Source organism: Novosphingobium sp. FG90, from assembly GCF_057808725.1.
The window spans coordinates 54379-105408 of record NZ_JBMDIO010000016.1 but is presented as its reverse complement, the minus strand read 5'-3'; the positions used below and the strand labels follow the sequence as shown (position 1 = coordinate 105408).

Below are 51030 nucleotides of genomic sequence, written 5' to 3'. Positions count from 1 at the left end.
AAACACCGATCAAACTCGGGACACACCAGAGCGGCGGGCTCGTGAATAACCCGGGCTAGAGCCGGTGAATATGCATCGCCCCCAACCTCGAGGACGCCCCGCAAGGGCTGATATTGCGATTTATTAGCATATTCAAGCAATTGAGCATTGCGTTATGGGGAGACGCTCTTGCCTGAAGCGCAAGAATGGCGTCGCCGAAGACGAGAGCGGCAGGGCGGTCGCGGCGTGATCGACAGGATGAATGAGCGGCTGCGCGGGCACGCAATGCGCAGGTCTGTCCGCGCGCAGTCGAGGACGGTCAGCAGCTTCGCGGACAGGTCCGGCTCAGACACAGCCCGCTTTTGAGCGGCCTGTGTCTGAAAATTGCTCCCCAGTTCCAGAACCGGGCACGATCCGCCAGAGGCGGCGGATCAGACGTCGAGGTTGGCGACGTTGAGCGCGTTTTCCTGGATGAAGTCGCGGCGCGGTTCGACGATGTCGCCCATCAGGCGGGTGAAAATCTCGTCGGTGACGTCGGCGTCCTCGACCTTGACCTGCAGCAGCACGCGGTTTTCCGGGTCCAGCGTGGTTTCCCAGAGCTGTTCCGCGTTCATCTCGCCCAGACCCTTGTAGCGGGCGATCGACAGGCCCTTGCGGCCGGCGGCGAGCACCAGCGCGAGGAGTTGGCTGGGACGGGTGATGACGTCCGCGCCCTGTGCCGGGCGGGCGATGGCCACGGTTTCTTCCTCGCCGTCCGCATCGGCGGTCGGCTCGGGCTCCGCCTCGGCTGCGCTGGCGCGCACGAACCGGGCGGTGCCGGCGTAGACTTCGGCGTTCTCGGCGGCGAGGCGGGCGAGCTTGCGGGCCTCGGCGCTGGAGAGGAAGCTGCCCTCGATCTTGTGGTGATCGGTGACGCCGCGCCACAGGCGCTCGACCTCGACGGTGCCGTCTTCGGAGAGGCGGGCCGACCAGCGGGCCTCGGTGTCGCCACGGTCGAGCCATGCGGCCGTGCGGGCGAGGGCTGCGCCTCGCGCATCGGCCGACAGGTCGGGCTCGAACGTACCGGCCAGCGCCAGGGCCTCGATGATGACGGGATCGTAGCGACGCGGTACGAAGGCCATCAGGTTGCGCATGCGGATGGCGTGCTCCACCAGACCTTCAAGGTCGGAACCGAGGCGGGCACCGCCCGAGGTTTCCAGCACGCGGCCGTTGAGGCCCGCTTCCACCAGATAGCGATCCAGCGCGGCACCGTCCTTGAGGTAGACCTCCGACCGACCCTTCGCCACCTTGTAGAGCGGCGGCTGGGCGATGAAGAGGTGCCCGGCGCGGATGATCTCGGGCATCTGGCGGTGGAAGAACGTCAGCAGCAGGGTGCGGATATGCGCACCGTCGACGTCTGCGTCGGTCATGATGACGATCTTGTGGTAGCGCAGCTTGTCGAGCGTGAAGTCGTCTCGGATGCCGGTGCCCATCGCCTGAATCAGCGTGCCGACTTCCTTGGACGAGATGATGCGGTCGAACCGCGCGCGCTCGACGTTGAGGATCTTGCCCTTGAGCGGCAGGATCGCCTGCGTCTTGCGGTCACGCCCCTGCTTGGCGGAGCCGCCTGCGGAGTCACCCTCGACCAGGAACAGTTCACACAGCGACGGGTCGCGCTCCTGGCAGTCGGCCAGCTTGCCGGGGAGCGAGGCGATGTCCATGGCGCCCTTGCGGCGGGTCAGTTCGCGGGCGCGCTTGGCGGCTTCGCGGGCGGCGGCGGCGTCGATGATCTTCTGGACGATCGCCTTGGCGTGGGCGGGGTTCTCCTCCAGCCAGTCGTTCATGCGGTCGGCCATCAGGCTTTCCAGCGGCTGACGCACTTCGGAGGAGACCAGCTTGTCCTTGGTCTGCGACGAGAACTTGGGATCGGGCAACTTGACCGAGACGATCGCGGTCAGGCCTTCGCGCATGTCGTCGCCGGTGAGCGAGACCTTCTCCTTCTTCAGCAGCCCGGACTTCTCCGAATAGCTGTTGAGGGTGCGGGTCAGCGCCGCGCGGAACGCGGCAAGGTGGGTGCCGCCATCACGCTGCGGGATGTTGTTGGTGAAGCACAGGACGTTCTCGTAATACGAATCGTTCCATTCCAGCGCGACGTCGATGCCGATGCCGTCGCGCTCGGACGAGATCGCGATGGGCTCGGCCAGCAGCGCGGTCTTGTTGCGGTCGAGGTACTTCACGAAGGCTGCGATGCCGCCTTCGTAGAACAGGTCGTGCTCCTTGACCTCCTCGTGGCGCTTGTCGCGCAGCTTGATGCGCACGCCCGAGTTCAGGAACGCCAGTTCGCGGTAGCGGTGCTCCAGCTTGTCGAAATCGAACTCGGTGACGTTCTTGAACGTGTCGGTCGAGGCGAGGAAGGTGACGCGGGTGCCCTTCTTGAAGCCGTTGTCGTCCGGGTTCTGGTCGGCCTTGGGGGCAGGGCCTTTGACCACCAGCGGCGCCACGGCATCGCCGTGCGCGAACTTCATCCAGTGCTCCTGCCCTTCGCGCCAGATCGTCAGTTCCAGCCATTCTGACAGCGCGTTCACCACCGAGACGCCGACGCCGTGGAGACCGCCCGACACCTTGTAGGCATTGTCGTCCGAGGTGTTCTCGAACTTTCCGCCCGCGTGGAGCTGGGTCATGATCACTTCTGCGGCGGAGACGCCTTCCTCGGCGTGGATGCCGGTGGGGATGCCGCGGCCGTTGTCTTCCACCGAAACCGAGCCATCGGGGTTCAGCTCGATCAGCACGAGGTCGCAGTGACCGGCGAGTGCTTCGTCGATGGCATTGTCCGAAACCTCGAACACCATGTGGTGCAGGCCTGAGCCGTCATCGGTATCGCCGATGTACATGCCGGGGCGCTTGCGGACCGCGTCGAGGCCCTTGAGGACCTTGATCGAATCGGCGCCGTAGGAGTTCTGGTTCTTGTTTTCGGGATTGCTGGCCATGGCGAGCATATAGGGTCTGAGGGGGGTAAACCCAAGCGAAACCGGCAGACGGGCAGGGGTTTTCCACAAGGGTGCGACAACCATCCGACCATGCTGCGGCGAGTTGACGTGGGCGGGTGGTCGCGGCAGCGCCCATCAGGGGGATCTGGCGGTCGATCAGAATTAAATGGCTGTAATTCTCAAATCAAAGACAATGCAATTGATTGTTGTATGCTTGAGGCTTGCGAAGGTTAATACTCGTATAAGTAAATCGACGTAGCGTCACTCTCGAAGCAGGGGGTGAGAGTACGTGACGACAGCAATTTCCCGCCCGGAACTCGTCTGGCCCAATCTGGCCAAGGCGGGATGCATCCTCCTCGTGGTGATGATGCATCTGGGGGAGCAGATCGCGCACATGCCCTGGGCGGATCAGGCTGAACTGGCGGCGGCATGGCACGTCGTGAACGGGCTCATCCGCCCGGTGCGCATGCCGTTGTTCTTCCTGGTTTCGGGAATACTTGCGTCGGATTCGATCATGCGGCCTCGGCCGGACACGCAGCGCAGCCGGCTGGTGAAGCCGCTCTATCTCTATTTCGTCTGGGCAATGATCTATCAGGTGCTGGCGCCGATCGATCCCTCGGGTTCGTGGTTCGAGGTCGCCATGGCCAATCGCTTCCTGCCGGCGCTGCTGTTGACTCAGGCGTCGTGGTATCTGGTGGCACTCGGCATGTATTACCTGCTGACGCGGATCACCTTGCCGCTTCCGGTCTGGACGACGTTGCTGCTCTGCGCGTTTCTCTCCGTGCTGGGCACCCTGTTCGAGGGGCAGCTTGCCGCGCACGAGCCCAAGATGCTGCGGTGTGCGATATTCTTCGTTGCCGGCGTGCGGATGAAAGGCGAGGTTCTGGCTTTCGTGGAACGTGCGACGGCGGCGCGGGCGATGGCGCTGGGGGTGGCTTACCTTGCCGGCGCCGCGCTGGCGCTGAAGTCGGATACGTTCCTGCTGCCGGTGGACGTTCTGGCGGTTGCGGCCGGGGCGATGCTCTGCACGCTGGTCGCGCGGCGGGGTTCGGCGCTGATCGGCCCGGCATCATGGCTGGCGAAGCGGACCTTGCCGATCTATCTCATGCACTTCCTGATGATGCCGGCGCTTGCCTTCGCGATCGAACGGTGGGCGGCGCCGCTTCTCGGCAGCATCTGGGTCGGCGCGGCCTATCCGCTGCTTGCGGTGCCGCTGCTCGTGGCCGCGTGTCTCGCGGGGCATGTCGTGCTGGTGCGCACGCGCGCCGCAGCATGGCTGCTGGATCTTCCGGCGTGGCGCATGATGGAGCGGGATCGTCACGGCGCCGCAGCGGATTTCGCCGTCCCGTCTCCGTTGAAACTGGCTGCCTGACAGCCGCCCATACGAAAAAAGGCGACCATAAGGCCGCCCTTCTCGTGGGTAATTCAGGGTAACGCCCCCTGGGCCTGAAATCAGGCGAGGGTGAGCGCGAACGCCAGCGCGCTGGTGCCCAGCGCGGCAGCGAACCCGAACGTCCGGTGGACGAGGGTCATAATAAAAGCTCCTGCAAACATTTCTTTTCGTATTATCGCATGTACGGAGCGTTCCGGCGCTCAGTGCTGCGTGCCGTATGAAGCGTTCCGGCGCCTCATGCTGCGATGCGGCAAATAGCGATGCACAAAATTTGCGCAAATTCAAAAGCGGCAAGCTGAGTTGCGTATCGCGCAACTCAGCTGCGTTGTGTCGTGCAAGATGCTCAAGTCGTCGCTAAAAATCGGCGGTTTTACGTTGAACAGTCTATCGCCACCTGTCGAACCATTGTGCCGTAGCCAGCAATCATCACTCCATGCGCGAGGCAATTGCCTAAAAAATAGGCACAACCGGCCTGAGCGATCGATGCTGCAGTGCAAGCTGCTTGCGCAGGCATCGCCAGGCCGGAGCAGGCATTCGTATCCCGACCGCAGCGATCACGCCAAAAAGGGCGGTTCACGCCGCTCTCGGGGACTGGACAGCAAACGCGCGCGCGCCTAGGGGCTCGCCATGAATATCCAGCCCACCGAATCCGTTCTGATCGTCGACTTCGGCAGCCAGGTTACGCAGCTCATCGCGCGCCGCGTGCGCGAGGCCGGCGTCTATTCAGAGATCGCGCCTTTCAACGCCGCCGAGGAAGCATTCCACCGCATGAACCCGGTGGGCGTCATCCTGTCGGGATCGCCGGCCTCGGTGCTGGACGAGAACGGTCCGCGCATCCCTGACGTCATCCTGGAGAGCGGCCGTCCGATATTGGGCATCTGCTATGGCCAGCAGTCGCTGATGCACCAGATGGGCGGCGAAGTGACCGGTGGGGACGCGGGCGAGTTCGGCCGCGCCTTCATCGAGATCGGCGATGAGTGCGCGCTTTTCAACGGACTCTGGAAGGTCGGCGAGAAGCACCAGGTCTGGATGAGCCACGGCGACAAGGTAACCAGCCTTGCTCCCGGCTTCCGTCCGGTCGCGTCCAGCGCCGGCGCGCCTTTCGCGGTGATCGCCAACGACGAGAAGCGCATCTACGCGATGCAGTTCCACCCCGAGGTCGTGCACACGCCCGACGGCGGCAAGCTGCTCAAGAACTTCGTGCGCCACGTCTGCGGCCTCGCCGGCGACTGGACGATGGCCGAATTCCGCAAGACCAAGATCGAGGAAATCCGCGCTCAGGTCGGTGAAGGTCGGGTGATCTGCGGCCTGTCCGGCGGCGTCGATTCGGCGGTCGCGGCAGTGCTGATCCATGAGGCGATCGGCGATCAGCTCACTTGCGTCTTCGTCGACCACGGGTTGATGCGCATGGGCGAGGCCGATCAGGTCGTCAGCCTGTTCCGCGGGCACTACAATATCCCGCTGGTCCACGTCGATGCCTCGACGCTGTTCCTCAATGGCCTTGAGGGCGTCACTGACCCCGAAGCCAAGCGCAAGTTCATCGGCAAGACCTTCATCGACGTGTTCGAGGACGAGGCGAAGAAGATCGGCGGCGCCGAATTCCTCGCGCAGGGCACGCTCTACCCCGACGTGATCGAGAGCGTCTCGTTCACCGGTGGTCCGTCGGTGACGATCAAGAGCCACCACAACGTCGGCGGCCTGCCCGAGCGCATGAACATGAAGCTCGTCGAGCCGCTGCGCGAACTGTTCAAGGACGAAGTTCGCGAACTCGGCCGCGAACTGGGCCTGCCTGACGTGTTCGTCGGCCGCCACCCGTTCCCGGGACCGGGCCTTGCCATCCGCATCCCCGGCGAAGTGAGCCGCGAGCGCTGCGACATCCTGCGCAAGGCGGACGCGGTCTACCTCGAGGAAATCCGCAACGCGGGTCTCTACGACGCGATCTGGCAGGCCTTCGCGGTATTGCTGCCGGTCAAGACCGTGGGCGTCATGGGCGACGGCCGTACTTACGACAGCGTCTGCGGCCTGCGCGCGGTCACCTCGACCGATGGCATGACGGCGGACATCTACCCCTTCGATGCCGCATTCCTCAGCCGCGTCGCGACGCGCATCATCAACGAGGTCAAGGGCATCAACCGCGTGGTCTACGACTACACGTCGAAGCCGCCCGGCACGATCGAGTGGGAGTGATTTTGGGCGCTCACGAGGAGGTACAGCTTGCGTTGTTCCTCCTTGTAAGTGTTTGAAAGAACAATTTATAACCACCGGTTTCGATAATATTCGGTGGGGGCCTTCTTATCCATCGGTCCGGCCTGTACGGCAAGGACGGACAAGTCGTTCCGGTACATACGCTTGTCAGGCCCGCCGAGCGTAGGTCACGGTGTTCGCGGGCGGCAACGGCATCGTCACCCTCTACGGCTGCGGCCGTCTAGCGTAGCTGGCCCTACTTCAGATCGATTTGCTCGCGCCTTCGCCGATGCACATCTGCGCAATATGGACTTCCATATCCCCGTCCAGAAGCCTGGCCAGCCTGTCCATCACCGCGCGGCAGTAAGGCGCCGCCATGTGCGCTTCCCAGTCGGTGCGGGCGCGCCAGGCCTCGACTACGATCAATGCGTCAGGAGTGCCAACCTCGGGGTGCAGCGAAAAGCGGTGAACTCCCGTCTCGGCATGAGTCTCGCGCAGCTCGGATGCGATCGTATCGAGCGCGCGGTCCCGCTGTCCCGCCAGTATCGGCAGGCGGGCCACGTGAAGGCGTGTCGATGGCGGCAGGTTCGGGAACGCGGGGTCCGCAAGATTGCCCTTCAGCGGATCTTCCAGAGGAGACATCGTGAAATGACGTGTCGCCCGGGCGGTTGGAATGCCATGGCCCAGCGCGGCAGGTTCAGTTGCCGATACGATGACAAGCAGATCGCCGCACCCTTCGATCTCGCCCCATGACCACGTGTGAACGCTCGGGTCGGCCAGCGCCCTTCGGCATGCTTCGGTAACTTGCTGGCGTGTAGCTGCAGCCCCGTCGCCGCTGCATTCGATGAGATGGTAGGCGCCGTACAAGTCAGCCATTTCGCGCAGGCTCGCGCGTCGCAAGCCGGCCGTAAATGCCATCGGCATAGACGAGAGGCTCCACAGTCTCGCTGCTGCTCGCCTCGACCACCCGGCCGATGAAGATCGAGTGCGTGGCATAGTCGATCCGTTGCTCGTTACGGCAGACAAGGCTCGCCTGAGCATCGGCCAGCCTGGGCACGCCCAGCGCGCCGTTTTCCCATTCGCCGATGCTGAAGCGTTCCTCGCCTTTCGTGGGGCCGGTGCAATTGATGCAGATCGGTTCGTGTGAGATGTGCAGGATATTGATCGCGAACGGCGCCCCTGCGGCTAGCACGGGGTGTATGGATGCCGTGCGGTTTACGCAGATCAGCAGGGATGGCGGCTCCAGGCTGAGTTCGCTCACCGCGGTGGCCGCCATCGCGTAGCGCCCGCCCTCGTCGGCGGAGGTGATGATCACGACCGCCTTTGCCAGGCGTCTCAGGCCGACCCGGGTGCGGCTGGCCAGTTCGTCTTCGGTCACATTTCTGTCCTTCAGATGGGGGCGGTGCGGCCAGCGCTACCGCAATACCCGTGGCCCCACCATGCGTGGGCAGATGAAATGCCCAAGGGTCCATCTTGAATTGCCCATGCCTACACGTCGGATCTGACATGCTTCGCTAGACCGGCAGTGGAGGAGAACAGAATGACACAGCCTATCAAGATTCGCAGTGGCATCTTCATTGCGCCGATCCACCCAACGAATGAAGATCCGACGCTTTGTATCCGGCGCGATCTTGAACTGATCGAATACCTCGATCGGCTGGGCTATGATGAAGCCTGGATCGGCGAACATCATTCGGGCGGTTATGAGTTGATCGCAAGCCCGGAACTCTTCCTCGCTGCCGCGGCGGAACGCACGTCGCGCATAAAGCTCGGTACCGGGGTGATCTCCCTGCCGTATCATAATCCGCTGATGACAGCGAACCGGCTTATCCAGCTGGATCATCAATGCCGCGGACGCCTGATGGTCGGCGTCGGGCCGGGGCTGCTTCCCGAGGACGCGATGCAGATCGGTATCGATCCCAAGACTCAGCGCGACAGGATGATCGAAGGGCTGGAGGTGCTCCTCCGCCTGTTCCAGGGGGAGCGTGTGACCAAGCGCACGGACTGGTTCAATCTGGTCGAGGCCAGTTGCCACAATCTTCCCTACCAGCGCCCGTATCCGGAAATTGCGGTCGCTTCGGTCGTCACCCCTTCAGGGGGCAAGCTCGCCGGCAAATACGGCTTTTCCTTGCTGTGCCTGGCAGCGACCCAGAAGGGCGCCTATGATGCGCTCGCTACCAACTGGGCGTTGGCGGAAGAGACTGCGGCCGAGCATGGTCAGACCATGGATCGGGCCAATCTCCGCCTGGTCGGGCCGGTTCATATCGCCGAGACGCGCGCCAAGGCCCGCGAGAATATCAAGTTCGGCTTCGAGGATTGGGCGCGCTATTTCAACACGGTGAGCCCTGCCGGCTACTCGCCCAAGGATGCTACCGGCGATCCGGTCGATTTCTTGATCGAGCAAGGCACGATCGTGGTGGGCACCCCGGACGATGCGATCAAGCAGATCGAGCGGGTTCATGCCAAGCAGGGCGAGTTTGGCTGCTTCCTGCAGAACGCTCATAACTGGGCCGATTTCGAAGCGACCAAGAAATCATACGAGCTCTGGCAGCGTTTCGTGATGCCCGCAGCGAACAAGCTCAACGTCCAGCGGCAGGCCGCCTTCGATTACGCGAGCAACGAGTTCAACGCCAAGCGCTTCCTCGGGGCCGCCGCCGATGCTGCGGCTGCGGCAGTGCGCAAGCACGAGGATTCGGTTGCAGACAAGAAAGTGGGCTGAGCGATGCCGGGTAAAGTGACGGGCTTTGCCGGCCCGATACTGGAAAGGGTGGCGATCGGAGAGTTGAATGCGTCGTATGGCCATGCCGTCTCCACCCATGACCTTGGCTTCTTCCGGTCGTTGTGGGCACCGGATGCGATATGGACGCACCCCTATTTCGACCGGCTGGACGGAATAGACGCCATTGCGCAAGTGGTCGCCGGCGCGTTCGATACCTATCCGTTGCTCGTGTACGTCTCTGAGGTCGGAGCGCTGCATGTCACCGAGGAGACCGCCTTCGGGTCGGTCTACGTGTCCGAATTGACGGGGGGCGTCGACGGGCAGCGGGCGCGTGTGACGGGGCGTTACGACGATGAATATCGGCGAACGTCCGGCGGTTGGCTATTCGCCCGCCGCGACTACAGCATCTTTGACGTATCGCCGGTGCCTGTCCGCCTGCAATGACCGTTGCCGACAGGCCGCCGCGTCGCCCCTGGGCGCTTTGCCTGATCCTGCTGCTCGCTGGCGGATATCTCGTGGTGGCCGGCGCGATGCTGGCGATGGAAGGCGGGTCGTCCTATTATCTGCCGGCGGGCGTCGCAGTGGCAGCCACCGTCATGTTGCTGCGGCGTCGCGACGGCCGATCCGACCTGCTGTATGGCATTTTTCTGGCCGCGACACTGTTGTGGAGCGTCTGGGAGGCAGGGACCGACGCTTGGGCGCTGATGCCCCGTATCGCGGGTCCCGCCTTGCAGGGGCTATGGTGGCTGCTGCCGGGAATCAGATCAACGTCAACTCCGTAGGCCGCTTGGCTCTGGCCCGGGTGCATTCGGGTGAGTTTACACCTTAGTGGATCAATCGAGCCAACTCGCGCTGGCGGCTAAATCGGTAGGCCGAGGGCGCCACGCCAAAATGCTCCGAGAAGGATCGGCTGAAATGCGATGTGGAGCGGAAGCCCACAGACAGGGCCAGAAGCGTGATATTGGGCTTGCCGGGCGACTTCTCGAGAGCGGCCGCGGCGGTTTCGAGACGCCGCGCCAGAAGGCGGCGCCCGAAGGTTGTGCCGGCCGCACTCATGGCTGCATGAAGATAGCTGCGTGAGATGCCGAGCTGGTTGGCGGCAACACCAACGTCGATGTCCGGGTCCCGTAGATTGCGGTCAATGAAGCTGACGACCCGCTCGTACTGGCGCGCGAGACCGCACAGCGCCTCGCTCTCATTGATCCGCTGGAATGTGGCGCCACATAGATCCACGATACATCCGAGGATTGCGATCTCCTGATCGCCGTCTTGCCTGAGCGCGTCCGATTGTGCCCAGAGCCCCTTCAACATCCCGCGAAGCATGGCTCCGGCGCCATGACGGCCCGGCTGAGGGGCAAAACACCACCGCTCGTAATCCGGATAGCGAGCCTGAAGCAACTGGCGGGGAAGCGCGAGCGCAAAGGCATCGGCCGCTCCCCGTTGCTCGCTATGCATCGGCTTGTCGCCATCGATCAGGACGATATCGCCATTTTTGATGTTGACCGACCGATCTCCCCGCCGGAACTCCAGGTCACCGGCCAACGCCCAGTGCAACACGACGACAGGTGAGGTCGCGCCTCCGAGCGTGCGTCCGGAAAAGGATCCGTTGGCACTCGCCCGCGTAATCGTCGCAAGCGGCGTGTTGCGCATTTCGACGCGGCCGCGAAAATCCTCTTCGCGCTCGGCTCTCATGATTTCATACGGAAAATAGCTGCGGCTGACGCCAGAAGCGAAATCGTGAATACCGAAAGCCGTGTGAGGTTGAGCCATCAACATCATTATCTCCTCAATTACCGATCGACCGGTCGGTTTGGGGGGTGTTGGACCTATCGCCCGCTCTGCGTCAAGTCTGCCGTCACTGGGAAAAAAAGGGATGCAACCGAAGTTGCACCCGAGGGGAGAGCTCAGAATTTGTAGCCGATCGTCACGCCATAGGTGGCGGGCAGGCCAGCATAGCGGACGACCACATCCGACTGGGCTACGACGTTGTTCCAGTAGAAATTGTTAGTGACGTTCTTGCCCCAGACCATGGCCTGCCAGCGGTCGTCACTGGATCGAATGCCGGCCCGCAGGTTCAGCGTCTCATATCCCTTGATGGAATAGACGCTCTTTCCCCCCACCGTCGGCCCGCCGCCGCCTATGACTGAGGTCGTGCCGCTGCGGGCCTGAAGGTCGCCGCCGATGAACGGCACCAGACTGCCACCCCGAATTTCGTAACCTGGAAAAGACCGGCCATCACGGTGTCGAGATCCATGGCGCCCATGGCTATCTCGTTGCGCAGTTCCTGTCGCCGGCGACGAACCATCGCACCGATGAATGGGGTGGGACGCCGGAAAAGCGCCTGCGCTTTCTGCGCGAAACGATCGAAGCGATCCGCACGGCATGCGGATCATCCTTTCTTCTCGGTCTGCGGCTGAGCGCCGATGAGGAGATCGTGGACGGCCTGGAGATGCAGGACACCCGCCGGATCGTCGAGACGATCGCGCAGGCCTGTCCGCCGGACTACCTCAGCGTCACGCTCGGGACTCGGGGAGCCTATGTCAAGGATGTCACCCAGCCTGTCGCTACTGCCGCGCGGGCTGCCGGCGTGCTGCGCGAGGCGTCAGGGCTCGTAACCATCGCAGGCCAGAGAATGACCTCGCCCGAAGTCGCCGAACAGGTTCTGCGGGACAATCAGGCCGATGCGATCGGTTTCGCCCGCGCCTTCGTCGCGGATGGCGGGTGGGTCGAAAAGGCCGCGAATGGAATGGCCAACCGCATCCGGCCCTGCATCGGCCTCAATCAGGATTGCCGCGCCTTCGCGCCGCATCTGCACTGCGCAGTCAACCCACTCGTCGGGCGGGAGCAGGATCCGGCCTTTGCCAACCCGCCTCCGGCGACTGCGTCGCGTAGCATCGCCGTAATCGGTGGCGGACCTGCGGGCATGGAGGCGGCCCGGCTCGCGGCAGAAGGGGGACATGCGGTCACGCTTTTCGAGGCTTCGGACGGGCTCGGCGGACAATTCCTGCTGGCATCGTCCGTTCCGGAGCGAGCGGGGCTGCGTCGCCTGCTCGATCATCTCCAGAGCGAGTTGCGCCTCCTCTCTGTCGATATAAGGCTGAATTCTCCGATCACGGGGCCGGATGATCTCACGGCGCGGTACGACAGCGTGATCGTTGCGACAGGCGCAGAGCCGAAACCCCTCGACCAGGAGCGCTATGGGCCAAGAGCGATGCGGTGGTTCGAAATACTGTCCGAAGGGGTGCCGAAGCCTGACGGGGAAAATCGTGTGCTCGTCGTCGATGATGGCAGCGGCTTCTGGTGGACCTATGGCGTTGCCAACGCATTGACCGATGCGGGATGGCAACTGACCCTCTGCACACCGTCCACGATGATCGCGGGCGCGATCCCCGCAGAGAGTGTGGCGCCGTTGCTGGCCCGTCTGGGCGGCGGCAACGCCCGGTATCTGCCGCTGACCGAGGTGCTGTCCGCGGATGAAGATGGCGTCGATCTGATGAACCTGACGAGCGGGCACGTGGTGCGAGAACGTTACGATCTGGTCGTCGTCCAGACGGGGCGATCGCCGGTGGACAAGGTTTGGAAGACGATGGAGGGCGCTGTGCCGGACCTGCATGCGGTTGGAGACTGCCTGGCTCCTAGGCGGGTGTCGCAGGCCTTGTTCGAAGCGTTCCGGGTGGCGGCGTCGATCTGAACCGGGTGTGTTTCCTCGACGGAAGGGCGCTTGCCTGCCGGCATTCTTCTCTAGATGACCATCTCGATGGCCTGCAACAGGTTCGCAATCTGTCAGCCTGAACGGTGCCGGACCTGTTGCCGCAGTGATCATGCGCCCCGGCGTGGTGTGCCGTTCAAGAGGCCAGTGCAGTGTGGGTGGCCCCGCTTCAATGCGTGCAGACCTTCGGCCGGCCGGGATCGACCTGCTTGAAGATGAGCAGCTTGCGCTCCAGCCAGGTCGCGGATTCGATCGGCAGGCTGGCCGCAGTCGCCCGTTCGATCAACTGGCCGTTGTGCAGATAGGTCACCCACTGGTCAGGATGGCGACGCAGGTATTCCTCGATCGAGAACAGAACGTTCATCCGCCCCTCGTTCGCCGTGCGGGTGAGTGACGGGCTGGAGGAGGCGACGACCTGCACCACGTCCTGCTGGTAGTCGAACAGGTAGGGCGGGCGCGCGAACATCAGGTGGTTGGTGGTGCCGCCTTCGGTGTGCAGGTTGCTGAACATGTTGATCGAGCTTTCGGTCTTGAGCCCGACGTAGGGCGACAGGCAACTCACGAAGTAGAGCGCGGGAACGATCCAGTTCCACGTTGCGTAAGGGCTGCGGCCGGTGCTGACGCCACGGTAAGGCAGGTAGAGCATCGCCGCGTAGATCATCGCCGTCATCGCCACGCCGCCCACGACCGCCCAGGTCAGGATGAAGATCGAGTGCAGCAGCATGAGCGCGGGGCGGCCCGGGTTCGCGAGTGCCAGCAGCAGCACCACCAGCGTGGCGACCACCAGCAGCGCCGCCGCCGGGGCGAGGATGCCGACGCGGCCGAACAGGCTGCGCAGCGGCTCGACCACATGGCGGCAGGTGATCTCGTAGATCTTCGCGCTGGCCTCGCGCGGCATCGTCAGCATGTAGAGCGCGAAGACGAGGCTGGAGAAGTCCATGTACCAGCTGTAGGCCGAGATCGGGATGATGTAGTGGAACACCAGCGCGCTCGTCAGGCCGATGGCGAACCATCGCTTCCAGAACAGTGCGACTATGGCGATGCCCTCGATCACGAACGTCGACCAGATCGCGAGGTAACGGCCGATGAGGTTGTTTTCCAGCCCGAACGGCTCGGCCAGCGGCTTGTAGAGCCCGACGGCGCAACTGACGGTCGGGTCGAGGAAGTCGGTGTTTATCTTGTGAAAGATCCCGTAGAAATACATCGTCGCAAGGATCAGTCGGGCCGGGGTGCGCAGGGATTCGTAAAGTCGCTCCCGGGTCAGCGTCCCCTGCGCTGCCAGCACCGCCACGCTGAGCAGGATGCACAAGTCGAACATCGTGGTGATCGTCTTGTTGTTGGACGCGACCGGAAGGCGTAGCGCGTAGAGCAGTACGGTGCAGGCAGCGAGGGCGATGAAGGCGAACGTCTTTCGCGGAAACAGTATCGTCATCGCGCTAGCGGCCACCACCGACCACGCGAGCAGCATGTAGATCAACCCCTCGCGTCCGGTCAGGCCCCAGGGATCGCCGACGATGCTGAAAAGCGCGGCGACGCCCCAGCACGGGGCCACGGCGGTCAGGCCGTCATATGTGGGCGTGGAGATGTCCTGCGAGAGCTTGCGCCACGCGATCGGGCGGAAAAGCGGAGTGCTCGGTGCCGACGACATGCGTTTCCCCCCTTTGGGTGTCGTTAGGTGCCTGTCAGTCCCCGGCCGGGCGGGACTGCGCGATGAGCTTGCGCCCACGCAGCCACAGGGTCATCCGTCGCCCCGCCTTCAGCCAGGGATAGCTGAGCCGGGCGATGATGGGCCGGGAAAAAAGAAATGCATTCATGCGGTTGAACATGCTGGACGGTGACGCCAGCAATGCCAGCGCATGAACCGCGTCCGAGCCGTGATAGATCCGCCCGCGATAGGAAAAGACCATGCCGTGATCGAGATCGAAGCCGCGCGCCGCAATTGCCGCGACACGCGGATCTTCGCTGCGGGCATCGACGAGTTCGACGGGGCCGACGCTTTCGCGCAGCCGGAGCATGCGCACGTAATTCTGGCAAAAGATACACTCGCCATCGTAGACGACCAGCGCTGGCGCTTCGCTGCTCAAGGGACGTCCTTTCCAAGCTTGCCCGGAGGGTCGCGAAAGGATTCCTTCTTGCAGTCACCATAGAAGGCGCAGCCCGAGACGACCGGAATATTGTACAGCGCGTCGAATATGCCCACGAGGGTCAGGACGACGCTTGCATAGACGACCGCGCGCTTGAGCGGCGGCAGCCGAGCCGGATCGGCAGGGGATTGCACGGATCGAATCCTCCACGGCAACGAGATCGAGGTGGTCTCAGTACGTGGAGGGAGGTTTTCAGACTTGGCGCGGCAGGACAACCGTATCGGAGTGGCTAACCCGTTCGGATAGTCGCTGCGGTGCAGCAAGACGACGAAAGCGGCCGGGGAGGTCCCCGACCGCTTCCTTCGTGCGACCGCTCAGGCTCAGTTGGCTGACGCGACCTTCTTGTAGGGAACGAAATCCTGCAGGCCGACGAAGCCATTCCACATGAAATTGGCATTGCGGTCATGCAGTTGCACGGTATCGAGACGGCACAGCTGCGAGGTATACAGCTTGGTCACCATGACATCGTCGTTGTTGAGCCGATCGACGTTGGTCGGTCGGTTGACGTAGAGCGTGCTGCCGACCCGGTAGACGATGGCGGTCTTGTCGATCACCGTCGTGTTCTGGGTCTGCGAATAGGGGATGCAGCTCACCGGCTTGCCGGCTTCGCGCCCGTCCAGCATCTTGGCGAGCTGTTGCTCACCCGTCAGCCTGGTGCGGGCCTCGGCGGCAGGCATGGCGAGCAGCGAAGCGACAGCGAGTGTCGCGCAGATCGCAAGCGTCTTCATGGCCTTCTTCCTCAGTTAACGCACCCCGCGTTGATCTTGTGTGTAGCACGATTCGTCTGAACTTGGGCTGACTGTTTGCGCCCTTCGACAGGCTCAGGGTGAGCGGGAGTAGTGAATCCTCTCAAGCCCGCTCAGGCTAAGCTTGTCGAAGCCCCGGCGACCATACTTCGGCTCAGGCGGTGCCGCCCACCGTCAGTCCCTCGATCAGCAGCGTGGGCTGGCCGACACCGGCGGGCACGCTCTGGCCGCCCTTGCCGCATACGCCGACGCCGCGATCGAGTTCGAGGTCGTTGCCGATGCCCTTGACCTTGGTGAGTACCGAAGGTCCGTCGCCGATCAGCGTCGCGCCCTTGATCGGAGCGCCCAGCTTGCCGTTTTCGACCATGTAGGCCTCGGTGCAGGAGAACACGAACTTGCCCGAGACGATATCGACCTGGCCGCCGCCGAAGTTCTTGGCGAAGATGCCCTTCTTCATGCCCGCCAGCAATTCCTCGGGGTTGTCGTTCCCCGCCTTCATGAAGGTGTTGGTCATGCGTACCTGCGGGGCATGGGCGTAGTTCTCGCGGCGGCCGTTGCCGGTGGGCTCGACGCCCATCAGGCGGGCGTTGAGGCGGTCCTGCATGTAGCCCTTGAGGATGCCGTCCTCGATCAGCACCGTCTCGCGCGTGGGGGTTCCCTCGTCGTCGATGGTGAGCGAGCCGCGACGACCGGGGATCGAGCCGTCGTCGACGATGGTGACGCCGGGTGCGGCCACCCGCTCGCCGATGCGGCCGGAGAAGGCCGAAGTGCCCTTGCGGTTGAAGTCGCCTTCCAGGCCGTGGCCGATCGCTTCGTGCAGGATCACGCCGGGCCAGCCGGGGCCGAGCAGCACCGGGAACTCGCCTGCGGGTGCGTCGATGCTCTCCAAGTTGACCAGTGCCGTGGCGAGGGCGGTGTCGATGCCCTCGTTCCAGTTTTCCGGCTTGAACAGGTCGTCGTAGAGGAATCGGCCGCCCATGCCGAACGAGCCGGTTTCGCGGCGACCGTTGCTTTCCGCGACGATCGAGACATTGAGGCGCACCAGCGGGCGCACGTCGGTCGCGATGTAGCCGTCCGGGCGAACGATCTCGACCACCGACCATGAGCCTGACAGGCTGGCGCTGACTTGCGCCACGCGCGGGTCGCGGGCGCGGGCGGCGGCGTCGATCATCTCCAGCAGGCGCACCTTCTCGGCGAAAGGCACGAGATCGAGCGGCGAGACGTCGGTGTAGAGCTTGGCGTTGGTGCGCTGGGGCGCTGCCGGGCGGATGCCGGTGGCCGGATCGAGCAGGCGCAGCGTCTCGCCGGCGCGGCGGATGGCGGCCGCGGAGATTTCGTTGGCGTGGGCGAAGCCCGTCATCTCGCCCGAGACGCCGCGCAGGCCAAAGCCCGCGTCGCGCGAATAGTCGGCGGTCTTGAGGCGGCCGTCATCGAAGCCGAACGCCTCGCTGGCGACGAACTGCATGAACAGTTCGCCATCCTCGCAGGACTTGAGCGTCTCGGCGGCGAGCGCCTGTGCCTCATCGGGCGAGAGCTGGGTGTAGAGCAGCGAGCGCGGGTCGGTCATGGTCATGCCGCCGATATAGGCAGCATTATCCCCGCGCGAAAGACAAGAACCGCGAAGGGATCAGGCGGCCTGCTGGTCTGCCCCGTTGTCGGCAACCCCGCCCTTGAGCACGAAGCGGCGGTCGCAGTAGCCGCATTCGACATAGCCCTTCTCGTCGATCTCGAGCCAGACGCGGGGATGGCCGAGGGCGGCTCCGCCGGGAATGTCGGTGGCCCCGTCGCAGGAGACGCGGTGGGAATCGGTGAAGACGGTTTCGGGCGCGTTGGTCATGGTGTCGCCGGATTACCAAGGGTGCGCGGCGATTTCCAGATGGAATGGCAACAGTCGCAACGTCGATACCAAAAACCCGTCATCCCCGCGAAGGCGGGGACCCATCTGATGCCGATGCAACATGCACGGTCGGGAGATGGGTTCCCGCTTTCGCGGGAACGACGAGGGTAAATGGCAATGGTCGAGCCGTGTGCAGCTCAGGCCGCGACGGCCAGCGCGCCTGCTTCCTCGATCGCGGCAGCGACCGACTTCGCGCGGGTGTCGGCGTCGATGGCGATACCCTCGGCCACCACGAAAGTCGGCTCGGTCACGCCGATGAAGCCGAACACCGCGCGCAGGTAGCTTTCGGCGTGCTCGAATGCGGCGGCGGGCTGGCCTTCGCCGTAGTAGCCGCCGCGTGCCATCGCGACGTAGATCTTCTTGTCGCCGACGAGGCCCACCGGGCCTTCAGCAGTGTAGCGGAACGTCTTGCCGGCGATGGCGATACGGTCGATCCAGGCCTTGAGCTGGCTGGGGATCGAGAAGTTGTAGAAGCCCGCGCCGATCACCACCACGTCGGCGTCAAGGAACTGCGCCAGCTCGGGCGTACCCTCGGGGTTGCCTAGGACGTCGAGGGTCAGGTGCGCCAGCGGTTCGGCGGCAAGGTCGCGATAGGTGACTTCGAGCGAGGGATCGGCCTTGGTCAGCGAGGATACGATGGCGGCGGAAATGGCGCGGCTGGCCGAATTGTCGCCAAGAATGCTGGAATCGAGGTGGAGAAGCTTCATGGGAGGGTGCCTCAGTCTGGAAATGTGACCAGGTCTAGCTATGTTGCTGGAATGATCGCGCCAAGAGCGCATATTTTCGGGACCTGGTACCATGAAGCTGACTACGTTCGACGAAGCTGACCGGCCTGCCGCCGCTCCGCAGGAAGCGATCGTCCACGACCCCAACGGCAAGGACTGCCGCCTCGTCGGCGACATTCTCGCCCGGGTCGGGGACAAGTGGTCGATGCTGGTGGTGATGACGCTGCTCGAGGCGCCGCTCCATTTCAATGAATTGAAGCGCGCGATCCGGGGCGTGTCGCAGCAGATGCTCTCGCGCAACCTGCGCGCACTGGAGCGGGACGGGCTGGTCGAACGTACCGTCCACGTCGGCGTGCCGGTGCGGGTCGAATATGCGCTGAGCGACCTTGGCCGTTCGCTCGCAGGGCCGGTGCAGGCGCTGGGCGCCTGGGCGGTTGATGCGCGTCCGGCGATCGAGGCCAGCCGGACGGCGTTCGACCGGGAAAATGACCGGAATTAAACCTCGAACCGCAAGTGCAGGTTCGCGAGCCCCCGGATGATGTAGCTCGGCTCGTAGTCGATCCGGCGTGCGGTCGCGGGGCCGTGATGCGCCTCGTCGAGCGTGATGGCGCTGGTGTGCTCCAGCAGACGGTCGAGCAGGACCGCCACTTCCGCCCGCGCCAGCGGTGCCCCGGCGCACGTATGCGCGCCGCGTCCGAACGCCAGATGCTCCTTGATGCGCGGACGCCCGATGCGGAATTCGCCCGGCTCGTCCCAGCGGCGCGGGTCGCGGTTGGCAGCGGATAGCGAGACGACCACGCGCTTGCCCGCAGGGATGGCCATGTCGCCGATCTTCGTGGCGCGTGCGGCGATGCGGAAGGTGGCCTTGGTCGAGCCTTCGACGCGCAGAACTTCCTCCAGGAAGGGGCCGATCAGCGTGCGGTCCTCGCGCAGGACCTGCTGCATCGCCTGATCCTCGCACAGGCGGCGCAGGGCATTGCCGATCAGCTTGGCGCTGGTGTCCTGCCCGGCGGCGAAGAGGAACATCGCCGACTTCACCACCTCCATCGCGTCGGGTGTCGAGCCGTCCGGATAGGTCGCCAGCGCCATCTCGGTCATGACGTCGTCCTGCGGCCGGGCGCGGCGCTCGGTGATGTAGCGCACGAAGTAGCCGGCCATGACCATGAGCGGGTGGATGCTCTGTGCGTCGGGCGTGTCCATGTTGCCGGGCGGGGGAGCATCGTCGATGATCTTGCGGAACGCCTCGCGATCCTCTGCGGGAACGCCGAGCAGATCGGCGATGACCATGGTGACGAAAGGGGTGGCGATGGAGCCCACCAGTTCGCACCCGCCCGCCGCGACGGCCTCGCGAACCATGTCGTCGGCATAGGCGCGCATGAACGCTTCGTTGGCCTTGAGGCGCGAGGGCACAAACAGCGGGTTGAGCAGCGAGCGGGCGGCCAGATGCTTGTCGCCGTCGTAGGAGACCATCAGTTCCATCTGCCCGTTCGGCGTGGCACCCAGCAGGGCGGAGATGTCGTCGCCCTCCACCGCGAAGGGCAGCGGCGCCAGCGGATCGGGGTTCAGCCAGGACGAGAAGTCGCGCTTGTTCAGCAGCACTTCGAGCGCTTCGGCAAAGCCGGTCACCACGATCACGTCACGGCTCTGCATCTGATGGACCGGGCCGTGGGCGCGGATCGTCTCGAAATAGTCGTAGGGATCGAGCAGCACCGAATGGTCGGTGAAGTAATCCTTTTCGATGGGGGCCGGGGTGATCGTCGTTGCGGTTGCCATGGGCGCTCTCCAATATCGCGCCGCTCGGCTGGCGGCACTTACTGATATAGTGTGGATCATATCATCTGCCGCGAGACCGTCAACGTGGCACCTGCGGTCTTTACGCCGTGGCGATCATGGCCCACATGCACGGCCATGAGCACTTCTACCCCCGCGATCGCCATCCGTGACCTCGTCAAGCGCTATGCCCCGGCCGGAAGCGGCGAGGGCAAGCTGGCGCTCAAGGGCGTCTCGTTCGACGTGCCGGAGGGCGGCATCTTCGGCCTGCTCGGCCCCAACGGCGCGGGCAAGTCGACGCTCATCAATATTCTCGCCGGAATGGTCATGAAGACCTCGGGCTCGGTGGACATCTGGGGCTTCGACATCGATCGCGACCAGCGCAACGCCAAGCGCGCGATCGGCATCGTCCCGCAGGAGATCGTGTTCGACCCGTTCTTCACGCCGTTCGAGGTGCTGGAGATCCAGGCCGGGCTCTATGGCATCACCAAGGCGCTGCGCCGTTCCGAAGACCTGCTGCGCGCGGTGCATCTGGCCGACAAGCGCGATGCCTATGCCCGCACGTTGTCGGGCGGCATGAAGCGGCGCCTGCTGATCGCCAAGGCGCTGGTACACCGCCCGCCCGTGCTGGTGCTCGACGAGCCGACCGCCGGCGTCGATGTCGAACTGCGCCGCCAGCTCTGGGAACTGGTCACCGAACTGAACAAGGAAGGCGCGACGATCGTGCTCACCACGCACTATCTCGAGGAAGCCGAGGAACTGTGCGATCGGATCGCCATCATCAACCACGGCGAACTGATCGCCAACAAGCCGACGCGCGAGCTCGTCGGCATGGCGCGCGAGAAGATCATCGCGCTGACGCTCGATCGCGACGTGACCGAACTGCCCAGCCACCCGGGCTTCGTCAAATGCACGAAGACCGGCGAGCGGGTTCTGGAGATCACTTACGACAAGGATCGCGCCAATGCGGGCGAAATCATGTCGGCTCTGCAGGCGCAGGGCTTCGCGATCGTCGACGTGACGACTCGCGAAGCCGACCTTGAAGACGTGTTCGTTAGCCTGACCAGCGCGGTGCGTTCGGCAGCCTGAGCATAACAGCGACTCGGCGCACGAGGAAAACGACTCGTCGCCGTTTCATGTTGCGATGCAGGTGTCTCGCAATTCCCGGGCCGGGTCCGGGAAGGCATTGCCATGCGCGATTAACAAGATTTTACAATAGACCAGCCTGATTGAAGCAGATCTGCACTTCTCGATTCACCCCTCTGAATATTCGGGAGGAAGAGGAGGCATTCCTCAAGCTAAGGGTTTCTACTTATCTGCCCGTTGCTTCGGCGTCATCAAGTTTCCAAACCTTATGCTTGTGCCGACGGATAGTCTTGCTGCAATTTTTACATGTACCAATGTAATTAAGGCCATCCCATTTCACGTCATTGCGTATAGGTTCATGCCTATTGGCAAAGCAAAGCGGAATCGAGATCGCCACGAGATAGGTTCCTCAGTGAGAAGCGGGAGTTGACTAGACTAATCAACAGGCTTGGCAAGCAGCAAAATGTCGTAAGTTAACCGTCTTTGTAATAATTTGGACTATCTTATATAAAAACCATGTCGCACCGCAACATGGAAGTACGCTCATGCGCAAACTGTTGCGATTCATGGGCAACGGGCGCTAGGAGCGGCGTCATGGAAACGCCATCCAGCGCTGCTCGCGCATTCGATGTCCTGGTGATCGGTTCCGGCGCAGCCGGGCTTACGGCCGCGCTCGCGGTTGCCGACAAGGTCAGGGTCGCGGTATTGGCCAAAGGCACGTTGACCGGCGGTTCGACGGCATGGGCGCAAGGCGGCATCGCCGCCGTGCTCGACGCGGGCGACACCTTCGAGGAACACGTTCGCGATACCATGGTAGCCGGTGCCGGCCTCAACCGGCGCGAGACGGTGGAGTTCGTCATCGAGCGGGCGCCGCACGCGATCGAGCGGCTGATGGAACTCGGCGTGCCTTTCAATACGGACGGAGAGGCGCTGCACCTCACGCGCGAAGGCGGGCATTCGCACCGCCGCATTGTCCACGTCGCCGACGCTACCGGTTGGGCGGTGCAGCAGGCGCTGCTGCAGGCGGCCGAGGCCCATCCCAACATTACCCTGCTGCCGGGCTATTCGTGCATCGACCTCATCACCGGGCGGCACGAGTTGCGCTATTCCGGATCGGGCCGGGTCTGGGGCGTCTATGCGCTGAACGAGACGAGCGGCCGGGTGGAAGCCTTCACCGCGCGCGCCACCGTATTGGCTACGGGCGGCGCGGGCCGCGTCTACCAGTTCAGCACCGCCCCGCGCGGTGCGACCGGAGACGGCATCGCGATGGCCTGGCGTGCGGGCGCGCGCGTCTCCAACATGGAGATGATGCAGTTTCACCCGACCTGCCTCTACAACCTGGAGGTCAAGAACTTCCTCATCACCGAGGCCGTGCGCGGGGAGGGCGGGCACCTCATCAACCCGCGCACCGGCAAGCGCTTCATGACCTTCTACGATCCCGAGCGACTGGAACTGGCGCCTCGTGACGTCGTGGCCCGCGCTATCGACTCCGAGATCAAGCGCTTCGGCCTCGACTACGTCCACCTCGACATCAGCCACCAGCCCGAGGCGTTCGTGAAGGAGCACTTCCCGAACATCTACGAAAAGCTGATGGGCCTCGGCATCGACATGACGAAGGAGCCGATCCCGGTCGTGCCCGCGCAGCACTATACCTGCGGCGGCATCCTGGTGGACCTCGAAGGGCGGACCGACCTGCCGGGCCTCTACGCGGCGGGCGAGTGCACCGAGAGCGGGCTGCATGGAGCCAATCGCCTGGCGTCGAACTCGCTGCTCGAATGCTTCGTTTTCGGAGAGGCCGCCGCCGCCGATATCCTGGCGAAGTGGGACGGCTTCGAGGCGCCGCCGCAAGTGCGCTCGTGGGACGAGAGCCGCGTGACGGATTCCGACGAGGAAGTCGTCATCAAGCAGAACTGGACCGAGATCCGCCGGTTCATGTGGAACTATGTCGGCATCGTGCGCACCACCAAGCGGCTGGAACGCGCCCTGCACCGCATCCAGATGCTCAATGGTGAAACCGAGGAATACTATCGCCACTTCCGCGTTTCGACCGACCTGATCGAACTGCGCAACCTGCTGCAGAGCGCCGAACTGATCGTCGAGTCCGCGCTGAAGCGGCATGAGAGCCGCGGATTGCACTACACGCTGGATTATCCTGCGGCGGACGTGCAGCCGTTGGATACGGTGCTGGTGCCCTGAGCCCAGTGGTATGGCAATGCCGGCTTCGGCAGACTCAGGCCTGAGCGGGGTTTAAAGCCCCGCTCTCAAAACCGCTCAGGCTGAGCCTGTCGAAGCCCCCCTCGGCAGCCGCGCAGCCTTACCCGATATGCAGCACCCGCCCGAGGAAGATCAGCACGATCGCGCCGATCACTGAGGCAAGGCACCCGGCGCGGCTGAAGTCGCCGCGTCCCCGGCTGGTCACCAGTCCTGCAAGCAGAGAGCCGCCGACACCCAGCAGGATCGTCGCAATCCAGCCCATAGGCACTGCGCCGGGATAGAAGAACCGCGCCAGCGCGCCGATGACGAGGCCGCTGATGATGGCACCGATGATGTTGAGCATTTTGCCGTGTAACTCCCCTTCGCGCCGCAGCGCCTTCGCAATCACGCTGATAAGCGGTGAGGAGGCCGCTGGTTGCATGTCCTCGTCAAGTGTCTGACGCTCATCGACGAAAGCCGATCGATATGCCGGGGAAAGCGGCTGCACTCGTTCTTGACCGGCTCCGTTCGTCGCACGCCCGATTCGTCTCACCGGTGATTTATGTGGAAAAATTTAGAAGGCGCGGACCGATTCAGAGGGTTGCGCTTCTGGAAGACAACGGAAATTCGGCGCGTCGCGGCAAGGCGATGACGGCCCTGTGACGAATGCATGGGGCGATGCCATATCCGGCGCCCCTCTTGAACCTCTCGCTGGAAAGGGCACTATAGGTTGTGTCGCGCCGATCGAGGGGCCTCAATACCTAGGGATGCAACGCGAAAGACCGAAAGGTCCACGCGGAACCCTTCAGGGAACTTGGGACCAGACTTCTCGAACGGTGCGCCGGTGGTCTGGCAGGGAATGTCGTTCTCTTTTGTGCTGGTTCTGGTGGATGGGACGTTCTTGAGCGCCCTTCGACTCGGTGCCGGCATGCTCGGCCGCCGAAAGCAGTTTGGATCGCCTCCGTGGCGGTTCGATGACGGGTTTTGACGATACATTGGGGGCGCACCAGTGGATTTCAGGAATGGAAGCGACGGACACGTGTCTGAATCGGATGTGAGCTACGCGGATCCCGCACAGGTGGACATGGAGGCGCTGCTCGCCGGTCATGTCGCCGAGGACCGCATGAAGAAGGAAGGCCAGGCAGTCGCCATGGACAAGACCGACACCGCAACCGCAGACCTCGTGGAAGCGCCGAAGGCGAAGAAGAAGGCCGGCGATTCCAAGCGGATCAACGACCGCCGCTTCACCATCGTCACCGATGCGTCGCGTGACGCGCTCCTGACCGATTTCGGCAAGGAAACGCTCGACGACCGCTACCTGCTTCCCGGTGAGAAGTATCAGGACCTCTTCGCGCGCGTGGCTGACGCCTATGCGGACGATCAGGAGCACGCGCAGCGTCTGTACGACTACATCTCGCGCCTGTGGTTCATGCCCGCCACTCCCGTGCTGTCGAACGGTGGCACCGGGCGCGGCCTGCCGATTTCGTGCTACCTGAACTCGGTCGAGGACAGCCTTGAGGGCATCGTCGCCACCTGGAACGAGAACGTCTGGCTCGCCTCGCGCGGCGGCGGCATCGGCACCTACTGGGGCAACGTGCGCGGCATCGGCGAGCCCGTCGGCCTTAACGGCAAGACCAGCGGCATCATTCCGTTCGTGCGCGTGATGGATTCGCTGACCCTCGCGATCTCGCAGGGTTCGCTGCGCCGCGGCTCGGCCGCCTGCTACCTCGACGTCTCGCACCCCGAGATCGAGGAGTTCCTGGAGATCCGCAAGACCTCCGGTGACTTCAACCGCAAGGCGCTCAACCTGCACCACGGCGTGCTTCTGACCGACGAGTTCATGGAAGCCGTGCGCGACGGCACCGACTTTGCCCTGCGCAGCCCCAAGGACGGCTCGGTGCGCGGCAAGGTCCACGCCCGCTCGCTGTTTCAGAAGCTGGTCGAAGTGCGCCTCGCCACCGGTGAGCCCTACCTCGTCTTCTCCGACACCGTGAACCGCATGATGCCCAAGCATCACCGCGATCTCGGCCTCAAGGTCTCGACCTCGAACCTGTGCTCGGAAATTACGCTGCCCACCGGCCGCGACCACCTCGGCAACGACCGCACGGCGGTGTGCTGCCTCTCGTCGCTCAACCTGGAAACCTGGGAAGAGTGGAAGGGCGACAAGCGTTTCATCGAGGACGTGCTGCGTTTCCTCGACAACGTGCTGCAGGACTACATCGACCGCGCGCCGGACGAGATGGCGCGCGCCCGCTACTCGGCGGAGCGCGAGCGTTCGGTCGGCATGGGCGTGATGGGCTATCACTCCTACCTGCAGAAGCGGGGCATCGCCTTCGAAAGCGCGATGGCCAAGGCGCTGAACCTGCAGATGTTCCAGCACATCAACGCCAAGGCCAACGAGGCGTCGATGATGCTCGCCAAGGAGCGCGGACCGTGCCTCGACGCGGCAGACCAGGGCGTGATGGAGCGTTTCAGCTGCAAGATGGCTATCGCGCCGACCGCGTCGATCTCGATCATCTGCGGCGGCACCTCGGCTTGCATCGAGCCGATCCCGGCGAACATCTACACCCACAAGACGCTCTCGGGCAGCTTCGTGGTGAAGAACCCGTACCTGCAGAAGCTGTTGGCAGCGAAGTCCAAGGATTCCAACAACGTGTGGAATTCGATCCTGGAGCAGGGTGGTTCCGTCCAGCACCTCGACTTCCTCTCGGCCGAGGAGAAGGCGGTGTACAAGACCAGCTTCGAGATCGATCAGCGCTGGCTGCTCGAATTCGCGGCCGATCGCACCCCCTACATCGACCAGGCGCAGTCGCTGAACCTGTTCATCCCCGCCGACGTCGACAAGTGGGACCTGATGATGCTGCACTTCCAGGCATGGGAGAAGGGCATCAAGTCACTCTACTACCTGCGCTCCAAGTCGGTGCAGCGTGCCGGTTTCGCGGGCGGTGTAGAGGCCGACAACACCAGCGAACTCCCCAAGTTCGAATTGGCAGCCAGCGGCGGCTCGACCGACTACGACGAATGTCTCGCCTGCCAGTAAGGCGCCAAGGCTTCACCAAGAGCGGCCTTCCGGGACACCGGGAGGCCGTTTTCGTTTGGACGACTGCGGGGCGTTGGAGCGGTCCGCGGCATTCTGATTGGAAAATGCTCTATTTTACGAGATCGAGCGTCCTTTCGATGTCGTCGATATCGGCAGTGAAGGCTTCGTCGTTCCCTTCACCGATGACGACCGCAAAATCCTGTTCCTGCCTGTCCGTCAGCATCTTCATGACCGACACCGCGCGCGTCGGCGGGAATATGGCCAGCGCGCAGGCATTGGGCGGCATTACCGCAAAACCGTGATTGAGATGGCTGCCCTCGACGCCGGCGACGACCTGCGCGTTGGCGCAGACATAGACGATCTCATCGACGCTGGCGTGGCTTGGATCGAGGATCTGGAAACCGCGCGCCCGTCCGAGCCTTTCGGCGATTCGCCATTCGTTGAGTAAAACGCGCGGATCGCCGGTGCTGCCCCGCAACAGGAATACGCCCGGATGCGGCGGCATGGCGTCATGCGACAGCCGGTCCCGCATGGCGTCCGCACGTTGTCGCTTGTGCCGGTTGTTGGAGGCGTCATCGAAGACATGGAGTTCCCGGAACCATGCGCTCAGACCGCGCTGCGGCGCCATGCCGAGCTGAACTTCATAATCCTGCTTGTGGCCGGTAGGCTGGCCGGTCGTGAACGGGTGTCCGGTTTCTTGCGCCAGCCTGTATGTCGGGCAGTCGTTCGCCAGCCAGAGTCCGAACCACCTGTTGCCCATCCAGCTTTCGTAGATCGAGGCGGTATCGAACTCGCGTGCAGGCGTCGCGGCGGGCTTCCAGTTCGCGCGCCCGCGCAAGTGCCGCATGGCGCCATCCGCATAGAGCGAGCCGTCGGCCAGCAGCACATCCTTGACGCGATAGCCCATCGTCGGCCCCTGCATCGACACGAAGTCGCCCCTGAAGTCGCGGATGACCTCGTCTATGGTTCCGAATTCCGAGCCGCGGATGCGATCCAGCTGGCCCGGCAGGCAGATCGCGGGACGCACCGGTACTTCCGTGCCGGGCGCGATCTCCCAGGATTCGGTCGCAGCCGAGATCAGTTCGGCATTGGGGCGCCGCAACAGCTTGTTGAGAACAGAGGAGGCAGGACGAAAGGATACGCGCGGCGCTCGTGCCATGCCTCGGGGGGGAAGCCCGCCTTTTCGGGCGGCACCTGGCGATGCTTGCATGCGAATACTCCGACTTCGAGCATGCCAGTCAAGCACACTCGGCGTGCGATAAGTATTCGTAATATTCGGACCACCGCGTCTTTAGCACACGGTTTGTGAGAGCGGAAGAAGTATTTCTAAAATATTTCTGATGTGTAAATTATGCTGAATTCGTTCGACGAATGATCTGCATGTAAAACGGCGTCAATTGCCGGTATTCGCGAAAGACTGCATGCGAATGCGCGGGAATACGTCTTCGAGCGGCTTCACATCCGGGGTCACATAGACATAGCCGCCTTTCTTGCGGAAAAGCGGACTGATGGTCTTGGTATAGAACGCGATCGGCACGTTTATGCAGCCGAACGTGATGCGGTTGTCCTCGCTGGTAGGAGAAAGCATCCGCTCTCGGCGTTTTTCCTTTGGCTTGCCCGGGCGAGGGATAGGGTGCAGCGCCACGGAGGTCGCATAGTCCACCCACAGTACCCTGGTGTTGCCCGCTGCGACGCCGAACTTTGCAAGGAAGCGCCCGGCAGGCGTGGTTTTCTCGGCCGGACCGATCTCGGACAGGTTCTTGCTGCCGATGCCGGGACTTGCATCGTCCCCAAGCGCTATGCCGAGAAGGACGGGCACCTGACTCAGCTTCTCGCCCTTTGCGTCGAACAGCAGCAGGGATGCGGCCTTCTTGTCGACGATGGCATAGGGCAGGGCGTTGTTGTCCCCCGACGCGGCGATCCAGTCGGCGACGCGGGTGGCGTCTGGCGACTGGATCGCCGTGCTGTCCGGCGCGGCACTTTGCGGCTGCGATGTCCTCGGTCCTGCCGACCGGGCGTTTTTCGCCGCCCATGCAGGCAGGGAGCCTGCCAGCGCCGCGCCGATCAGAAAAAGTCCGGCGAGCGCCCTGGAAACCGTGTTCATCGCTGTCAAAGTACTCGAATCAAGCCGGGACTATCGGAGGAACCGTAAGGATCAGTTGCGGGCGCGCTTGCGCTGGGCTTCGGCCATGCGCTGCTCGACGCTGTCGACTCGGGCGCCAAGCTGGTCGATGCGCTGGCTGTTCTGCTGGGCCTGGCCGGATGCGGCCTGGGCCTCGGAACGGGCGGCCTGTGCGGTGGCATCGGTCTGCTGGAGACGGCTGTCGAGGGCATCGACGCGCTGGTTCACGGCGGCGACCTGTTCCCGCACGAAACCCTTGGTGGCGCAGCCGCCGAGGCCCATGGAACCGGCCAGAATGACCACGGCCGGAGCGATTTTCTTGAAGGTGGGCGACATTGTTTTTCTCCTAACGGTCAACAGACCGGAATCGTCCAAGCCCAGCAGTTAGGGTTCGACAATGCGATTCTGGCCGGTCGTGCTTCCGCTCCGATGAGCGGAAATCCGTAGATCAGCGAACGCCCGAGACAGAAAAAGTTCCAAAGGGGCCATTGGAATTTTCACCCACGAGCTTTCCATCACGTACCGTGACGTCGTATTTCACGGTGATCGGCATGGGCATGGAGGCGCGTCCCTCGAACTTCGCACGGCCGTCCCTGATACCCCCGGCGACCTCGACAGTGCCTTGTTCCGCCGAGACTTTTCCGGTCACGACGTTGCCTTTGACGATCAGGTCCATGACTGCCTTCTGGGGGCCGATCGGGGACTGGATGGTGATGTGCCAGCGGCCCGCGAAGTCCTGCGGCGTCGCATTGCTGGCCTTGGCTGCCTTTGCCTTGTCGAGCAGCGCCTGTTGCTCGGCCGGCGCTGCCCGGGCGCGGGCGCGCAGGTAAAAGCGCAAGGTTTCGAGCTCGGTATCGGTGAACTGCGGGAAGGGTGGCATGCCGTTCAGCTTGAGCCCGCCCTCCTTGACGATCGTGCGGAAGGTCTCCGCGTCGGTGATCGCCGGCGAATAGCGCAGATCCGGCGCCGCGCCGCCAGCCACCGCGTTCCAGCCATGGCACACGATGCAGGATCGTGTACCGAACAGCATCGCGCCTGCTTGCGCCCGGGCGAGATCGGGCTGGAAGCCGGGGTCCGAAACCGGTTCCAGCGCGGGCATGGCGAACGGCGGGATAGAATCCTTGCCGTCGAGCGCGAAAGTCAGCACACGGCGCGGCAGGCGGTAATCGGTGCGGTAGGCGGCATTGCCCAGCGTCTGCATGCCAGCGCCCTGTCCGCCGGCCCCGGTAAGCACGGTGACGTACTGTCGCCCGTTCACGCGGTAGGAAATCGGCGCGCCGACGATCGGGCTCTCGGTCTTGAAAGACCACAGTTCCTTGCCGGTGCCGGCGTCCCGGGCGACGAACTTGCCGTCGATCTGTCCCTGCCAGACGATCCCGCCGCCTGACGCCATGACACCGCCGGGCCAGGTGCCGGGAAGGTCGACGCGCCATGCCTCGGTCTGGGTGACCGGGTTCCATGCCTTGAGATAACTCCTGTGGCCGCCGGGCAGCTCGACCTCGGGGATGAGCGTGACGCCCATGCCTGCCGCGATCTCGCCGCCGCCCTTCTGGCCATCGCCGATGAGCGCGGGCAGGTCCATCACGGGCACATAGACGAGGCCGGTCTGCGGGCTGTAGGCCTGCGGCTGCCAGGAATGCGCGCCGGTCGGCCCCGGCCACATCTCGAACATTCCGGGCTTGCCGTTGTAGCGAATACCGGGGTTCTCGACCGGGCGGCCGGTTTTCGGATCGATGCGCTCGGCCCAGGTCACCTTGGCGATCTTCTGCGCCGAGATGAAGTGCCCCGTCGCCCGGTCGAGGACATAGAAGAACCCGTTCTTGGGTGCCTGCATCAGCACCTTGCGGTCCTTGCCATCGATCGTGAGTGTCGCCAGCGTCATGTCGGAGGTGGCGGTGCAGTCCCACTGCTCCGCGGGGCACAACTGGTAGTGCCATTTGTATTCGCCGGTATCGACATTCACCGCGACGACAGAGGCAAGGAACAGGTTGTCGCCGCCGCCGGGACTGCGCAGATCCTGGTTGTAGGGAAAGCCGTTGCCGACGCCGAGGTAGACGAGGCGCAGGTCGGCATCGTAGGCGAAGGCGTTCCACGCCGTACCACCGCCGCCGCGCCGGGTGCCGTCGGGGTTCTTCCAGCCGCCAGGCCACGTCTTGCGCATGACCTCCTCGGCCTTGCGGTTTGCAGCTGTTACCTCGTCGCCGGGCGTGGTGTAGAAGCGCCAGGCCAGCTTGCCGGTTCTGGCGTCGTAGGCGCTGACGAACCCCCGCGCCGGGCTGATGTCACCGCCGCCGAAGCCGGTGATGACCTTGCCTCCGAAGACGCGCGGCGGGCCGTTCGCGTTGCGCGGCGCATCGTCCGGAAAGTCCATGGTCTTCCAGGCTTCCTTGCCGGTCCGGGCGTCCAGGGAGACGACGTAGCCATCCGTGGTGACGAGGAAGACATGTCCTGCGTCATAAGCGATGCCCTTGCTGCCCCATGACATCTGCAGCGCCGTTTTCGCCCGTTGGCGGGTGCCCCCATCGTATTCCCACAGCTGCCTGCCCGTCACCGCGTCAAGCGCGCGGATATGCGAGTGGCCGGTGGTGATGAAGACCTTGCCTTCTGCCATGAGCGGGGTAGTGGGCGTGTAGCCCGGCTCCAGATCGAAGTGCCACGCGAGCTTCAGTCCGGAGACGTTGCCGGTGTCGATCTCGTCGAGCGGCGAGTAATGGGTTTCAGTACCGGTACGTCCCCAACTCGGCCATTCGTCCGGGTCGATGACAGTCTGTTCCTCGATCGGCTGGGCAGGACGATGGCACGATGACAGCACAAGCGGCGCCAGCGCGGCGAGTGACAACCGGATAGCGATCTTGCCCAAGCCAGAAACCACGCCTTCTTCCCCTCGTACCGTCTGTTCTTGGTGTTTCGAGTACCAGTGGGGGCAGAAGTTGGGAAGAGATGCTACTCACTATGTATCATAACGCGCAAGGCATCGCCGAGGGGATGTGCCGCTCATCCCCGGTCGCCAGCGAAAACCCCGGCCTTCCGGGAGGAGGGCCGGGGTTACGCAAGGCAGCGCGCGAGGGGGGACACGCTGCCAGCTCCGTAGTTCTGGATCAGTTGGCGCCGACGCCCATCGGGATCGGCGTCCCTTGCTTCAGGTACACGCGATTATCTTCGATCTTGTCGACGTTTTCGAACGCGATGTAGTGATGGGCGCCGTCGGAACTGTCCGAACGGGTCAGCTTGATCTGGTCGTCCTTCACCTCGTCGACCGTGCCGACGTGCTGTCCGGTGCTGGTCGTCACTTCCATGTGCTCACGCACGCGCAGCTTCTCGAACATCGTATCTCTCCATCATCTCGGGGGGCTTGTGATGATGAAACGGCGAACTCTCGACTGACGTTCCGGCGTTCGTCCCGGGCTGTAAACGGCTCGTCAGTTCGCGGGGGTCAGGGTACGGCGCCCAGTCCGAACGTCGCATCGCCACGGTCGGAAAGAAGCACTGCGTCGGCGCTCACACCATCGACCTGCGTGATCGCGACGAACTCGTGCGAACCGCCCTCCAGCATAAGTTCCTCGCCTTCCAGTGCCGCAACGGTTCCAACGAAGCTGCCGTCGGCGGCGATCACTTTCATTCCCTTGCGTATGGTGCCCTGTTGCGTCGTCCAAGCAATGTCGGGGGTGGTCATGGGGCGTGCTCCTCTCGCTGTGGGGCGTGTGCCCCGGACGCGGAGAAACAAACCCCCGCCTGCCGGACGGTTCCGGCGGGCGGGGGCGGGATTTCGTTTCGAGCCGGACTGGTTCAGGCCCGGAAGGTTCAGGCGCTGGCAGTCTTGGTGCCGAAGCGTCCGTGCTTGCGGAAGCGCACCATCCAGCGGTCGAGGAACAGGCCGAGCGGGCGCGGCGTCACACCAAGGTCTGCGAGCCCCGGTGCCGAATCGCTTGCCACGCTGCCGGCTTGCAGCAGCTTGAGCTGGTCGCTGGAGATCGGTGCGCCGGGCAGCCAGCCCGTCGTCGCGGCGATGAGGCCGGAAACCGCGTCCGGCAGTTCGGCGAAAGTCCGCGAGCGGCCCTGTGCCTTGGCGATACGCTCGTTGAGCTCGAGCATGGTGATGACTTCCGGTCCGGCGAGCTCGAAGGTCTTGCCTTGTGCGGCCACGCTGCCAAGTGCATTGGCGATGGCCACGGCCACGTCGTCGACGAACACCGGCTGCAGTCTTGCCTGCGGCGCGAAGACCGGCAACGCGGGCAAGCGCGAGATCAACTCGCCGAACATGTTCACGAAGTTGTCGTCCGGGCCGAACATCAGCGAGGGGCGCACGATCGTGGCGTCAGGGAAGGCGCCCAGCACGGCGGCTTCGCCTTCGGCCTTGGTGCGGGCGTAGGCGACTGCGGAACCGGCATCGGCACCGATCGCCGAGACGTGGGCGAAGGCGGTGGCGCCGGCAGCCTTGGCTGCGGCCGCGATTTCGCCCGCGCCCTTGCCCTGCAGGGCGTCGAGATTGCCTGCAAACGCGCCGACGAGGTTCACTACGGCATCCGAACCCGCCAGCACGGCGGCCAGCGATTCGGCCTTGGTGACGTCCACGCCCGCGAACTGGACCTGTCCCAGGTTGCCCAGCGGCTTGATGGCGAAGGCCTTCTTGGGATGGCGGCTGGCGATGCGCAGGCGAGCGCCCCGTGCGAGCAACTCCTGCGCGAGGTGGCGGCCGACGAAGCCGCTGCCGCCCAGGATGGTGACGATCTTGCCGGAGAGGGTGTCGGTAGTCATGGTCTGAATCGGTCCTTCATGTCGCGCTGCGCTCGACGTGTCCCGCGCTGCAGCACATGCGTCCTTGCCCCTGCCACAAGCCCGGGAACGGGGCAACCGGCCAGTTGCCGCAAGCTGCCATGTGGTTCCTGCGAGCATCGAAATGCACGAAATGAAAAATGTTCCGCTGGATGGTGTTGACAAGGCTTCGGCTGCCCCTTAGAGGCGCCCTCCTACCCAGCGGGGACGGCGCTTCGCCCCCTCGCTAAAGTGCCCAGATGGCGGAATTGGTAGACGCACCAGCTTCAGGTGCTGGCGCTCGCAAGGGCGTGGAGGTTCGAGTCCTCTTCTGGGCACCATTCACCTTTTCGAAGGTGACCGTAAGTAGTCAAAAGCCCCGGGAAACCGGGGCTTTTGCTTTTCCGGTATCTGCGAATGCTCGCTCGAGCAGCCTCTGTGGCCCGGTCGTGAAGGCTTCGCGGGAGCATGGCCCAGTTCCTCGCATTTCTGATCCGTCTTGGTATCTGGCTGACCGTAAGAGATCTGCCTCTATAAGCACCCGCCCGCTTGTTCGCTTGCGTGCCGATCAGGCATCCGGGATACGGACTGCAGAGCGCCAGCCTATCTAGATGTTGGCGGGACTTTCATTGCGCACACATAACCTGCGCGGCTCCAAAGGCAGCTTGGAATGTTGCCGTTGGAGCGGGTGAGGGGAATCGAACCCCCGTATTCAGCTTGGGAAGCTGCTGCTCTACCATTGAGCTACACCCGCATTTCAACGATCTGGCCGTTGGAAGCTGTGTCCGGCGGTATCACCGGAGAGCGGCCTAGTGGCACGATGACGACGGCGGCGTCAACGTCTGTCTTTCTTGCGGCGGCGAACTGCTGCCGCGCATCGGCTCAGGCCGCCCGGCCGCCGGTGGAGGTCGAGGGTGTCTCGACGGCGCGCAGGCGCATTGCACTGCGGCGGGCCACGCGGTTGCGGCCGCTACGCTTGGCTTCGTAGAGCGCGGCGTCGGCGGCGGAGACGAGAATCTCCATCTCGGTGTCGAGCGCCTGGGCGCAGGCGACGCCGATGCTGATCGTCACCACGCCCACGCCCGTTCCGGACGGCAGGCCGAGCGCTTCCACCGAGGCGCGCATGCGTTCGGCGATCATGCCGGCGTCCTGCGGATCCGTGCCGGTGAGGATCGCCGCGAACTCCTCCCCGCCATAGCGCGCGACGAGATCGCTGTCGCGCCGCGCGCAGCCGGAAAGGACGGCGGCCACCGTGCGCAGATGCTGGTCGCCCACGGCGTGACCGAACTGGTCGTTGAGCTGCTTGAAATGGTCGATGTCGATCATCAGCAGCGCCAGAGGCTCCGGTCCTTCGCGTCGCCTGGCCCACTCCTGGGACAGCGCCTCGTCAAAGCGGCGACGGTTGGCGATGCCGGTCAGGGCATCGACGTGCGAGAGGCGGGCGAGTTCGTCCTGCTCCTCGAAGTTGCGCAGCTGCACCAGCATGGTGCGCAGTCCGTAGCCGAGCGATGCCGCCACGCAGCCGCTGATGGCGATGATCGGATCGTAAGTCACCAGCAGGACCGATACCGTCAGCAACGTCGCCGGGATCAGCAGCGGCCCTCCGGCGCGCACGATTCTGGGCGCGCGCGAACCTCCGGCGGCGCCAAGCCCCTGCGGATAGGGCGCGCCCAGGGCATGCCAGGCGAGCACCATGAACGGCAGGTCGATCAGCAGGTCGGACCAGCCGCCGTAAGGCGTCGTGGACTGATAGTGATTGATGTAGCCGGCACACAGCAGGTAGAACACCGCATAGACCGTCATCGCCCGGAAGAACGGCGCGCGCTGCCGGGTGCGCACGAGGAACCGGATCGCCGCGAACAGGGCGATGAACAGGTTCTCGATGTCGAACATGAGTTGCAGTGCATCGACCGTCTCGGCGGGCGTGCGGGACTGTGAGATCAGCTTGCCGACGTGGATGTAATAGAGATAGCCCAGCGCCGTCGCGAGCGCGGCATCAACCAGGCGCACCTGCCATTTCTCGTCGGCGGGGCTGGCCAGCGCGAAGATCAGCGGCACCCCGTAGAGCACATATAGCAACATGCTCAGCCGGTCTTCGTGGACGATGTCGAGGAAAAGCGTCGCCACCATGGTCGAGGCCATGCCGCCCGCCCAGCACAGCATCGCCGCACCGGCCGGGAGCCACCCCTCGAAACCGTCCTTCCAGCCGCGATAGAGGCAGGCCACGCCCGCGAACACGGGGGCCGCGATCAGCCAGCCGAACGAGACCTGGGTTCCGGCGCTGTCGGCGAGCAGGAGCGAGCCGGCATGGCCCGCCAGAAACAGGACCGGGAGTGCTGCAGTGATGATCCTCGATCCGTGCCGCATGTCTTTCCCTTGGGCGGGGCACTGTTTCTATGATCGTCTGCCACAAGTACCTTTAATCGAAGTTAATTTGTCGAGGTGCGCAGAACTGGTCCGCTATTGCGGTTCTGCCCAGGCCGGAGATCGTTTCTCGAACAGGGCCTTTCCGCCTTCGCGCGCATCCGGGCCGGTCAGCATGGCGCGGACTTCGGGCAGGGCGAACATGTCCCGGTTCGAAGCTTCCATGCCGAGGTCGTAGTACGACTTGATGATGGCCCGGGTGGCGATGACCGAGGCAGGGGAGCAGGACACGATCTCCTCGGCCCAGCGGCGGGCGCAGTCCAGCAGTTGCGTGTCGGGCACGACTTCGGCAACCAGCCCCCAGTCCTGTGCCTGGGCTGCGCCGATGCGTCTTGCGGTGAGCAGCATGGCGTGAGCGCGCTTGGGACCGAGTTCCTGGACGATCCGCTGGATTCCCCCTCCCAGCGCGGCGAGGCCCACCTTGGGCTCTGTCAGGCCGAAGCTGGCGCTCTCGGCCGCGACGATGACGTCGCACGCCAGCGCGGCCTCGAACCCGCCGCCCAGCGCGAAGCCGTTGACCGCCGCGATCACCGGTTTACGCCGGGCAAACCGCCAGGTCAGGCCCGCAAAGCCGGTTTCGGGAACCGGCATTCCCCGAAAGGCGCGCGGATCGTCCTTGTCGAACGGGGTGCGCAAGTCGGCACCGGCGGAGAAAGCCTTGTCGCCCGTGCCGGTGAGGATCGTCACCCAGAGCGCCGGATCGGCCTCGAAATGGTCGAATATCCCGGCCAGTTCGAAGTGGGCCTCGGCGTGAAGGGCATTGCGCATCTCCGGGCGGTCGATCGTGATCGTCATGATGCGGTCATCGATCGCGACCTTGCAGAACTTCGTGTCCATGAACGTCCTCATCCTTTCGCGCGGCAGTTGAAAGCGGCGTCGTGAGCAGGCACCGTGGCGCAATGCGACAAGCCTCGACCATCCTTTCCATCGATACGCCGGGCCGCGGGTTCACCGAAATCACACGGGCGATGGCCGAGTGGCTGACGCAGACCGGCATCGAGGACGGCCTGCTGACCCTGCTGTGCCGCCACACCTCGGCCTCGCTGCTGATCCAGGAGAACGCCGCGCGCGAGGTGCGGGTGGACCTTGCGGCGTGGCTAGACCGGCTGGCACCGGAGGGCACCCACTATGCCCACGACGACGAAGGGCCGGACGACATGCCCGCGCATCTCAAGGCGACGCTGACGGGGGTGAACCTGCAGATCCCGGTCATCGACGGAGGCATGGCGCTGGGCACCTGGCAGGGCATCTATCTTGCCGAACACCGCCGCCGACCGCATCGCCGGGAGATCGCGGTGCATTTGATCGGGGAATAACACCGTCATACGCGATGGAATGGCTCGTCACGGCGGCGGTTTACCTTGCCAAGCCATCCGCTTGTCACAATAAGAGCCCATGCAGGAAAATCGTATTGCGCCTCCCGTCCGTATCCAGGGCAACCTCCTCGCCATCGGGGAGCGGCGGCTGCTCAACTGGCTTTGCGCGCGCATGCCCGCCTGGGTGAAGCCCGACCTGCTGACCGCGATCGGCATGGTCGGTGCGGTTCTCATCTTCGCCGGATACGCCACCAGCCTGCTCGACGAGGACTGGCTGTGGCTGTGCATGCCAGGTTATCTGCTGCACTGGTTCGGCGATTCGATGGACGGCAGCCTCGCCCGCTTCCGCCATATCGAGCGGCCTCGCTACGGCTATTTCCTCGATCACAGCTGTGACGGCATCGCGACTTTCCTGATCCTGCTCGGCATCGGCGTGAGCCCTTATGTGCGGCTGGAAGTCTCGCTGATCGCCATGGTCGGCTACCTGCTGCTGTGCATTCACGCCTTCCTCGCGGTCCGCGTTCTGGGCGAGATGCGGCTGTCGTACCTCAATGCCGGGCCGACCGAGCTGCGCCTGATCCTGATCTCGCTGACGTTCGCGATGCTGATCCTCGGCGACAAGCAGCGCGACATGGAGGCGATGACCGGTTTCGACTGGTTCGTCGGCAGTGTCGGCGTAGTGCTGATCGGCCTGTTCGTGGTGCAGACCGCGCGGTCGGTGCGCAAGCTGGCGCATATCGATCCGGCGAAGTGACCGCACAAGGTTACCTGTAACGCTTCGTAAGTTCTTGTAAAATCCGCCGCTGTTCACCTGAACTTCAGGCGCCGGGGTGTCTTCACGGTCCCAAGGCGGGTGCGACGCCTCTCGGCCAGTCCGGCCGATCCGAGAACAGGGACTACCCGTGAACAAGACCAGCATGACGATCCTCGCCGCCCTTGCGCTGGGCGCTTTCGCACCGTCCGTCGCCGGCGCGCAGACCGCGCAGCACGATACGCACACCGCCGCCAAGCCGGTGGCGAAGAAGACCACCACCGTGCGCAAGACCACCGTGTCGAAGAAGCAGCCCGCCAAAAAGGTCACCTGCCGCTATCAGGTGCAGCACGGCAAGAAGGTCAGGGTCTGCAAGTAATCAGGCTGCGAAAGCGGACCGCCACCGAGTACCCCCTGCGTTCGGCAGGGGAGGCGTCCGCTTTTCGCATCCTGTACCGTCCCGGGCTCGATCCGGGATCGGGGCGCACAGGCGCCTACGGTCCCGGGTCGAGTCCGGGACGGCAACAGCGGCGATGCGGGAAAAATCAGCCCTGCGAGGGAAGCTGCGCGAAAGCGGCCTGGAAGGTGTCGCTGGGCAGAGCGGGCTTCTGGTCGGCGGCAGCGCCGGGCGCATAGATGAAGCCGAAGGTCGGGCTGGTACGCAGGCCCATCGACTGGGTCGGGGCATACCACACGCGAACGCTGCTCCAGTCGCCGTTGGCCGAGACGTCTTCGGCCATGGCCGACTTCTCGATCATGCCGGGGCGCGACCAGTTGGCGTGGTTCAGAACCACGTGGCGCTCATCGACGATCTTGCTGACGACGGCGACGTGGCCCACCGGCATCGCGCCTGTCGCCTTGAACACAAGCACCGAGCCGGTCATCGGCGTCTTGCCGCGCGCATACGTGCCCTCGGCCTGACCCCACCAGGTTGCAGCGTTACCGTGCAGGTCGATGGCCGAATGTTCCCGCGCATAAGGTGCGCACTGGAGCGGACGGGCCATGGCCGGCTGGGTAAACAGAGCAACAGCGGCCAGAGCGAGTGCGGGAACGAATTTCATGGACCGGAGTTATAACGCGCAACTCTTGCTGCGATAGCGAAGGGGCTGGGCGGTCACCGTCCCTCTCGCACGGTTCGTCGCACTGTCCACAAGCGACGAAATGCGATGAAGTGTTTGGCCGCAAGATTCTGGAACAGCTAGGCAAATTTTGCCGGGTGGCACCGAATCGGCCTTATCCATCAGCGAAACGAAGAAGGCCGGGGCAGCGTAGTGCTGCCCCGGCCTTCTTCGTTCGCGGGTGACGCAGGTTGGGCCGCCTCAGCTCGCCAGAGCCAGCTTCGCCGCTTCCTCGCGCACGACGCGGGGCTGGTCGGCCCAGATGCCGCGCGTGTCGTAGACCAGCTTGGTCGCGCGTTCGGCCAGCGGCACGACGCGGAAGACGTCGTGGTCCACCAGCACGATCAGGATCTCGCAAGTCTCCAGCGCCTCGTCGATGTCGATCTGGGTGACGCCGGTGTCGGTGAACTCGATCGGCAGTTCGGCGGCGTAGGGCTCGACGATCGAGACCCGGTCGCCGAACTTGCGCGCGATGCGGCTGGCGACGAAGCGGGCCGGACTCTCGCGGAAGTCGTCGATGTTGGCCTTGAAGGCGAGGCCGAGGCAGGCGATCCGCGCGTCCGGCTGAGCCTCGATCAGGGCTTCGGCCTTGGCGATGACGTGGTGCATCTTGCCGTCGTTGACGCCGCGCGCGGTGCGGATCAGCGGGGTTTCTTCCGGCGCGCCGTGGACGATGAACCACGGGTCCACCGCGATGCAGTGACCGCCGACGCCCGGGCCGGGCGAGAGGATGTTGACGCGGGGGTGGCGGTTGGCGAGGCGGATCACCTCCCACACGTCCAGCCCCATGCGGTCCGAGACGATCGACAGTTCGTTGGCGAAGGCGATGTTGACGTCGCGGTAGGCGTTCTCGACCAGCTTGGTCATCTCGGCCGCGCGGGCGTCGGTGGTGACGCATTCGCCGCGCACGAAGCGCTTGTAGAAGGCCAGCGCCTTGCGTGCGCAGCGCGGGGTGATGCCGCCGATCGAACGGTCGTTGTTGGTCAGTTCCTCCAGGATGCGGCCGGGCAGGACGCGCTCGGGGCAGTAGGCGATCGAGATGTCCGGGGTCTCGCGGGTGAGGCCGGGAATCTTCAGGTCCGGGCGCATCTGCGCGATCATGTCGCGCATCTTCTCGGTGGTGCCGACCGGCGAGGTCGATTCCAGGATCACCACGTCGCCCGCCTTGAGCACCGGCGCGATCTTGCGGCCCGCCGCGAGGACATAGGAGATGTCAGGGGCGTGGTCGCCCTTCTCGAAGGGCGTGGGCACCGCGATCACGAAGACGTCGGCGGGCGCCACCTCCAGCGAGGCCGAGAGCAGCCCGCGCGACACGACACCCTGCACGAGACCGTCGAGATCGACTTCCTCGATGTGGATCTCGCCGCGATTGATGGTGTCGACCACCTTCTGCGACACGTCGAGGCCCAGCACCTTGCTGCCCGAACGGGCGATCACGGCGGCGGTGGGAAGTCCGATGTAGCCGAGGCCGACGACGCAGACGGCGGGCTTGTTGTCAGATTTCATTCGCAAGCAGCTCCAGGATGCGGCGCGATGTCTGCCCGTCTCCGAACGGATTGTGGGCGCGCGCCATGGCCTCGTAGGCGCTCTTATCGTCGAGCAGGGTTGATAATTCGGTAACGATCCGGCGCGCATCGGTGCCGACGAGTTTCGCGGTGCCCGCCTCGACGCCTTCGGGCCGCTCGGTGGTCTCACGCATCACCAGTACCGGCTTGCCGAGGGCCGGGGCTTCCTCCTGCACGCCGCCCGAATCGGTGAGCATGATCTCGCTGATCGCCAGCAACCGGGCGAAGTGCGGGTAGTCGAGCGGCTCGATCAGCGCGACATTGTCGAGGCCGGAAAGACGCTCGTTCATCACCTTGCGCACGTTGGGGTTGAGGTGAACCGGGAAGATCACCGCCGTGTCGGGGCGCGATGCGATTTCGCGGATGGCCTGCGCGATCTGCTCCATGCCCTCGCCGAAGTTCTCGCGGCGGTGGCTGGTGACACCGATGATGCGCTTTCCTGCGAAGCGGGTTTCTAGATCGGCGAGGCCCGACGCGAGAGTGGGATTGCGCTCGATCTCGGCGGTGACCCAGTGCAGCGCGTCGATCACGGTGTTGCCGGTGACGTGGACGCGGTCGGCGGCGACGTTCTCGCGCAGCAGGGCAGCCTCGCTGGTGGTTGTGGGCGCGAAGTGCAGGCTCGCCATGGCGCCGATGATCTTGCGGTTCACCTCCTCGGGCCACGGATGATAGATGTTGTAGCTGCGCAGCCCGGCCTCGACGTGATCGACCGGCAGCTTGCGGTAATAGGCCGCGAGCGCGCCCGACATGGCGGTGGCGGTGTCGCCCTGCACGATGACGCGGTCAGGCTTCACTTCGTCCATCACCTTGCCCAGCCCGGTGAGCAGGTTCGCTGTCAGCGCATCGAGCGTCTGGTCGGGCTGCATCACGTCGAGGTCGTGATCGGGCACGATCCCGGCGATCTCCAGCACCTGATCGAGCATCTGGCGATGCTGCGCGGAGACGCAGACCACACACTCGAACCGGGCATCGGCCTTGAGCGCATGGACGACGGGGAACAGCTTGATGGCTTCCGGGCGCGTGCCGAAAACGACGAGGATGCGTGCGGTCATGCGGCGGGGCTTAGCAGCCGTGTGTTAAATGGAGACTAAAGCCATTTCATTTCGCCAGAGTATAGCGTCCGTCGATACTCGTGCCCGCCGTGCAATAATCATCCGTGTGCGGCTGGTGCCCGGCTTCGGCATAGGACAGCTGGAAGGCGTCCTTGCCGCTGGGGGTGAAGACCAGCATCGGCAGTCCTTCTTCCAGTGAGGCGACGGTCCAGGTCTGCTTGTCGTCGTCGCGGCTCATGACCCCGTCCAGCGTGCAGGACGGGCGGCCCTTGAAGGACAGCGAGATGACCAGCATCGCCTTGCCATCGATCAGCGGGACGATCCGCACGGGGCCGGAATAGCCCGCTTCTCCCCGCGCGAATTGTCCCGACGGGAACGGCAGGAACGGAATGCGTGCGCGCTTGCCCTCGGCAAAGTTGAGGCAGCTTTCGCGGCGCTTCAGGGCGCGGGTGATGCAGCGCTGGTCCCGGCAGTGGTCGGCACGGCCGCGCGCCTGTCCGATGGCGGCGGAATAGACGTCCGCATGCGCGGGCTTGTCGAGCGTTGTTTTCAGCCAGTCGAGCTGCGCGTCCTCCCGCTTTGCCAGTTCGGCCGCCTTGGCCTTGGACTGCGGGCTCGGGTCGATCTTGGCGGCGGGCGGCGGTTCGGCGCCTGCGTCCGATTCGGGATTGCACGCGGTCAGGGCGAACAGAGGAGCAGCCAGCGAAACCAGCGTCAGGGCGAAGCGGCGGGGGAGCATCGTCACGTCGCACAGCCTATCCCCGCCTTTCCACGTGGACAACCCCGCACGAAGCTCTTGCCCGCCTGCGCCGCTTGGGTAACACCCGCGCAATGTCTATCCTCAGCGACAAGTGGATCCGCCAGCAGGCCCAGGAACACGGCATGATCGAGCCGTTCGTGGAGGCGCAGCGCCGCGACGGGTGCATTTCCTACGGCCTGTCTTCCTATGGCTACGACGCCCGCGTCGCGCCGGAGTTCAAGATCTTCACCAACGTCGATTCGGCGGTGGTCGATCCCAAGGACTTCGCGGCGAACTCCTTCGTGGACCGCACCACCGACGTCTGCGTGATCCCGCCCAATTCCTTCGCGTTGGCCCGGACGGTCGAATACTTCCGCGTTCCGCGCGACGTTCTGGTGATTTGCCTGGGCAAGAGCACCTATGCACGCTGCGGCATCATCGTGAACGTCACCCCGCTGGAGCCGGGCTGGGAAGGCCACGTGACGCTCGAATTCTCGAATACCACGCCGCTGCCCGCAAAGATCTACGCCAACGAGGGCGCGTGCCAGTTCCTGTTCCTCAAGGGCAACGAACCGTGTGAGACGAGCTATGCCGACCGCGCGGGCAAGTACATGGGCCAGCGCGGAGTGACGCTGCCCCGGCTCTGAGAGGGAACAAACCCCGCGCACGCCCGCTTCTCCCGGCATAAAACAGGCCGGGAGAAAAGCCGTGTCGAAGATTGCCGCGATAATCGGGCGGATTCTGATCGCCCTCATCTTCATATTTTCCGGGGCGGGCAAGCTCGCCGACATATCCGCGACTGAGACGATGATCGTCGCCGCCGGTCTGCCCTCGGGCCTTGCCATTCCCACCGGGCTGTTCGAACTGCTGGCGGGGCTGTGCCTTGCCGCCGGGTTCATGGTGCGGCTGGTGGCGGTGCTGCTGGCCGGATTCACCGCGCTGACGATCCTGTTCTTCCACGCGCAGTTCGGCGACCCGATGCAGCGGGTCATGGCGCTCAAGAACCTTGCGATCATCGGCGGCCTCGCGCTGGCCTTCGCGCATAGCCAGATGTGGAGCCACTACTACGCGATCACCCGTGAGCGCCGTGGAGAGATCGCCGCCCGCGATGCCGATGCGCGGGTCCGCGAAGCGGAACTGCGCGCCGCCCGCGCCGAAGCTCGCGCCGATGCTCTGGCGCAGGGGCAGACCGCTGCCGCCTATGAACCGCGCACCGTCGTCACCGATGTGAACCATGACGGTGTGCCTGAAGTCCGCCGCGCAGGCTGGCGCAACCGCCGCTGGTTCGACTGGTAAGCTCGGTAAGGCTGGCCGCTGCCGATTATCGCAGCGGCCAGAAGTGAATGATCAGCGGCGTGCCCAGCACCAGCACCAGCAGCGACAGCGGCGCTCCCAGTCGTGCATAATCGCCGAACCGGTAGCCGCCCGGCCCCATGACCAGCGTATTGCACTGGTGCCCGATCGGGGTCAGGAAGTCGCATCCGGCGCCGATCGCGGTGGCCATCAGGAATGCATCGGGTCGATAGCCGAGGTCGCCCGCGAAGACGGCCGAGATCGGCGCCATGACCAGCACGGTCGCGGCGTTGTTGAGGAACGGCGTCACTGCCATGGATGCTGCCAGCACTAGCGCCACCGCGCCCCAGGGGGGCATGTCGCGGGCCAGCGCCGCCAGGCTCGTCGCCATGACGTCCGACGCCCCGGTCGATTGCAGGGTGCCGCTGACGGGGATGAGGGCGCCCAGCATGATCAGGATGGGCCATTCGACCGCCTCGTAGGCATCGTCGACGGGGAGGGCGCCGGTTATCACCACGAGCCCCGCGCCGGCGAAGAACGCTGCCGCAACCGGCACCAACCCGGTCGCCGTCGCCAGCATCGCAGCGGCCAGGATGGCCACCGCCAGCCAGCCCTTGCGCGTCGCCCCCAGCGCGATCTGGCGCTGGGCCAGCGGCAGCACGCCGAGCTGTCGCAGCCGTCCCGGCATTGCCGACAGCACTCCTTGCAGCACGATGACGTCGCCGGGCTGCATCAGGATACTGGCCGGCTTTGCGCGCAGGCTCTCCCCCTCGCGCGAGATGGCGACGAGTCTCAGGCCCATCCGCTCGCGCAGCATGAGGCGGCTGGCGGAACTTCCCGCCAGTGCCGAGCGGGAAGTGACGACGCCCTCGATCACACCGACGTGATCCCGGGCACGCGCGGTATGTTCGCGCGCGTCCTCGTCGCCGTCGCTGCCATGGCCGCTGGGGTCGAGCCCACCCGCCGCGACGGCGCGCTCCAGCGCATCGGGATCCCCCGCGAGGATCAGCACGTCGTCCTCCACCAGCACGAGATCGGGGCGCACTTCGCCCGAGAGGCCATGGCGCAGCACGGCCGTCACTTCGATTTCGCCGTCATGCTCCCTGAGGAACGCGGCGACGGTGTTGCCCACCACGGGGGACTCCTCGCGAACCCGTGCCTCGATGGTATAGTCGGCGATGTCCAGCGCCTCGCCCATGGTCGCCGCCGCACGCCTGTCGGCTGGCAGCAGGCGGTAGCACAGGCGCAGGAAGACGAGGCCGATGACCAGCAGGCCGAGCCCGGTCGGCAGGTAGTCGAACATCGCGAAGGGCTTGCCAATCATCTGCTCGCGTACACGGCTGACGATGATGTTTGGCGACGTCCCGACCAGTGTGGTGAGCCCGCCCAGCAGCGCCGCGAAGGACATCGGCATGAGGAAGCGGGAGGGATTGGTGCCGCTCTTGCGCCCTAGCTGCCCCGCGGCCGGCATCAACATGGCGAGGGCGCCGATATTCTTGATGAGGCCGGAGGCAAGTCCTACCGATGCCGTGAGTACCAGCAACTGTGACCCCGTCCGGGCCAGCCATCGTCCGGCCCAGGCCACGGCCTTCTCGATCAACCCGGAGCGCTGCACCGCGGCCGAAAGCACCAGTGCCGAACCTACGATGATGACGATGTCATCGGAAAAGCCGAGAAATGCCTGCTCCGGGCTGACCAGTCCCAGCGCCATCCCGGCGAGCAGCGCGATGATGGCGGTCACGTCGTAGCGAAAGCGCCCCCAGACAAAGAGGGCCATCATGCTGCAGAGCAGGGCAATGGACAGGTATTGCTGAAAGGTCATCGGGCCTCGGGGACGGCAGGAACGCAAGGCAAGAAATGCATGGAAGCCGCCCCGGTGCCCGAGAACCGGCGTTGAGCCATTGACGAGGCGGCCGCGAGACGGCAATAGCCCCTCCAGCGCAACGCGCGGGCGGTTAGCTCAGTTGGTAGAGCATCTCGTTTACACCGAGAGGGTCGGGGGTTCGAGCCCCTCACCGCCCACCATTCCCTGTACGTTTGCTGGGAAATCAGGCGTTTCGGGCGTGGTGAAAAAAATGCGCTAAAGGCGATTGCACAGTCCGCCTTCCCCATGTAAACGCCGCGCCTGCCCGCAAGGGATGCCGCTTTAGCTCAGTTGGTAGAGCACATCATTCGTAATGATGGGGTCACAGGTTCGAATCCTGTAAGCGGCACCGGGGCACCCCCTTGTCAAGCGTTTTTTCGCTCCAAAAATCCCCGGAAATCAGGCATAATTGGGCATCGGCTTTCCGGTGGTGTCCCCCTCTGTCCACCTCCATCCAGGTGAGTTGGGGGCCCCGAATCGGGGGCCTTTTCGATACTTTCGAATCGAGACCCCCAGATGCTCACGACGATCCAGATCAATGCCCTCAAGCCCCGGGAAAAGCCTTACAAAGTGGCGGACGGAAAGGGGTTGTACGTCCTCGTCAATCCGAACGGCTCCCTCTTGTGGCGGGTCAAGTTCCGGTTCCATGGCATCGAGAAGAAGATGGCTCTCGGACGGTATCAGTCGAACCCGACCTCGATACTGTTATGGAAGAGCTGAGGGCGGGCAGGCCTGAGCGGATCGAGGGCATCTGCCGCAAGGCTGTCGATGTGGGCGACCGACGCTATGCGCTGATCGAGGGGAAGAGCAGGGAGTTCACCCTGGTGCCGTGGCGCCCGGTTCTCGAGCGGGGGATCGGCAAGACCGTCTCGGGGATCATGCGCGAGGAGGGCATCAACTGGACCATTGGCGGTCGCTCACGGGGGATTGGCATCTGACCGGAATCCGCAGACCGAGGCGAAACGGGGTGTGACGGGGTGTAAGGGTGGTTCGATTTCCAGCGCTTCGCCACGATCATGGCGGCGAAGGAGCGAGAACCATGAAGACGTTCAAGACCCGCCACCAGTTCTACCTGCCCGATGCCTTGTCCGCGAAGCTGGACGCACTGGCCTCAGCGCCCGGGGCATCGAAGACCACGATCCTGACCGACGCGCTGACCGCCTGGCTGGAGCGCAAGGCGGGCAATGAGCTCGACCAGCGCTTCGGGCCTCGGCTCGACCGCCTCAGCCGCACCGACGAGCGGATCGAACGCAAGGTCGATACGGTGACCGAGATGCTGGGCATCTTTGTGCAGCACCAGCTGACCCTCGTGGCCCATCAGCCGCCCTTCGATGCCGAGACCGGACAGCTGGGGCGCACGCGCTATTGTGCCTACCTTGATCTCGTCGAACGCAAGCTTGGTCGGACCGTCGATCCTGACAAGCCTCACCAGCTGGCGGAACGTCGCTCCAAGGGAGGCAGCGCATGAGCCTCGATCCGCACCCGCAGGCCATCACCGTGCGCATCAAGGATGCCTGCCGCATGACCGGCATCGGGCGATCCAAGCTCTATGAGCTGATCGCCTCAGGGGACATCCGGGTCGTAAAGATCGGGGCGATGACGCTGATCCCGGTGGAAAGCATCAGGGAATTGATCGAGGGGGGGACGTGCAGGTGCTCACGGCCAAAAGGATAATCAGAAGCGATAGTTCCAGCTTTACGAACTCATGGCAGATGGCACTACCAGAGTGATCAGGACAGCAAGCCAGCGATTGATGCCAGTCCACCCGATGCTGATCGGCACCTTTTGGCCTATCATCGGGCCAGACAGAAGGCTGGGGATCAGCGCATGTTCCCCGAAATCGCGACCCACGCTTTTGGCCTGCATTCGGGGAGAGCGTCGCGTTGGTTTTCTCGGTTCCTCTTTACCTGCGGAGCAGCGGGTGAGGGTCTCTGCTTTCATAGTTTTCGTCACACTTTCCGGGACGCCTTGCGAGAGGCAGGAGTCGAGCGAGAAGTGGCATTGAGGCTGGGCGGTTGGAGCAAGTCGGGCGTTTCGTCAAACGTCGTCGGAGATGGCTACGGGAATGGGTTTTCGCCTGCGCGGCTTTATGCAGCGATTTCCGCGATAAACTATGATGGGCTGAGCCTCGACCATCTGGTCGCCGTCTCATCGTAGCGACGACATCGAAAATGGCTTACCAGAATTGACAAGACCAGTTAGCGCTGCTGCTTTAGATTTCGCCAATATGTCAATTTCCGCAGGAAGGCACTAATTAGCCTACCAAAAAGCTGAGCGCCCATAATCTGCGATTCATTGGGCGTTCTCATCCTAAACCGCCAAACGGCGTGGAATTCCGCTATACGCCCTAGATGTCGTGATAAAGGCCGTGCCTCTTGCATTTTTTGCCACTCGGCTATTCAATGGTGGGGCGGTCCCGACGCCGCAACTGGGACCTGATATTCGTAATGCTGACAGATATTCTGATTGACTGCTTCCCAGAACGAGCGGCCAAATCCGATTGGACCGAGCTTGACCGCCGGTTTTTTGTCCAGTCCGCCAAGATACTTGGGCGGATGTTTACCTCGGAGCCTGAGTGGGAAAGGAGCGGCAGTTCAATGTTTGAGGCGCAGCGTCGCCTTGAGGAGTCATATCAAGCAATCCACGATCAGCTTTGCGAAGAACTCGGCATCGATCACTTGGCCGACCCATTCTACTGGTATGGTGGTAAGCAGCATCGAAAGCCCTTTGGCACGATCTGTGTCGAGTTCCTGACTGCTGAATATAACGAACCCTTCGGCCCATTCACGTTCATCGCTGAGCGCTTGTCTCTTATCGAACTCGGCTTTCGGCATCACCTTGAGTTCCTTGCCAATCAGAACGCTACCCTCGCGGAACGAGTCGCCAAGGTTGATGAGATTGATCGCGCAAGGGCGTCTCCCATCGCCCAATTACGGCTGGGGCCGGATGGAAATGTGGAGCGGCGTGCAAAATTAACCCCCTTAGCGGGGTGATCGGCGTCTAAAATTGACCCCCTTCATCTCATCATGAGAAGCGCCGCCGTTTGGGTTCCGGACGGCGGGTACAGGGATGTTGGTTGTGGAGACGATTACGAGGATCCGTCGAGAGCATCGGGACGGGAAGCCTATCAAGGCGATAGCGCGGGATTTGCGGCTGTCGCGCAACACGGTGCGCAAGGCGGTCCGGGCGCCGGACGCGGACGTCAGTTACGAGCGTAAGGAACAGCACCGGCCGCAGACCGGTCCTTTCAGTGCTCGTCTTGAAGAATTGCTCGAACAAAATGAAGGTCTGCCCCGGCGTGACCGGCTTCGTATGACGAGGATCCATGATCTGCTTCAGCGCGAAGGGTTTGGCGGCTCCTATGACGCTGTGCGGCGCTATGCCGCGCGCTGGAAGCGTGAGCGTCGCGCTGACGCCGGCGATATGGGGAAGGTGTTCATCCCGTTGATGTACAGGCCAGGCGAGGCCTACCAGTTCGACTGGAGCCACGAGGACGTCGAGATTGCGGGCAAGCCGATGCGGGTGAAGGTCGCGCACATGCGGTTTTGCTGGTCACGGGCGCCATTCGTCCGCGCCTATCCCCGCGAGACGCAGGAGATGGTCTTTGACGCTCATGCCCGCGCCTTCACCTTCTTCGGCGGGGTTCCGACGCGCGGCATCTACGACAACATGAAGACGGCGGTGACGACGGTCTTCAGCGGCAAGGACCGGTTGTTCAACCGGCGGTTCCTGATCATGACGGATCATTATGGCGTGGAGCCGGTGGCCTGTAGCCCTGCTGCGGGATGGGAGAAGGGGCAGGTCGAGAACCAGGTCCAGACCAGCAGGGAACGGCTGTTCAAGCCACGCCTGCGCTTTGCCAGCCTTGAAGAGTTGAACATCTGGCTGGAAGCCGAGTGCACGCGCTGGGCAGAGCGCAACGGCCATCCTGATCTGGATATGACGATCGCACAGGCACTGGAGGCGGAGCGGCCCATGCTGCAACCCCTAGCCACCCCCTTCGACGGGTTCTTCGAGAGCGAGCACGTGGCGAGTTCCACGTGCCTGGTGAGCTTCGATCGCAACCGGTACTCGGTGATGGCGAAGGCGGCGCATCAAGCTGTGCAGGTACGTGCTTACGCAACGCATATCGTAATCCGCTCAGATGGTGCGGTCATAGCAGAGCACGAGCGCGTCTTCGGTCGGAACCAGACGATCACGGACCCCTGGCATTACCTCCCGATCCTTGCACGCAAGCCCGGCGCCCTGCGGAACGGCGCTCCCTTCCAGGACTGGGACCTTCCACCTGTACTCGCCCAGCTGCGGCGCAAGTTGGGTAAGGGCGATGATGCGGATCGCCGCTTCGTGCGCGTCCTGGCCGCCATTCCCGACGACGGCCTCGAGGTTGTTGAAGCCGCAGTCGCCGAGGCCCTCAGCGCAGGAACGGTCAGCGACGAGGTCATCCTCAACATCCTGTCCCGCCGACGTGAGCCTAGCAGTGCGCAAACCATGGACGTCGTCGTCAACCTGACGCTCAAGCATCCGCCGGTTGCAGACTGCGCGCGCTACGACACGGTGCGAGGCCTCAATGCAGCGGCATGAGATCGTGGCAAGCCTAAAGGGGCTGGGGCTCAAGGGCATGGTCACTGCCTTCGATGACGCCGTCACCAATGGCATTCGCCGTGACAGAACGATCATGGAGATGCTGGCCGACCTGCTGCGCGCCGAGACGGCACATCGGGAGGCAGCGTCGATCCGCTACCGTATGACCGCGGCAAAGCTTCCGGCAATCAAGGACCTGGATGGGTTCATGTTCGACGGCACGCCGATCAACGAAGGGCTGATCCGCTCCCTGCACATGCCGGTGCCGAAGCCCAACCGACGGCGCTGCCCTGCGATCTCCCGCATGGCTTCGCGGATGGCTCCGTGGTCCGGCGGGCTCGTCTTGGGATCGACGCCAATCTTCCTCATACGTCTGCTCCTTCTCGTGGGCAGACTCTACATCAGAATGAGGGGCTTTCCGGGGGGGGGCGGCGTATCTGTCTACAATGTGCTCTCTTCCCAGGGGAGGAGGGAGACAAATCGGCATGAGGTCGATATTTGATTCAGATGGCTACGGACCCCAAGATGCAATACGCGGAAAAAGTCTCACCGCGCCCACACTTCAAAGTGCTTCAAGGCGATTCTCTTACGGTGCTCCCCACGCTTCCTAGTGAATCCGTTGACATGTGTGTGACCTCGCCACCCTATTGGGGGCATCGCGAGTATGATGCTGATGGAATCGGGCTGGAGGCAACCTTTCCAGCATACATTGCGAACCTGACTGCAATCCTTGGCGAAGTGAAGCGGGTACTTAAACCCCGTGGGTCTCTTTGGCTAAATCTCGGGGATACCTATCGAGATAAATCGTTAACGGGAATACCTTGGAGAGTTGCCCTTAATCTCATTGATGAAGGTGGATGGATTCTGCGCAATGATGTTGTGTGGAATAAAGTTAAAGGTGT

50 protein-coding genes, 4 tRNA genes and 1 pseudogene (1 of these 55 only partly in view) are annotated in these 51030 nt (G+C 63.9%); 26 read left to right on the top strand and 29 right to left on the bottom strand.

Going from position 1 to position 51030, the window contains the following annotated elements; genetic code table 11:
• Positions 1-410: 410 nt before the first annotated feature.
• Positions 411-2945: a DNA topoisomerase (ATP-hydrolyzing) subunit B gene (gene gyrB, locus ACODRZ_RS15410; protein ID WP_488971713.1), complete on the bottom strand. Its 2535-nt coding sequence runs from the start codon at positions 2943-2945 to the stop codon at positions 411-413.
• A 289-nt stretch (positions 2946-3234) separates the two neighbouring features.
• Between gyrB and ACODRZ_RS15405 the strand changes: the two genes are divergently transcribed.
• Positions 3235-4317: an acyltransferase family protein gene (locus ACODRZ_RS15405; RefSeq protein WP_488971712.1), complete on the top strand. Its 1083-nt coding sequence runs from the start codon at positions 3235-3237 to the stop codon at positions 4315-4317.
• Between the two features lie 648 nt (positions 4318-4965).
• The gene (gene guaA, locus ACODRZ_RS15400) at positions 4966-6525 is read left to right on the top strand and encodes a glutamine-hydrolyzing GMP synthase (protein WP_488971711.1); all 1560 of its coding nucleotides are present in this window, start codon (positions 4966-4968) and stop codon (positions 6523-6525) included.
• A 258-nt stretch (positions 6526-6783) separates the two neighbouring features.
• Here the strand turns inward: guaA and ACODRZ_RS15395 are convergent, their stop codons facing one another.
• Complete coding sequence (locus ACODRZ_RS15395; RefSeq protein WP_488986211.1) at positions 6784-7446, bottom strand: putative quinol monooxygenase; 663 nt, start codon at positions 7444-7446, stop codon at positions 6784-6786.
• Positions 7391-7900: a flavin reductase family protein gene (locus ACODRZ_RS15390; RefSeq protein ID WP_488971709.1), complete on the bottom strand. Its 510-nt coding sequence runs from the start codon at positions 7898-7900 to the stop codon at positions 7391-7393. The genes ACODRZ_RS15395 and ACODRZ_RS15390 overlap by 56 nt, the downstream gene beginning before the upstream one ends.
• Positions 7901-8062: 162 nt before the next feature.
• Between ACODRZ_RS15390 and ACODRZ_RS15385 the strand changes: the two genes are divergently transcribed.
• The 3 genes from ACODRZ_RS15385 to ACODRZ_RS15375 are packed head-to-tail and all read left to right on the top strand — an operon-like array spanning position 8063 to position 10023.
• Positions 8063-9241 (top strand): LLM class flavin-dependent oxidoreductase, encoded by a 1179-nt coding sequence (locus tag ACODRZ_RS15385; protein ID WP_488971708.1) that lies wholly within the window; start codon positions 8063-8065, stop codon positions 9239-9241.
• Positions 9242-9244: 3 nt separating this feature from the next.
• Positions 9245-9685, top strand: coding sequence for a nuclear transport factor 2 family protein (locus ACODRZ_RS15380; RefSeq protein ID WP_488971707.1), 441 nt, complete (start codon positions 9245-9247; stop codon positions 9683-9685).
• Positions 9682-10023: a hypothetical protein gene (locus tag ACODRZ_RS15375; protein ID WP_488971706.1), complete on the top strand. Its 342-nt coding sequence runs from the start codon at positions 9682-9684 to the stop codon at positions 10021-10023. Before ACODRZ_RS15380 ends, ACODRZ_RS15375 begins: the two co-directional genes overlap by 4 nt.
• A gap of 43 nt (positions 10024-10066) precedes the next feature.
• On the opposite strand, the gene ACODRZ_RS15370 is transcribed toward ACODRZ_RS15375, so the two are convergent.
• Both ACODRZ_RS15370 and ACODRZ_RS15365 read right to left on the bottom strand, forming a co-directional pair.
• Positions 10067-11020, bottom strand: a complete 954-nt coding sequence (locus ACODRZ_RS15370) for a helix-turn-helix domain-containing protein (protein WP_488971705.1) — start codon at positions 11018-11020, stop codon at positions 10067-10069.
• A 125-nt stretch (positions 11021-11145) separates the two neighbouring features.
• Complete coding sequence (locus ACODRZ_RS15365) at positions 11146-11433, bottom strand: hypothetical protein (RefSeq protein WP_488971704.1); 288 nt, start codon at positions 11431-11433, stop codon at positions 11146-11148.
• A gap of 26 nt (positions 11434-11459) precedes the next feature.
• On the opposite strand from ACODRZ_RS15365, the gene ACODRZ_RS15360 reads away from it, so the two are divergent.
• Positions 11460-12932: an oxidoreductase gene (locus ACODRZ_RS15360; protein ID WP_488971715.1), complete on the top strand. Its 1473-nt coding sequence runs from the start codon at positions 11460-11462 to the stop codon at positions 12930-12932.
• A gap of 187 nt (positions 12933-13119) precedes the next feature.
• Here the strand turns inward: ACODRZ_RS15360 and ACODRZ_RS15355 are convergent, their stop codons facing one another.
• From ACODRZ_RS15355 to ACODRZ_RS15325, 7 genes are all read right to left on the bottom strand, one after another.
• Positions 13120-14598 (bottom strand): thiol-disulfide oxidoreductase, encoded by a 1479-nt coding sequence (locus ACODRZ_RS15355; protein ID WP_488971703.1) that lies wholly within the window; start codon positions 14596-14598, stop codon positions 13120-13122.
• 34 nt (positions 14599-14632) lie between these two features.
• Positions 14633-15034 carry a thiol-disulfide oxidoreductase DCC family protein gene (locus tag ACODRZ_RS15350; RefSeq protein WP_488971702.1) on the bottom strand — a complete coding sequence of 134 codons (402 nt, stop codon included), beginning with the start codon at positions 15032-15034 and terminating at the stop codon, positions 14633-14635.
• Positions 15031-15228: a hypothetical protein gene (locus tag ACODRZ_RS15345; protein ID WP_488971701.1), complete on the bottom strand. Its 198-nt coding sequence runs from the start codon at positions 15226-15228 to the stop codon at positions 15031-15033. The genes ACODRZ_RS15350 and ACODRZ_RS15345 overlap by 4 nt, the downstream gene beginning before the upstream one ends.
• A 186-nt stretch (positions 15229-15414) precedes the next feature.
• Complete coding sequence (locus ACODRZ_RS15340) at positions 15415-15822, bottom strand: hypothetical protein (protein ID WP_488971700.1); 408 nt, start codon at positions 15820-15822, stop codon at positions 15415-15417.
• A gap of 172 nt (positions 15823-15994) precedes the next feature.
• Complete coding sequence (gene tldD / locus ACODRZ_RS15335; protein WP_488971699.1) at positions 15995-17413, bottom strand: metalloprotease TldD; 1419 nt, start codon at positions 17411-17413, stop codon at positions 15995-15997.
• Positions 17414-17467: 54 nt separating this feature from the next.
• The gene (locus tag ACODRZ_RS15330; protein ID WP_008827765.1) at positions 17468-17677 is read right to left on the bottom strand and encodes a zinc-finger domain-containing protein; all 210 of its coding nucleotides are present in this window, start codon (positions 17675-17677) and stop codon (positions 17468-17470) included.
• A gap of 197 nt (positions 17678-17874) precedes the next feature.
• Positions 17875-18444, bottom strand: a complete 570-nt coding sequence (locus ACODRZ_RS15325; protein WP_488971698.1) for an FMN-dependent NADH-azoreductase — start codon at positions 18442-18444, stop codon at positions 17875-17877.
• 91 nt (positions 18445-18535) lie between these two features.
• On the opposite strand from ACODRZ_RS15325, the gene ACODRZ_RS15320 reads away from it, so the two are divergent.
• Positions 18536-18961 carry a winged helix-turn-helix transcriptional regulator gene (locus ACODRZ_RS15320; protein WP_488971697.1) on the top strand — a complete coding sequence of 142 codons (426 nt, stop codon included), beginning with the start codon at positions 18536-18538 and terminating at the stop codon, positions 18959-18961.
• Here the strand turns inward: ACODRZ_RS15320 and ACODRZ_RS15315 are convergent.
• The gene (locus tag ACODRZ_RS15315) at positions 18958-20235 is read right to left on the bottom strand and encodes a cytochrome P450 (protein ID WP_488971696.1); all 1278 of its coding nucleotides are present in this window, start codon (positions 20233-20235) and stop codon (positions 18958-18960) included. The two genes, ACODRZ_RS15320 and ACODRZ_RS15315, sit on opposite strands and share 4 nt — an antisense overlap.
• A 135-nt stretch (positions 20236-20370) precedes the next feature.
• Between ACODRZ_RS15315 and ACODRZ_RS15310 the strand changes: the two genes are divergently transcribed.
• On the top strand, positions 20371-21321 hold the full coding sequence (locus ACODRZ_RS15310; protein ID WP_488971695.1) for an ABC transporter ATP-binding protein: 951 nt from the start codon (positions 20371-20373) through the stop codon (positions 21319-21321).
• 591 nt (positions 21322-21912) lie between these two features.
• Positions 21913-23514, top strand: coding sequence for an L-aspartate oxidase (gene nadB, locus ACODRZ_RS15305; RefSeq protein ID WP_488971694.1), 1602 nt, complete (start codon positions 21913-21915; stop codon positions 23512-23514).
• Between the two features lie 118 nt (positions 23515-23632).
• Here nadB and ACODRZ_RS15300 read toward each other — a convergent pair whose 3' ends face one another.
• Positions 23633-23875, bottom strand: a complete 243-nt coding sequence (locus tag ACODRZ_RS15300) for a GlsB/YeaQ/YmgE family stress response membrane protein (RefSeq protein WP_036529465.1) — start codon at positions 23873-23875, stop codon at positions 23633-23635.
• A 645-nt stretch (positions 23876-24520) separates the two neighbouring features.
• On the opposite strand from ACODRZ_RS15300, the gene ACODRZ_RS15295 reads away from it, so the two are divergent.
• On the top strand, positions 24521-26551 hold the full coding sequence (locus ACODRZ_RS15295; RefSeq protein WP_488971693.1) for a ribonucleoside-diphosphate reductase subunit alpha: 2031 nt from the start codon (positions 24521-24523) through the stop codon (positions 26549-26551).
• 109 nt (positions 26552-26660) lie between these two features.
• On the opposite strand, the gene ACODRZ_RS15290 is transcribed toward ACODRZ_RS15295, so the two are convergent.
• The 7 genes from ACODRZ_RS15290 to ACODRZ_RS15260 all read right to left on the bottom strand — a co-directional run bounded on the left by ACODRZ_RS15290 (position 26661) and on the right by ACODRZ_RS15260 (position 33428).
• Complete coding sequence (locus ACODRZ_RS15290) at positions 26661-27710, bottom strand: glycosyltransferase family 61 protein (RefSeq protein ID WP_488971692.1); 1050 nt, start codon at positions 27708-27710, stop codon at positions 26661-26663.
• 234 nt (positions 27711-27944) lie between these two features.
• Positions 27945-28655 carry a hypothetical protein gene (locus ACODRZ_RS15285; RefSeq protein ID WP_488971691.1) on the bottom strand — a complete coding sequence of 237 codons (711 nt, stop codon included), beginning with the start codon at positions 28653-28655 and terminating at the stop codon, positions 27945-27947.
• Positions 28656-28706: 51 nt separating this feature from the next.
• Positions 28707-29009 (bottom strand): hypothetical protein, encoded by a 303-nt coding sequence (locus ACODRZ_RS15280; RefSeq protein ID WP_488971690.1) that lies wholly within the window; start codon positions 29007-29009, stop codon positions 28707-28709.
• A 112-nt stretch (positions 29010-29121) separates the two neighbouring features.
• Positions 29122-31545: an outer membrane protein assembly factor BamB family protein gene (locus ACODRZ_RS15275; RefSeq protein WP_488971689.1), complete on the bottom strand. Its 2424-nt coding sequence runs from the start codon at positions 31543-31545 to the stop codon at positions 29122-29124.
• 226 nt (positions 31546-31771) lie between these two features.
• Positions 31772-31999 (bottom strand): DUF2171 domain-containing protein, encoded by a 228-nt coding sequence (locus ACODRZ_RS15270; RefSeq protein WP_036526910.1) that lies wholly within the window; start codon positions 31997-31999, stop codon positions 31772-31774.
• A gap of 107 nt (positions 32000-32106) precedes the next feature.
• Positions 32107-32346, bottom strand: coding sequence for a DUF2171 domain-containing protein (locus ACODRZ_RS15265; protein WP_488971688.1), 240 nt, complete (start codon positions 32344-32346; stop codon positions 32107-32109).
• Between the two features lie 128 nt (positions 32347-32474).
• Complete coding sequence (locus ACODRZ_RS15260) at positions 32475-33428, bottom strand: complex I NDUFA9 subunit family protein (RefSeq protein WP_488971687.1); 954 nt, start codon at positions 33426-33428, stop codon at positions 32475-32477.
• A gap of 251 nt (positions 33429-33679) precedes the next feature.
• Between ACODRZ_RS15260 and ACODRZ_RS15255 the strand changes: the two genes are divergently transcribed.
• Positions 33680-33766: transfer RNA gene (locus tag ACODRZ_RS15255), tRNA-Leu, on the top strand.
• A gap of 339 nt (positions 33767-34105) precedes the next feature.
• On the opposite strand, the gene ACODRZ_RS15250 is transcribed toward ACODRZ_RS15255, so the two are convergent.
• The 3 genes from ACODRZ_RS15250 to ACODRZ_RS15240 all read right to left on the bottom strand — a co-directional run bounded on the left by ACODRZ_RS15250 (position 34106) and on the right by ACODRZ_RS15240 (position 36686).
• A tRNA-Gly gene (locus ACODRZ_RS15250) sits at positions 34106-34179 on the bottom strand.
• Between the two features lie 128 nt (positions 34180-34307).
• Complete coding sequence (locus ACODRZ_RS15245; protein ID WP_488971686.1) at positions 34308-35792, bottom strand: GGDEF domain-containing protein; 1485 nt, start codon at positions 35790-35792, stop codon at positions 34308-34310.
• A 93-nt stretch (positions 35793-35885) separates the two neighbouring features.
• On the bottom strand, positions 35886-36686 hold the full coding sequence (locus tag ACODRZ_RS15240; RefSeq protein ID WP_488971685.1) for an enoyl-CoA hydratase-related protein: 801 nt from the start codon (positions 36684-36686) through the stop codon (positions 35886-35888).
• A 62-nt stretch (positions 36687-36748) separates the two neighbouring features.
• Here ACODRZ_RS15240 and ACODRZ_RS15235 point away from each other — a divergent pair, with 62 nt between their 5' ends.
• From ACODRZ_RS15235 to ACODRZ_RS15225, 3 genes are all read left to right on the top strand, one after another.
• Positions 36749-37165, top strand: a complete 417-nt coding sequence (locus ACODRZ_RS15235; protein WP_488971684.1) for a secondary thiamine-phosphate synthase enzyme YjbQ — start codon at positions 36749-36751, stop codon at positions 37163-37165.
• 79 nt (positions 37166-37244) lie between these two features.
• On the top strand, positions 37245-37919 hold the full coding sequence (locus ACODRZ_RS15230) for a CDP-alcohol phosphatidyltransferase family protein (protein ID WP_488971683.1): 675 nt from the start codon (positions 37245-37247) through the stop codon (positions 37917-37919).
• Between the two features lie 148 nt (positions 37920-38067).
• Entirely contained in the window at positions 38068-38295 is a 228-nt protein-coding gene (locus tag ACODRZ_RS15225; protein WP_488971682.1) for a hypothetical protein, read from the top strand.
• 166 nt (positions 38296-38461) lie between these two features.
• Here ACODRZ_RS15225 and ACODRZ_RS15220 read toward each other — a convergent pair whose 3' ends face one another.
• From ACODRZ_RS15220 to ACODRZ_RS15205, 4 genes are all read right to left on the bottom strand, one after another.
• The gene (locus ACODRZ_RS15220) at positions 38462-38977 is read right to left on the bottom strand and encodes a CHAP domain-containing protein (RefSeq protein ID WP_488971681.1); all 516 of its coding nucleotides are present in this window, start codon (positions 38975-38977) and stop codon (positions 38462-38464) included.
• A 258-nt stretch (positions 38978-39235) separates the two neighbouring features.
• Complete coding sequence (gene wecC / locus ACODRZ_RS15215) at positions 39236-40540, bottom strand: UDP-N-acetyl-D-mannosamine dehydrogenase (protein ID WP_488971680.1); 1305 nt, start codon at positions 40538-40540, stop codon at positions 39236-39238.
• Positions 40530-41651, bottom strand: a complete 1122-nt coding sequence (gene wecB / locus ACODRZ_RS15210) for a non-hydrolyzing UDP-N-acetylglucosamine 2-epimerase (protein ID WP_488971679.1) — start codon at positions 41649-41651, stop codon at positions 40530-40532. The genes wecC and wecB overlap by 11 nt, the downstream gene beginning before the upstream one ends.
• 46 nt (positions 41652-41697) lie before the next feature.
• Positions 41698-42396 carry a hypothetical protein gene (locus ACODRZ_RS15205; RefSeq protein ID WP_488971678.1) on the bottom strand — a complete coding sequence of 233 codons (699 nt, stop codon included), beginning with the start codon at positions 42394-42396 and terminating at the stop codon, positions 41698-41700.
• Positions 42397-42482: 86 nt separating this feature from the next.
• Between ACODRZ_RS15205 and dcd the strand changes: the two genes are divergently transcribed.
• Together dcd and ACODRZ_RS15195 are read left to right on the top strand one after the other, a co-directional pair.
• Positions 42483-43037 (top strand): dCTP deaminase, encoded by a 555-nt coding sequence (gene dcd, locus ACODRZ_RS15200; RefSeq protein WP_008831254.1) that lies wholly within the window; start codon positions 42483-42485, stop codon positions 43035-43037.
• Positions 43038-43098: 61 nt separating this feature from the next.
• Positions 43099-43686, top strand: a complete 588-nt coding sequence (locus tag ACODRZ_RS15195) for a DoxX family protein (RefSeq protein ID WP_488971677.1) — start codon at positions 43099-43101, stop codon at positions 43684-43686.
• 25 nt (positions 43687-43711) lie between these two features.
• Here the strand turns inward: ACODRZ_RS15195 and ACODRZ_RS15190 are convergent, their stop codons facing one another.
• On the bottom strand, positions 43712-45505 hold the full coding sequence (locus ACODRZ_RS15190) for an SLC13 family permease (protein ID WP_488971676.1): 1794 nt from the start codon (positions 45503-45505) through the stop codon (positions 43712-43714).
• Between the two features lie 127 nt (positions 45506-45632).
• Here ACODRZ_RS15190 and ACODRZ_RS15185 point away from each other — a divergent pair.
• The 10 genes and pseudogenes from ACODRZ_RS15185 to ACODRZ_RS15140 form a co-directional block, all read left to right on the top strand.
• Positions 45633-45708: transfer RNA gene (locus ACODRZ_RS15185), tRNA-Val, on the top strand.
• A gap of 115 nt (positions 45709-45823) precedes the next feature.
• Positions 45824-45896 (top strand) — tRNA-Thr (locus ACODRZ_RS15180).
• Positions 45897-46063: 167 nt separating this feature from the next.
• Positions 46064-46267: an Arm DNA-binding domain-containing protein gene (locus tag ACODRZ_RS15175; protein ID WP_488971675.1), complete on the top strand. Its 204-nt coding sequence runs from the start codon at positions 46064-46066 to the stop codon at positions 46265-46267.
• Positions 46255-46485: a DUF3363 domain-containing protein gene (locus ACODRZ_RS15170; RefSeq protein WP_488971674.1), complete on the top strand. Its 231-nt coding sequence runs from the start codon at positions 46255-46257 to the stop codon at positions 46483-46485. The genes ACODRZ_RS15175 and ACODRZ_RS15170 overlap by 13 nt, the downstream gene beginning before the upstream one ends.
• A gap of 101 nt (positions 46486-46586) precedes the next feature.
• A complete protein-coding gene (locus ACODRZ_RS15165) occupies positions 46587-47015 on the top strand; it encodes a CopG family transcriptional regulator (protein WP_488971673.1) in 429 nt (142 codons plus the stop codon).
• Positions 47012-47221 carry a helix-turn-helix domain-containing protein gene (locus ACODRZ_RS15160; RefSeq protein ID WP_488971672.1) on the top strand — a complete coding sequence of 70 codons (210 nt, stop codon included), beginning with the start codon at positions 47012-47014 and terminating at the stop codon, positions 47219-47221. The genes ACODRZ_RS15165 and ACODRZ_RS15160 overlap by 4 nt, the downstream gene beginning before the upstream one ends.
• 773 nt (positions 47222-47994) lie before the next feature.
• Positions 47995-48540, top strand: coding sequence for a hypothetical protein (locus ACODRZ_RS15155; protein ID WP_488971671.1), 546 nt, complete (start codon positions 47995-47997; stop codon positions 48538-48540).
• Positions 48541-48616: 76 nt separating this feature from the next.
• A complete protein-coding gene (gene istA, locus ACODRZ_RS15150; RefSeq protein WP_488971670.1) occupies positions 48617-50128 on the top strand; it encodes an IS21 family transposase in 1512 nt (503 codons plus the stop codon).
• A pseudogene (locus ACODRZ_RS15145) lies at positions 50115-50411 on the top strand (ATP-binding protein); the annotation flags it as partial. The gene istA and the pseudogene ACODRZ_RS15145, both read left to right, overlap by 14 nt.
• A gap of 224 nt (positions 50412-50635) precedes the next feature.
• Positions 50636-51030 carry the 5' portion of a DNA-methyltransferase gene (locus ACODRZ_RS15140; protein ID WP_488971669.1) on the top strand. It continues 58 nt past the right edge of the window, so the window shows 395 of its 453 coding nt (coding positions 1-395); the start codon lies at positions 50636-50638; its stop codon lies beyond the right edge, outside the window.

Excerpts from the sequence above, each read along its gene's own strand:
- gyrB (WP_488971713.1), bottom strand. The coding sequence starts at position 2,945 with ATGGCCAGCAATCCCGAAAACAAGAACCAGAACTCCTACGGCGCCGAT.
- guaA (WP_488971711.1), top strand. The coding sequence starts at position 4,966 with ATGAATATCCAGCCCACCGAATCCGTTCTGATCGTCGACTTCGGCAGC.
- ACODRZ_RS15395 (WP_488986211.1), bottom strand. The coding sequence starts at position 7,446 with ATGCCGATGGCATTTACGGCCGGCTTGCGACGCGCGAGCCTGCGCGAA.
- ACODRZ_RS15385 (WP_488971708.1), top strand. The coding sequence starts at position 8,063 with ATGACACAGCCTATCAAGATTCGCAGTGGCATCTTCATTGCGCCGATC.
- ACODRZ_RS15380 (WP_488971707.1), top strand. The coding sequence starts at position 9,245 with ATGCCGGGTAAAGTGACGGGCTTTGCCGGCCCGATACTGGAAAGGGTG.
- ACODRZ_RS15375 (WP_488971706.1), top strand. The coding sequence starts at position 9,682 with ATGACCGTTGCCGACAGGCCGCCGCGTCGCCCCTGGGCGCTTTGCCTG.
- ACODRZ_RS15370 (WP_488971705.1), bottom strand. The coding sequence starts at position 11,020 with ATGATGTTGATGGCTCAACCTCACACGGCTTTCGGTATTCACGATTTC.
- ACODRZ_RS15355 (WP_488971703.1), bottom strand. The coding sequence starts at position 14,598 with ATGTCGTCGGCACCGAGCACTCCGCTTTTCCGCCCGATCGCGTGGCGC.
- ACODRZ_RS15340 (WP_488971700.1), bottom strand. The coding sequence starts at position 15,822 with ATGAAGACGCTTGCGATCTGCGCGACACTCGCTGTCGCTTCGCTGCTC.
- tldD (WP_488971699.1), bottom strand. The coding sequence starts at position 17,413 with ATGACCATGACCGACCCGCGCTCGCTGCTCTACACCCAGCTCTCGCCC.
- ACODRZ_RS15330 (WP_008827765.1), bottom strand. The coding sequence starts at position 17,677 with ATGACCAACGCGCCCGAAACCGTCTTCACCGATTCCCACCGCGTCTCC.
- ACODRZ_RS15325 (WP_488971698.1), bottom strand. The coding sequence starts at position 18,444 with ATGAAGCTTCTCCACCTCGATTCCAGCATTCTTGGCGACAATTCGGCC.
- ACODRZ_RS15320 (WP_488971697.1), top strand. The coding sequence starts at position 18,536 with ATGAAGCTGACTACGTTCGACGAAGCTGACCGGCCTGCCGCCGCTCCG.
- ACODRZ_RS15315 (WP_488971696.1), bottom strand. The coding sequence starts at position 20,235 with ATGGCAACCGCAACGACGATCACCCCGGCCCCCATCGAAAAGGATTAC.
- ACODRZ_RS15310 (WP_488971695.1), top strand. The coding sequence starts at position 20,371 with ATGAGCACTTCTACCCCCGCGATCGCCATCCGTGACCTCGTCAAGCGC.
- nadB (WP_488971694.1), top strand. The coding sequence starts at position 21,913 with ATGGAAACGCCATCCAGCGCTGCTCGCGCATTCGATGTCCTGGTGATC.
- ACODRZ_RS15300 (WP_036529465.1), bottom strand. The coding sequence starts at position 23,875 with ATGCTCAACATCATCGGTGCCATCATCAGCGGCCTCGTCATCGGCGCG.
- ACODRZ_RS15290 (WP_488971692.1), bottom strand. The coding sequence starts at position 27,710 with ATGGCACGAGCGCCGCGCGTATCCTTTCGTCCTGCCTCCTCTGTTCTC.
- ACODRZ_RS15285 (WP_488971691.1), bottom strand. The coding sequence starts at position 28,655 with ATGAACACGGTTTCCAGGGCGCTCGCCGGACTTTTTCTGATCGGCGCG.
- ACODRZ_RS15280 (WP_488971690.1), bottom strand. The coding sequence starts at position 29,009 with ATGTCGCCCACCTTCAAGAAAATCGCTCCGGCCGTGGTCATTCTGGCC.
- ACODRZ_RS15270 (WP_036526910.1), bottom strand. The coding sequence starts at position 31,999 with ATGTTCGAGAAGCTGCGCGTGCGTGAGCACATGGAAGTGACGACCAGC.
- ACODRZ_RS15265 (WP_488971688.1), bottom strand. The coding sequence starts at position 32,346 with ATGACCACCCCCGACATTGCTTGGACGACGCAACAGGGCACCATACGC.
- ACODRZ_RS15260 (WP_488971687.1), bottom strand. The coding sequence starts at position 33,428 with ATGACTACCGACACCCTCTCCGGCAAGATCGTCACCATCCTGGGCGGC.
- ACODRZ_RS15245 (WP_488971686.1), bottom strand. The coding sequence starts at position 35,792 with ATGCGGCACGGATCGAGGATCATCACTGCAGCACTCCCGGTCCTGTTT.
- ACODRZ_RS15240 (WP_488971685.1), bottom strand. The coding sequence starts at position 36,686 with ATGGACACGAAGTTCTGCAAGGTCGCGATCGATGACCGCATCATGACG.
- ACODRZ_RS15235 (WP_488971684.1), top strand. The coding sequence starts at position 36,749 with ATGCGACAAGCCTCGACCATCCTTTCCATCGATACGCCGGGCCGCGGG.
- ACODRZ_RS15230 (WP_488971683.1), top strand. The coding sequence starts at position 37,245 with ATGCAGGAAAATCGTATTGCGCCTCCCGTCCGTATCCAGGGCAACCTC.
- ACODRZ_RS15220 (WP_488971681.1), bottom strand. The coding sequence starts at position 38,977 with ATGAAATTCGTTCCCGCACTCGCTCTGGCCGCTGTTGCTCTGTTTACC.
- wecC (WP_488971680.1), bottom strand. The coding sequence starts at position 40,540 with ATGAAATCTGACAACAAGCCCGCCGTCTGCGTCGTCGGCCTCGGCTAC.
- wecB (WP_488971679.1), bottom strand. The coding sequence starts at position 41,651 with ATGACCGCACGCATCCTCGTCGTTTTCGGCACGCGCCCGGAAGCCATC.
- dcd (WP_008831254.1), top strand. The coding sequence starts at position 42,483 with ATGTCTATCCTCAGCGACAAGTGGATCCGCCAGCAGGCCCAGGAACAC.
- ACODRZ_RS15190 (WP_488971676.1), bottom strand. The coding sequence starts at position 45,505 with ATGACCTTTCAGCAATACCTGTCCATTGCCCTGCTCTGCAGCATGATG.
- ACODRZ_RS15175 (WP_488971675.1), top strand. The coding sequence starts at position 46,064 with ATGCTCACGACGATCCAGATCAATGCCCTCAAGCCCCGGGAAAAGCCT.
- ACODRZ_RS15170 (WP_488971674.1), top strand. The coding sequence starts at position 46,255 with ATGGAAGAGCTGAGGGCGGGCAGGCCTGAGCGGATCGAGGGCATCTGC.
- ACODRZ_RS15165 (WP_488971673.1), top strand. The coding sequence starts at position 46,587 with ATGAAGACGTTCAAGACCCGCCACCAGTTCTACCTGCCCGATGCCTTG.
- ACODRZ_RS15160 (WP_488971672.1), top strand. The coding sequence starts at position 47,012 with ATGAGCCTCGATCCGCACCCGCAGGCCATCACCGTGCGCATCAAGGAT.
- ACODRZ_RS15155 (WP_488971671.1), top strand. The coding sequence starts at position 47,995 with ATGCTGACAGATATTCTGATTGACTGCTTCCCAGAACGAGCGGCCAAA.
- istA (WP_488971670.1), top strand. The coding sequence starts at position 48,617 with ATGTTGGTTGTGGAGACGATTACGAGGATCCGTCGAGAGCATCGGGAC.